This is a genomic window from Streptomyces sp. NPDC048248 (assembly GCF_043201875.1).
Lineage (GTDB): Bacteria > Actinomycetota > Actinomycetes > Streptomycetales > Streptomycetaceae > Streptomyces.
The window spans coordinates 1-55276 of the sequence record NZ_JBICZL010000001.1 but is presented as its reverse complement, the minus strand read 5'-3'; the positions used below and the strand labels follow the sequence as shown (position 1 = coordinate 55276).

The following is a 55276-nucleotide window of genomic DNA, read 5'->3' as shown; positions in this document are numbered from 1 at the left end:
TTCATGGTCTGCTGACCATGGAGGAGCTGCAGGTGGGCGAGGTGTCCGTCGCCGGGTTGCTGGAGAAGGCGCAGGAGGTGCTGGACAGCGTCGACGGGAGTATCGATGCGATCGTCGGCTACTGGGACTTTCCCGTCAGCACGCTCGTACCTTTTGGAGATCAACCCGCGCCACTCCCAGGCGCATGCGGAACTCTTCGAATGCGTCGACGGCGTACCCAACCACCACTGCATGCTCAGTCTCGCCCTTGGTGAAGACCCCACACTGCCCAACGGATCCGGCCCCTACGAGCGCGCCGCCAAGTGGTACTTCCGCTGGTTCGCCGACGGGGTGGTGCACAGCGTGCCGACCCGGAAGGAGATCGACCGCATCGAGGAGGAGATCCCCGGCGTGCAGCTGCACATGGTCCCCGAGGAGGGCCAGCGCCTGTCACGGATGCCGGAGCAGGACAGCTACAGCTTCGAACTGGCCCATATCTTCACCGGAGGGGACGGTGAGGCAGACATGCGGGAAAAGTACGACGGCTGTGTAGCCGCCCTCAGCCACGCCATGTCGGCGACCGCTCCCGGCAGCGAAGGCTGAGCAAAAGACAAGCTGTGGCCCGCTGCCCGGGAGGCGCGGGGGTTGTCTCGCACAGATGGAAGGAGACACTGCAGCGCGCCCATCTGTGCTCCGATGCACATGCGTTCTTACGCGCGACGCTAAGGGGGTACACCTGACTTGGGCGAGACGTTCACGACTAACACCCATGGGCGCACTGTCAGCGAGGGATGAACGCGAGCGTCCAGCCCAAGCCCGGCTCGTGCTCCGCGGGTTACGAAGGACTCACACGCATCAGTTCTGAGCTTGGACTGCCCGGCAGCCCGGGCGAGGAGTGTTCCGGGGGCTGGCCGATGGAGAGCCGGTTGCACGCATTGGTACGCCGGCACCGCGCCTGTAGGTGGTAGGGGTTGGGCGCTGCGTTTCTCCGTCGATGCCAGCGGACGGTCGCGGGGCCGCTGGCATCCCCGGGACGAGTACGCACTCTTGGCGTTGCGCGAGGGCTGCCCGCTTCCGGCGCTGCCTTGCAGTATTGCGGCTGCACAACCGCAGAGATCCCGCGGTCCTGTCCGTTCGCCCCGGGCCCAAGCTGTCATCCGTGACCCGAAACGCTGTGCTGTCACCCCCTCCCTGAGCCCCAACCGAGGTGGGCGGCAACGAAGTACAACGCTTTCCGATACGGGTGCGTCTGCTGTGGTGGGGCACGAGGTGGGCGGGACATTTGGCGCCTGGTCGGGCGCAGAAGCGGAGGGTGCGGATGAATAGGCGCGCGGGCCCGGTGGAGCGGTTGAAGGCAGGCCGACTCGCCCGGATCGGTCCGTGGTGGCGTCGGGCGCTGGGTTCGGACGGCCATGAACGCCATGCGGTGTTGTTGATCGGCAAGAGCACGCTGGCCGCGACCATCGCGTGGCTGATCTCTTATGGCCTTTTGAGTGCGCAGTCGCCGGCGTTCGCACCGTTCTCCGCAGTACTGATCATGCAGGTCACCGTCTACCAGTCGCTGGTGCAGTCCCTGCGTTATGTCGGCGCAGTAACGACCGGAGTGGCAGTGCAGGTCGCTTTGGGCTTCCTGGCCGGGCCCGAGGTGGTGACGTTCGCGCTGGTGGCTCTGGTCGCTCTGGTGATCGGGCGGTGGCCGGCCTTGGGGGCGCAGGGAGGGCAGGTGGCCACGGCGGCGTTCTTCGCCTTCTCCACCTACGCCTCGGCGGCGGGGTATTCGGAAAAGGTCACCCAGCTGGGGCAGATCGTTCTCCTCGTCCTCATCGGGTCTGTTGTGGCCCTCGCGGTGAACCTCGTGATCTTTCCGCCAATGCGTTTTCGAAGCGCCGAATACGGCGTCCGCACCCTCGCGCAGGCCCTGTGCGGTCTGCTCGGAGACATTCATCCGGTGCTGACCGCAGGCGAATTGGAGGGGGAGCAGACCGCGCAGTGGCGCGCGCGGGCGGCTGGGACGGGTGAGCTGATCACCCAGGCCCGGGCCGGCATGCGCACGGCGCGGGAGAGCCTCTACTACAACCCGCGCCGCCTCTTTCGCCGCCATCACGGGCGCACCGGTTTCGAGAACTACGGGGCCATGCTGGAAGCGCTGGAACGGACGCTGTACCAGGCTGCCTCCCTCATACGCAGCCTCGACCAGTGGCGCGAGACCGAGACCAGCTACAACTACCGCGCCTTCCTCGAGCGCTACGGCACATTTTTGGAATCCATCACCGACAGTGCCCGCCTCCTCAGCACCCTGGACGAGGACCACTTGGCCGACCAGACCGACGAACTGTACGAACTGGCGGACCGGGCCCAGCGCTGCCGTCGACAGGTAGCCGAGCAAGCCGAGAGCGACGGTCTGCCACTCGCCGACCCCGCCCGCCCATACGGCGTACTCGTTGTGGAGGCCACCCGGCTGATGGAGGAGGTCCAGCACACCAGCGACGTACTCCAACGCTACGCCGACACTTAGGACAGCAGCGATTCCCGTCGTGCCTCACAGCACGAATGTCTGCGACTGTGTCGAGTAGTTTGGATCGTGGGGGCAAGGCTGCGTCCTGTAGCGCAGCCGCTGGGATCACTGCTGAACGCTGAGGCGGGTGTCCCCCGGTTGTCTCGGGTGAGTCCGTACTCGACTTCGCCGTGCTCGAAAACTTGGTACGCAATTTCGGGCCTCACCGGCATCCGTCGAGCCAGTGGCCGCGAGGCGGCCCTAGCAGGACCACAGGCGTCGAGGCGGCCGCTGACCAGCTCCCCGAGCGAGGAACGGTGATCGGGATGAACTTGGTGCTGTAGTTGCTGCCTCTGGTCCGTCAGACCGGCCTGATGACCCGCACCGCAAACTCGTCGAACGTCTTCGCCGAGATTTAGCAGGCGGGATCCGACTCGGTCACCTCGTTCCCGGCATCGTCGCCGACGACCTGTTGCAGGTGCGGCTCTCCCTCGACACCCGGACCAGCCGACTGAGCGGACCTGATTTCGGACAGTTGTGATCATCAAGCGTACACACGCGCCGTCACGACATGCTGCCGGACGGCAACTTTCGGCGAGATGTTGCGGTCGCCGAAAACCGAGCGGGCGGCAGTATCTGAGCCGAAGCGGCTCATATCGTTCCTCCGGGTTTTCTGCGGCCCGTGGCCCGTGGGCGGATCGAATTGGCCCCGGGCCGCTCTGCGGACTGGTGCCCGCCGACAGGCCCATTGGCACCATCCGCGTGTTCCCGAGTGACGTGGACGGTGCCGACCGGGCCCGGGGCCAGGCCCTACCCGCCCACCTTGCAACGGCGCCTACCGGAGGGCTCACCAGCACCTCAGCATGCGACGGCAGGCACAGGGCAGGAGGCCAGAGAGCGCCGTTCGAGTGGCGGCGGACCGCAGGCACACCGAATCTGAAGAGGTGGGCACGCGTCTGTGGAGACGAACGAAGGACCACCTGTTCGCATGCTCATGGAGACATCAGATGACGACTGCTGCCGCACGGCCCACCGACCTGGGGAGCCTGTGGACCCTTCCCGGGGTCTACGCTCCCCAGGCCGACACCTACCTGCTTGCCAGCGCGCTTCACGGTGAACGGATCACGGGGGACATGGACGTCCTCGACATCTGCACGGGAAGCGGCGCGCTCGCTTTGCTGGCCGCGCGGATGGGGGCCCGGGTATCGGCTACCGACATCTCGCGACGGGCGGTGATCACTGCTCGGATGAACGCCGCCCGCGCCGGGCACCACGTCCGGGTGCTCCGCGGCGACCTCACCGCGCCGGTGGCCGAGCAGCGCTTCGACATGGTGGTGAGCAATCCGCCGTACGTGCCTGCTCCGCAAACACACCGCACCCACAGCCACGGGCCTGCGGTTGCCTGGGACGCCGGTCACGGCGGGCGGCAGGCCCTGGACCGGATCTGCGCCCAAGCTCACGACGTGCTGCGACCGCACGGCGTACTGCTCATGGTGCACTCCGGGCTCTGCGGGGTCGAGGAAACGTTGAGACGGCTGACCGACACCGACCTGCGCTGCTCGGTGACGAACCGCTGTCACGTGCCCTTCGGCCCCGTGATCACCCAACGGCTGTCATGGCTGCGTTCCCGGGGCCTGGTGGGCGCCGACGAAGACACAGAGGAACTGGTGGTCATCCGTGCCGAACGAAGCTGACCATGCCAGGCGGCTGACCGTCGACCGCAACGGCCCGATCTTGATCGAAGGACCGGTGGAGATCGCCCAGGAGGACGGCACTCTCGCCACCTCCGACCGGTTCATCGTCGCCGTCTGCACCTGTCGCCGCAGCCACATCTACCCGTGGTGCGACACCAGCCACCGCCGCCATAGGAGGCCCCCCGGCGCTGGTCCTCGCGATGACCGCGAGCAGCCTCCCGGTACAACCCGAAGGACACCCATGACGGCGACCACCACTGACCACAGCCCCGCCGGCCCCGCCGTGCCCAGGGCCAGGGGGACGCTCTCGGCTGGCCTGTTTGCCGCCCTCGCCTCGCCCCAGCAAGCCCCTCCCGACGTGAGGGAGGCCGCGACCGCTGACCCCTACGGGGAGGACCTGCACCTGGCCCTCTACGTGCTCTACGAGCTGCACTACCGCGGATTTGCCGACGTCGCCGAGGACCGTGAGTGGGACCCCGCGCTCATGCCGCTACGGCGGGCGCTCGAAGAGCGCTTCCTCGGAGCCCTCCGCGCCGACGTGCCCGTCGACCGCTCGACGGATGAGGTGTTCGGTGAGCTGCTGGTGGAGCCCACGGACCACCGCGACAGCGTCGCCCATCATCTTGAGCACAACGGAGAGCTGTGGCAGATCCGGGAATACGCCGCTCTGCGCTCGCTCTATCACCTCAAAGAGGCAGACCCGCACGCATGGGTAATTCCCCGACTCCGCGGCCGAGCCAAGGCGGGCATGGTCGCCATCGAATACGACGAGTTCGGCGCCGGCCGGGCCGAGAACATCCATGCCCAGCTCTTCGCCGAGCTCATGACAGACCTGGGACTGGACACGGAATACGGTCACTATGTGGAGGCGGCGCCCGCCCCCGCCCTCGCTGTAGTGAACGTGATGACGCTGTTCGGGTTGCACCGAGCGTTGCGCGGAGCATTGGTCGGCCACTTCGCTTGCGTCGAGGTCACCTCGTCGCCGGGCTCACGTCGACTCGCCGCGGCTATGCGGCGAACCGGCGCCGGCCCTGCAGCCGAGCGTTTCTACGCGGAACACGTGGAAGCGGACGCCGTACACGAACAGGTCGTACGGCGAGAGGTGATCGGCGGCCTACTCGCCGAGGAGCCGCGCCTGAACTCAGAAGTGGCGTTCGGAGCCGACGCCACAGTGCACTTGGAGAACCAACTGGCCTCCCATCTCCTGCGGGCATGGCGTGCCGGGCAGTCAGCGCTGCTCCAGGACAGCGAGCGGCGCACGCTATCCAAAAGCGATTGTGACCCGACTCTATGAAGCCTTGGGGTGAAGTGGGCAGGCCGGGGATCCTGCGCGGTGGTCGAGCCCACGGGCGTAGTCATGGAAGCGTCGAGGTGGGGGCGTGCACCGCCGGTGCGGGTACACACAGGTGGCGGCTCGCGCATGTACGAGGCGCTACCGGCTTGGCGGCCCGAGCGGCAGCCAGGACGGTGCCGGTCAGGTAGCGACACCTGCAGCTTTCGGTCCGGAGGCCCCGTCTGTCGTGGGGGGCTGAATGGCGCAGCAACGCAGGTCGTTCGACGCGAAGAATGAGGTGATGGTGTCTCGCTCACAGCAACCGAGGAGTGAGGATGCGCGAGAAGCGTCGTGACAAGGATCCGCGTGAAAAAGGCCAGGAGGCGAAGCGTGCGCCCGGGCAGAACGAGAGAGACCGAAGCGCCGAGGAGGTGAACGCCGACCAGCCGTCCGTTCGCGGCCAGAAACCGAAAAGAGCGCCGAAGCCGGAGGACGACCACCCGGGTGCCGAAGAGTGAAGGCTGCTGCTCCGTTGCCCGACAGCCCGTCCGACTCCGTCGTCAGGCTGGTGGCCACGGGGACGTGCATGACTGCGTTGGCAGTCGACGCACAGCTCGGTACGCGGCAAGCCTCGAATCGCTCCCTGTCGATCGAAGCACCGCACCGACCACGTGCCGAAGATCCGTTCTTCAGCCGGCGGAGTGCACCGAGCCGGGCCCACAATCGCGCAGGACGTCGAGGCGGAACGCGTCGCATCCGTGGCGGGCGGAGCCGTCGATTTCCGGGCGGGAGCGTCGGTCAGCGGCAGCGGGAAGTCGATGAGGTCATGGATGGCGCCGCGATCGGCCAGAGCACGGGTTCGGTTTTAAACGGCGTCGAGTGAGAGGGCCAGGTCCGCATTCGGTCTTTCTCGGCGGAGCCCACAGATCTCCCTGAGGATGTCGACTTCGCATGCCTCGCTCTCCGAGTCGGTGGTTACGGCCGACAGCGGGCGATGCTGATCACCGTGACGTGCCGGCCTCGCGCGGAGATGCCGTCGGTGAGGGCCGTGCATGGGTGCGGGCATTCGGTGGCAACGTCGAGGTCCTGGCTGAGGCTGCTGACCACCCGGTGCGCTTGGACGGGGTAGTCGCCAGTGACGACCACGGGTAGGGGCTGCCGATGGCGAGGACGTCGGCCGGGAGCTTTACCCATGCGGTCAAGCACTTCGAATTCACCGCGGCGGAGCGCGGCAGCTCTCCGCCGCGTGCAATGGCGGGCCGCCTGTGGGCATTTTGGGGAGCTGACAGGGAACCCGGGCACGGAGAATGCCGGCTTGCCCTCGAAGGAGGCAGGGAGCGCGATGACAGGTTTTGCAAGGACAAGGACGACAAGCCCCCCAGGACGGCCGCCGAAGAGGTCCTGGACGAGTTTGAGGCCTCACAGGTGCACGGCGAGCGGGCCGGTGATCAGCAGGGCAAGGAAGGGGATGCGCTGACCACCAGCGAGGAGGCGCAGGAGTCTGCCGCGAAGGGAGAGGACGCTGAATGAACGCACCCCCAAGTGCGTCTTTGCGTTCGGCCGCACCTTCTGCGGGTGGGTGCACATGGGTGTGGACTAGAGGGAGGCGCCGCCCCTGCACGGGCACCGCCCGTGCAGCTGTGGGCAGGCCCGAACAAGAGGTCTCCAGTCTGTGAGAGGAGTAGGTCATGCCTGCAGGATCGAACCGTAAGCGGGAGCGGCAGTACGAGCACATCAAGGAAGGCGCCAAGGAACGCGGCACCTCCGAGGGGCGCGCGGAGGAGATCGCCGCGCGGACCGTCAACAAGGAACGCGCGCGCTCCGGTGAGGCGAAGTCGGCAAGTAAGACCTCGACCCGCGATCCGAAGTCAGCCTCGCAGCGGGGCGGTGAGCGCTCGCACAGCGGTCCTCAGGGCCCCACGAAGGACCAGCTGTATGAAGAGGCGAAGAAGAAGAACGTCGAGGGCCGCTCGACGATGAACAAGCAGCAGCTGCGCAAAGCCCTGGGCCGCTGACCCGAAGTCCGCCCGGTCGCGGGCGGACGCTTTTCGGCGTGGAGTGGAAGACAGGAAATGTCGTCTGTCTGGGGAGGCAGTATGACCACGCTCCGTGTTGAACACTCGGTCACGGACTTCGATCTTTGGAAGGGCTGGTTCGACCGGTTTTCCGAGTTCCGCCGGCAATCAGGGGTCCTCCGGTGTCACGTCCAGCGTGCGGTCGGCGATCCGCAGTACGTCGTGTTCGATCTCGATTTCGAGACCCTTGGCGAGGCAGTGAGGTTCCTCGTCCTGTTGGAGACGAAGGTCTGGTCGTCGAGTGAGCATGCCCCGGCTCTGGTCGGGACGCCACAGGCCAAGCTCCTGGACCTCGTGGAAGAACGCCAGGCGGCGTGAGCTGGGCGAACGTTTGCTGGGTCGGCCCCTGGACGCCGGCCCGATGGTCGGGCGTGCAGCGGCGAGCCAGAACCGGTGCGCGGCGCTGGGGGAGAGGAGATCCAGCGTTGAGCGCAATTGCAGATCTTCCACGGTCGATCGGCGGGGCCATGGCCACGGTCGTCACCCCGCCGTTCCGGGCCGTGGCCCGCCTCTTCGGCGGCGCCTCAAGCTCCGCCCAAGGCCATCACTGACGCACGTCCGTGCCTCGACGCGCGGATCCTCCAAAGGTCAAGCCCGGCTGGAATTTCCGTCCAGCCGGGCTTGCCTCTGCCCAGCCTCAGAGAAGGTGTCGGCGCGCTGGGTAGCGCTGCTCCCGGGCCGGCGTAGACAAGGGGTATGAGCGAAGACCCTTCCGGCTCGGTGAGGGGGTGCCCGACAGCGGCATACACGAGTGCGACTGCGAACAGGCGCGCCACTGGAGCACAGATGTGAAGGGGCACCGGTTCCCTCGCTCCCTCAAGGCTGCGGCGGCAACCTGGGTGGTGAAGGGCCCGGCGCACCCCGTCGGGTAACGCACGGCCGCGCTGTCCGCGCCGTTCGGAGGCACCATATGTCGGTGAGAGTGATCGAGGGGACGAGTACGACGGTCTGCCCACGGGACTTCTATGCCGTTTTACCGAGGCGACAACTTCAACGAGACCAGCGGTGCAGACCGCGGATCCTGGTCGCGGACGAGCTGGTGTCAGACCTCGCGTCGTACGGCTTCGACCATGTCGGACGATCGCTCGTGAACCACAGCCTGTACGTGTGGAGCTCTATGAAGAGGCTGGCTGGGAGGCGAGCATCTGGAGGTCGAGCCGACGCGCCGTCCGCGGAGTCTGGCGAGATTCGAAAGCGCGACGGGGAGCTGTTTCGATCGATGCCACGCCGGTCTCCGCCCACGAGAGCCAGCCCGGCGCGGATTCAGCCATCCAGCGTCGGCCCGCGGGGTAAGGGACGGGTCGCGCCGGGGCGACGGCCGAGGGCTCGCGTCGGCGCGCCTACGCCCTGGATGAGACGGCGCCCATTATGCTGCCTTCCGCTGATATGCGCGTAATTATGCCGATGGCAGTCAGTCGCTAGGCGTTGGATAGCCGATTACGCGATGATCTATCCCTCCATGAGGGAGATCGGCGAGCCCCGTTTATCCTCGCGACGCGTTACATGTTTTGGGTGGCGGCGCCGGGTAGGCGGACCCAGACGGGGCGACACGCAATAGCGAGGAGCACGCCATGACGACGACGGCAGTAGCGCACGATCGCATAGCAGCGGGCACGAACGCCGCTCCCAAGCTGTCTGAGGCCTCTCTGCCTCTGGTGGAGGAGGCGCAGCGCGTCGCTCCGCAGGATGCGCGCCGCTTGTCGAAGTTGTTCTTCGAGCGGTTGTCGGTCCTGGAGGAGGGCACGGCGGAGTATCAGTACGCGCGCAACACGCTGATCGAGATGAACCTGTCGCTGGTGCGCTATGTCGCGCGCCGCTTCGGCAGCCGCGGGCAGGAGATGGAAGACGTCGTGCAGGTCGGCACGATCGGTCTGATCAAGGCCATCGACCGCTTCGACGTGTCGCTGGAGAACGAGTTCACCACCTTCTCGATCCCCTACGTCACCGGGGAGATCAAGCGGTTCTTCCGTGACACGACCTGGTCGGTGCACGTTCCGCGTCGTCTGCAGGAGCTGCGTGTGGACCTTGCGCGCGCCCGCGAGGAGTTGGAGGGGCGCGGCATTGCCGAACCGTCCGTCGCCGACCTCGCCGAGCACCTGGAACTGGCGGAGAAGGAGGTCATCGAGGGGCTGGTGGCCTGCAACGGTTACGACAGCGACTCCATCGACCGGCCCGTCGAAGCCGGCGGCGGTGGCAAGCAGCAAACCGGTCTGGTCGCCGACCTGATGGGCAATGAGGATCCCGCGCTCGCCCTGGCCGAGAACTTGCAGGCCCTCAAGCCGCACCTGGCCGGACTCGACGAGCGCGAGCGCACCCTGATTGACCTCCGCTTCGGTGCGGAGATGACACAGACCGAGATGGGCAAGGAGATGGGCCTGTCCCAGATGCACATTTCCCGTCTCCTGACCCGGACCCTGGCCACCCTGCGCGAAGGCCTTCTTGCCGAAGCATGAGCAGATGTACCGGTGTTACGCCACTGCCCCGGAGTCCTTCAAGAAGCTCGCCGCACTGGGCGGCCCCGCCCGACGGGACTCTTCGCGCACCATGGGCGGTCGCCCCGCACAGGGCCCGGACCACGCGCATCGGAGCCGGTCAGGAGCACAGCGGTGACTGAACCGGAAGCCTGTGCATCATCCGCGACCCGGACGGTGCTCTGATCACCGTCACCGAGGTAAAGCTGCCCTGGTGTGGCGGTCAGGGCGCCAGGTGGCCACCAGGGCGACGGCCAGCAGGAGCTCGGCGACGTCTCCGCCGTAGTACATGATCTCGGCGCCCTGCTGCACCTGGCGAATGGCCGCGGCGATGTGCACGAAGAATCCGCCGTACATGGCCTGGGCGATGAGGGCGTGGGCCGTCACGGCGATTCCCAGGTAGATCAGCCGGGTGGGCACACGGGGCCGGGCGGGCGCGGGGTCGGGGCCGGCCATGACGTAGGCGAACAGGCACCCGGACGCCAGGAAATGGGAGTGCATCAGCCAGTGCCCTGATGGGTGCTGCATGGCGGTGTTGAACAGCGGCGTGAAGTAGAGCAGCCCGAGACTGCCGGTGCTCAGTGCGAGCGCGACCGCCGGATGGGCGAGAACCTGTGCGGGCCGGCTGCGCAGCACGGCGGTCACCCGAAGGGCCGATGTCTGCGGCAGGGTGCGTAGCAGGAGCGTGACCGGCGCGGCCAGCACCAGCGCGAGAGGCGCGTACATACCGATGAGCATGTGCTGGACCATGTGGCCCCGGAAATCCCCGTGGGCGGCGGCGGATGCCAGGGGCGGCAGCAGCGCGAGGGCGAGCAACGCCAGCCCGGCCAGAAAGGAAACAGATCGCCACGCATTCCAGCTTCGGGCCGGGTTGCGCCGTCGAGCCCGGCGGGCGAGCAGCAGATATCCCCCGCCGGCACCGAGCAGGACCAGCGCGGTGAGCACCGTCTGCGACGGTTCGACGCCAGTGCCGGCGTGGTCGTGCACGCCGGCCATCACGTACCGCTCGCGGTGCGCGAGGGGCCGCGGCGCACCTCGGGGCCGAAGGGCCGGCCACTGCGCTGCAGTAGGTAGCCGCCGATCAGGAGCAGCGCGCCCAGGATGAGGAAGCCAGTGTCCCACCATGCCTGGTGGGGGCCGCCGTGGACGTGGTGGATGGCCAGGAGCTGGTGGTCCAGGATTCCCTCAATCAGGTTGAACAGGCCCCAACCGGCAAGGATCCAGCCCCACAGCACACGCGAGGCCCACACCGCCCGCCGGTTGTGGGTGACACGGGAGTACAAGATGCCCAGGCCCGCAACGACGGCGACCCAGCAGACGGCGTGGAAGATGCCATCCCAGACGGTGTTCATCTCCAGCCCGGAGACGGTGCGGGGGTTGTAGTACTTCACTCCAATGCGATCGCTATTGGTACTGGTGAGCATGTGGTGCCACTGCAGCAACTGGTGCAGCAGGATGCCATCGACGAATCCGCCGAGCCCCACACCCAGCACGATCCCTGGCAGCTGGATACTCTGGGCCACCGCCGGGGCCACCTCGGCTGCGCCCCTCGTGCTCGCCATCACCGAACTCCGTCCTGTCGACGTGCGCATCGCCCCCGGACACGCCTTCCCGCTCGGCTTCCCTTCCTCACCCACGTGCCCGCCGTTCCGCCGAAACCCGGGCGGCCGGTCCTTGCCCACCTGACCGACGTTGCCAGCAGTTGCACCTCGCCGACAGACCCCACGCTCACCGCTGTGCCACGCCAGAAGCGAGCAGTACATGCGGTCGGTCGCCGCTGGGAGCGCGGACTGCGAGGTGACGCGGTGAATTGAACAACGCCGCGTGACAGGCCGGCACGAGGCAGTTCTCAGCTGCTTTTGCTGGGTGGTGGGCTGAACTGACGAGATGTGTTGTCGCTTTCGTCGGGCTCGTCGGCGGGTTGGGTAAGGGGCGAGGGTTTAGCGTGCATTTCGGCGCGGTCGGGATAGTTCGTCGCGCCCTCCATCACCCAGCCACCATGAGGGCAGCATGAGCGCAACGACCACCGAGCCGCCGACCCTTGTCCCGGTCAAAGGCCGCACGTGGGGCAGCGTCGTCGTCACCTGGATGACCACGACGGATCACAAGAAGATTGGCCATCTCTATTTGGTGGCATCATTCATGTTCTTCGTGTTCGGTGGCCTGCTCGCGCTGGTGATGCGCGCGGAACTGGCGCGGCCGGGCCTGCAGATCGTGTCCGCAGAGCAGTACAACCAGGCTTTTACGCTGCACGGCACGCTGATGCTGCTGTTCTTCGCTACCCCGACTTTCGCCGGTTTCGCCAACGCGATCATGCCTTTGCAGATCGGTTCCCCCGATGTGGCGTTCCCGCGGCTCAACATGCTGTCGTTTTGGCTGTTTCTCTTCGGCGGGCTGATCGTTGTCGGCAGTCTGCTCACCACGCAGGGCACGGCCGATTTCGGCTGGACCGCCTACACGCCGCTCAGCGGTGGCGAGCGCACGCCTTACGTCGGTGGTGACATGTGGATCATGGGACTGGCGCTGTCCGGCTTCGGCACCATCCTGGGCGCGGTCAACTTCGTCACGACGATCATCTGCATGCGAGCGCCGGGGATGACGATGTTCCGGATGCCGATCTTCAGCTGGAACATCCTCTTCACGTCCGTGCTGGTACTCCTCGCCTTCCCGGTGCTGGCCGCCGCCCTCCTCGTCCTGGAGGCAGACCGCCGGTTTGAATCGCATGTCTTCGATCCTGGCAACGGCGGGGCCATTCTGTGGCAGCACCTGTTCTGGTTCTTCGGCCACCCCGAGGTCTACATCATCGCCTTGCCGTTCTTCGGCATCATCACCGAGATCATTCCGGTCTTCGCCCGTAAACCGATCTTCGGCTACGTCGGACTGGTGGGCGCGACCATCGCGATCACAGGTCTGTCGGTCACGGTGTGGGCACACCACATGTTCGCCACCGGGGCGGTCCTGCTGCCGTTCTTCTCCTTCATGTCCTTCCTTATCGCCGTGCCGACCGGCGTCAAATTCTTCAACTGGATCGGCACCATGTGGAACGGCTCCCTGACGTTCGAGACGCCGATGCTCTGGTCCATCGGCTTCCTCGTCACCTTCCTCTTCGGCGGCCTGACCGGCGTCATCCTGGCCTCCCCGCCGATGGACTTCCACGTCACCGACTCGTACTTCGTCGTCGCACACTTCCACTACGTCGTCTTCGGCACCGTCGTCTTCGCGATGTTCGCCGGCTTCCACTTCTGGTGGCCCAAAATGACCGGCACCATGCTCGACGAACGCCTGGGGAAGATCCACTTCTGGACGCTGTTCATCGGCTTCCACATGACCTTCCTCATCCAGCACTGGCTCGGCGCAGAAGGAATGCCACGGCGCTACGCCGACTACCTCGCGGCTGACGGGTTCACCGCCCTCAACACCATCTCCAGCATCGGTGCTTTCCTGCTCGGTGCTTCTACGCTGCCGTTCTTCTACAACATCTGGAAGACCGCCAAGACGGGAAAGAGGATCGAGGTCGATGACCCGTGGGGGTACGGCCGCTCGCTCGAATGGGCCACCTCCTGCCCGCCACCGCGACACAACTTCACCACCCTGCCCAGGATCCGCTCGGAGTCGCCGGCCTTCGACCTCCACCATCCGGAGGTAGCGCAGCTGGACGAGAGGCGGTCCGCCGGACGACGAGACGTCGTCGAGCCAGGGGAAGGCGTGGCTCCGATCACGGGTGAGAAAAAGGACACCGACGAGTCATGACGTCTGCGTCTGCCAGGGAGCCGGCCCCCGACCCGGCAGCAGGCATCGGCAGCCTCGAGGCGTTTCTCGCGGCGGAAATTGAGCGTGACCACGCGCGGAAGAAGGCTGAAGCTTTCGCTGATCAGCTGCCCTCTCTCACCTCCGCCGAGCGCCAGCAGCTGACGCGCCTGTACACCCATGAACGACTAGCCGAATCCAAACGCCTGCGACGTCGACTCGCGCAGCAACAGGCAGCTCACGAGGCACGAGAGCGGCTTCGCCGCCGCTGTATCACCGTCGCTGTGCTTCTTGGCTCCTTCAGTGTCGCACTGACCCTGGGCCTGATCCTATGGACCTTGCGTTGACAGGGGTGGGCAGGCAGCACGGACCCGTCACGACCTCGTGGCGCTGCTTGGAGTGCTGTTAGCCGGCGTGCGGAGGCCGGGTGGGGATGAGCTGTTCAGGTGGCTCGGCGAAAGTCGCCCATCGCACGCAGAGCAGCGACCGGGCCACGGTGCGAGGGTGGCTGACTTCGTTGACTGGTGCCGTCACTTCAGTTCGATCTCGATGAAGGTCAGCGGGGCAGCGCCGGTGTTGACGACTTCGTGTTCGCCGCCGGCCGGGCGCGCGTAGGACTGGCCGGCCCGTAGTTGCGAGGAGGTGACGGTGCCGTCGGGAGTGATCACGTCGGTTTGCCCGTCGGTGACGGGTACGACGACGTAGTCGTGCTCGTGCACGTGACGGCCGGTGCTCTCCTGGGGTTCGAAGTCCCAGCGGGTGACCCGAACCCGCTCGTCTTCGTTCTGCACAGTGGCTCGGGCGGTGGTCGTCATGGTCGATCTCCTCGTCGTCGGTTCCCACACCTGCACGCCGGACCGGTGCGGCTGCCCGGGTGGCAGACTAGCCGCCGGGTGCTGCGACGGCGGGGGCGGTGGTCGAACGGGCAGGTCGGTGCCCCGGGCATCGGCCGACGCTCACCTCTGGGGCCCCGGTTTCGTATGTGCGCGCCAATCCCGCCGCCATTCCTCGTGCCGCGGGACAAGAATGGGTGCCGGTGTGATCCGGATACTGGCAGCGGAGGATCGAGAACCGGGGCCGTGCGCCGGCGCAGTTCGCGCTCGTACTCCGTGCGCCGGGCGACGATCGTGTCGCGCAGGTCGGCGCCGGTCTCGACTACCGTGCGCAGCTCGGGGAGTTCGAGGAACATGGCGTCGTCGGGGCGGGCGACGAGCCCCTTCGCGTGGAGTTCCGCGCCGATCAGGAGGAGGCGGCGGCGCCGGTCGCGCAGGGCGTACAAGCCGGCGAACTTGCCCGCCTCGCGCAGTCCCGTCAACTCCCGGGAGCGGCGCAGGAAGAAGCCGGCGAGGCGACCACGTAGGGCGTGCTCGCGGCGGGCCCGCCGGGCGAGCTCGGTGAGCATCGACTCGGCCCTGTCCGCGGCGCGGTTGAAGCGGCGGTCCGGGGCCTGTTCGGGGTCGGTGACACGCAGGTAATTGGCGAGCATCGTGAACACCAGCGCCGGGTTCTCAGCCCAGCGCGGTACGCCGATGTCGACCTCGGCGGCCGATCGGATGCCGTACCTCTCGAGGAATGCGTCGAGGCCGAAGTCCGGGAGATTGCCCGCCAGGTGGACGGCAGCGAGCTCCGATGGCGGGGTGTTGAGCAGTATCTCGCGGTATGGCTCCGCGCTTCGGGCAACTTCCCACAGCGCGAGGTCCATCTCGATCGTGACGTTGTGCGGCATGCCGCAGCACCCGACGGCTCGAGGGCCACGTCGGGTTCGCGTTCCTTGCCTACGCCGCGGTGAAGCCCGCAATCCACGCAGGGCTGCGCGAGGACTCGGCGGGGATGCGCGGGTTCATCGCGCAGCAGCTGCGTGCAGCCGGAGCGGAACGCGTCGACCCCGAACTTGGGGCGATCGGCCTGATGGCCCTCGTCGATGGCCTCGGCATGCAGTTGCTGTCACGGCAGTACGCAGAGAAGGATGCAATCGCCGCGCTGGACGCCCAACTCGCCCTGATCTTCGGCGAGGCCCGGGCGAGCTGAGAGGCCAACGGGCCCCGGAGCCCAGCGGCAACGCCCCCCAGCGTTCGTCCATGGGCGAGCAGCTCTCCTCCGGCCCCTCCCGATCGTGCACTGGGCCGGCGATGTGCGTCATGCGGCGGATCAACGAGCAGATCCACGGCGATGTCTCGCCGGCAGGACCACTGCGCGGAGCGAAGGTCGCAGTCGGGCCGCTGCGGGAGCGCTACTGGGTCGGTTAATCGGTTGCGGACCTTCGGGACGGGGTGTCTGATCCCGGCTATGACGATTGTGCTGGGAACGCCGGCGGTCGGCGGGGTGCGCGAGGCCATGGCCGCGCTGCGGGACTGGCAGTACGACGGAGCGCCGATGCAGTTGCATTCGGGGGACATTGGCTGGAACTACCGGTTCGGAACGGCCGAGACGGCCGCGGCGGTCCGGACCTGGAGCCGGGACGGACGGATCCTCGCGGTCGGGATGCTGGACTCGCCGATGCTGGTGCGGATGACGGTCGCTCCGGACGCTTTCCACGATGAGGGCTTGGCGCGGCGGCTCGTCGAGGACTTCTCGCTGCCTGAGCGCGGCGTGCTGCCGGAAGGAGCGGTGTCGATCGAGGCGCCGCTGGGCCTGCTGCTTCACGACCTGTTGACCAAGGAGGGCTGGGGTGTCGACGAGCCGTGGACGCCGCTCTTCCGCGGCCTCGCGGAGCCGGTGGAGGACCCCGGCATGCGGATCAGGGCGATCGGCCCGGAGCAGGCGCAGGACTTCGCCGACGTCCTGCGGTCGGCGTTCAACACCTCAAGGCCTACGCGCGATTACTGGCACGCGATGTCGGCGGGACCGTTCTACGCGGACGCCCGCTGCCTGGGCGCCTATGACGACCAGGACAACGTGGCGGCGGTGGTGACGGTGTGGTCGGCCGGTCCGGGGAAGCCGGGGCTGGTCGAGCCGATGGGCGTACACGAGGACCACCGTGGTCGCGGCTACGGCCGGGCGATCACCGTGGCCGGGGCGGCCGCGCTGCGGGAGATGGGCTCGTCGAGCGTGCGTGTTTGCACGCCGAGTTCCAACGTCGGTGGCATCGCCACGTACAAAGCGGCCGGGTTCGAGGCGCGGCCGGAGGTGCGGGACCGGATCCGGACGGCCTGACACCTTGGCTGCTCGGCAAAGCGGGCCCGGGTTCCCGGCGATCGCCGAAATGCGGGACCGTACTCGGGCCGCCTGACGTCGGGCCACGCGCGATGATGTGATTCAACTGCTGGATGCTCGTGCTGGTCGTGGGCGGCAGTCTGGGGTGTAGCTCATTTGTCGGCGGCGGCTACGAGGTTCGCCAGGACGAGCAGGGCCCGCAGCTGGCGGGTGGCGGGTGCGGGGTCGGTGCGGACGCCGGCGTACTGTCCAAGCTCCCCAACCGCCATCGGATGAACGCCCCCAGCTAGGCACCGGCAGGCGCCATTTCGGGAAGCGGCCCGTCAGCGAGCGCCGGGGGCAGGTCCACACCGGCCCGATGGGGCGAGGATGGTCGGCCCCTCGTCAGTGCGTGCTTCTGAGCCTGGGCTGCCCTGGTCATCTGACCGAACGGGGCACCGACGAGGGGAAACACGAGCAGACGACGGGCCGCCCCCGACATGCTGTGCGCTAGGCAGTCGAGCCGCTGGTCTGACGCTTCAGCCGCATTCGGGCAGATGTCGGTCCTGATCAATAGGCTCCAAGCCCATGGCCTATGTCTTTGACGTCTTCACAGAACCGCGGCGCGGCAACGTCCTCACTGGCAGCGTGCGGTACCGGGGCCCTGACAACCCTGACAGCCACGGGTTCTCCCAGGGGCCCCTGTTCGGGCTTCAACTCATCATGTCCGGCTGGGAGGAGCTCTGCGATTTCGGCTTCCCCCGCCCGGGGGCAGTCTCCGCAGCGACGGAGGCCGAGTTCAAGGAGCTGTTCGAGCTGGACAGCGGCCCATGGGTGCGCGTTGACGAGGAGGGCTATTTGTTGAAGGAGGGCTCCACCCAGGTGCGCATACCTCGTGTCAAGGCGGAGGAGCCTTACCAAGGCCAGCTCCACGCCGAGCGCGGGCGACGCTTCTCGAATGGCGCCCACTACATTCAACTGGCCCCACAGCCAGACGAGTTCGCCCGTCGTGCTACGGAGATCATCGTCTCCTGGAATATCCACGAGGACGACTCCACGGCCTTGGAGGACGGCGAGGGAGCGTCCGCTGACTTCGCCCTTGAGGTGAGCGACCCCCGCTATCTGGAGCACTTCGCCCAGGGCGAGTACTTCCAGACGGTTTTCACGGGCCTCGCCCCCTCGTAGGTTCGACCAGTCGCTATTTCACCGTCGCTCGGCGGTCTTCTGGGCTGACCCTTCGCCTTTCGGTGGGGGATGGCCAGCCTGGTGTCCTGGTAGCCGCCGTCGGTGATCGTGGTGGTGTGGCCGATGGCGGTCTTGGCGCCGGACTTCTCTCAGCCGCCTCTCGAGTGAAGAGGGTGGCACCCTTTTTCGTCGGTAAGGCACTCCGCTGCGCGGGGTCCATTTTCCGTCCCGTGAAGACGGCTACCTGCGCGAATGACTCATGGCACTTGCGGTCGTAAGGGACGACGGGACTTGGTGGCCCCGTAGTGACACGCGGCGGACGGAAAGCCCGGATGGATCAGGAAGTGGGCGGACCGAGCCGAAGAGACGGTAGCGCCCTGACGTGCGGTTTTAGGGAGATCGAGAGGAAACGGGGTAGGAGGTCGGAAGAACCGAAAGGACTCGCCGATCTGTTGATGCCCAGTTCGCCTGGTGCGCCCCGCGCGCCGCTCACTCCCAAGGCGGTCCGGCGGGCCAACCCCCTGTCGGCAGGCAACGCGGGTGGGGCCCCGCGGGGTGGCCGTAGCAGCACTCGTTGCTACGAAGTGGTCGACACTGCCTTTTGAGGCGCCGGGCTCCCGGTTCGTCCGTCGGACGCCTGCGCTGTGCCGATGCGGTGGAGGTGGGCCGTGCACACAATGCCGATCGCGGAGATGAGCATCAGGGCGACGGCCGACGGCCAGTAGTGACCGCCCGTCGCAGCCGTGAGCGAGACCGCGGCGAGGGGAGCGAGGCCACCGAAGATCATGTTGCAGATCTGGTAAGAGAGGGAGATGCCGGTGTAACGGACGTGCGGTGCGAAGCCCTCGACGAGGATCGACGCGATCGGCCCGTACAGCGCGGACATCACCAGGCGCATGGCCAGCATCATCAGCCAGATGAGGAAGACGCTGCCGGTGCCCAGCACCATGAACTGTGGCAGGGCCAGGACGATGACGCCCGCGAGCCCGGCGATGACGACCTTGTGCGATCCCACGCGGTCGGCGAGCCACGACAGCCAGGGGGTGACGGCGAGTTCGAGGAATGCCGCCAGGGTGAGGCCGTTCAGCAGCATCGACTCCGACAGATGGAGGTCGCCGGTGCCGTACGAGAGCAGGAAGCTGGTCACGAGGTAGTAGCCGCCGGTCGCGGTGGCCAGGGCGAGGACGCCGATGAGGACCGTGCGCCAGGCTCTCTGGAAGACCTCGACGACGGGCAGTTTGGTCACCCCGCCGTCTGTCGCCTGATGCTCCTTGCGCACCTCTCCCATGACCGGGGACTCCTCCAGCTTGACCCGGACGACCAGGCCCACGATCACGAGCACGGCGGAGGCCAGGAACGGCACGCGCCAGCCCCAGCTCATGAAGGTGTCGTGACCGAAGAGGTTCATCAGGCTGAAGGCGCCGGTCGACAGCAACGCGCCGACCGAGGACCCGAGTTGGGCGAACGAGCCGAAGAATGCGGCCCTGCCCCGCGGGGCGTTCTCGACGGCGATCAGCACCGCGCCGCCCCACTCCCCGCCGATCGCGATGCCCTGGACCAGGCGCAGAACGATCAGCAGGATCGGGGCGAGCGCGCCGACCTGGGCGTAGGTGGGCAGCAGACCGATGGCGAACGAGGCGGCGCCCATCATCACCAAGGTGATGACCAGAGTCTTCTTGCGCCCGACACGGTCACCGATGTGCCCGAAGATGATGCCCCCGAGTGGGCGCAGCAGAAAGCCCACGGCGAAGGTCGCGAAGGCGGAAAAGGTCCTGAGGTACAGCGACATGTCCGGCGGGAAGAACACGTCGTTGAAGACGATCGCAGCGGCAGTGGCGAACGCGTAGAAGTCGTACCACTCGATGGAGGTGCCTGCCAGCGCCGCGACGGCGGCTCTGTACGGGCTTCGCCCGGCGGCGGGCTGCGGGGGAGAGGAGGGGGACACGGGGCCTCCGGGTAAGGAAGGGGAGGGGCGTGGGGCGGTGGTCAGCGGCCGGGTGCTGCCCAGGCGCGGGTGCCGCCGATCCAGGTTTCGCGTACGTCGATGGAGGAGAGCTCGGCCGGGTCGGCGGTGAGCGGGTCCTCGGCCAGGACGACGAAGTCGGCGAGCATGCCGGGGGCCAGGGAGCCGACGGCGTGTTCGCGGTGCAGGGCGCGGGCGGCCGAGGCGGTGTGTGCCTGCAGCCCGTCCGCCACCGGCATCCGCAGGGAGGCGTCGCCGAGGACGGTGCCGAGCACGGTGCGCCGGGTCGCGGCTGCGGAGACGGCCTCCAGCGGGGCGGGCGGGGCGACGGGTGCGTCCGAGCTGAAGACGACGGGGACGCCGGCGGCAAGGCAGCTGCCGGCCGGGTTGTAGCGGTGACCGAGGTCGCCCACGGCGGTGAGGGTGCCGTCGCCGGTGCGCAGGTGGTGCTGGGGCTGCATGACCGGGATGACGCCCAACCGGCCCATGCGGGCGATCTGTTCGTCGGTGGGCAGGCCGGAGTGCTCGATGCGGTGGCGGATCCCGGGGCGTTCCCGATCGGCCTGGGCCTTCTCGACGGCATCGAGGACCATGCCGATGGCGTACGGGGACTGGGCGTGGGTGGCGGTCTGCAGCCCGGCGTGGTGGGCACGGCCGACGAGCTCGGCGTACTCCTCGGCGGAGTGGTAGAGCTGCCCGTGGTGGCAGCAGTCGGCGGCGTACCCGTCGGGGAAGTACGCGGTCCAGCCACCGAGGGTGCCGTCGGCGTAGAACTTGACGCCCTGCACGCGGAACAGGTCGTCGCCGAAGCCGTGCACGACGCCCAGTTCGAGGGCGGTGTCCAGGAGCGCGGAGGTGAGGTAGGCGGAGACGCGCAGGCGCAGTGAACCGTCTGCGCGGGCGCGCAGGTACGTTTCCATCTCGCGGCGGGAGGCCTGGGCGTCGCCGACGGTGGTGACTCCGGCGGCGAGGAAGACCTCCTGGGCGCGCTGGAGATGGTCGGCCATGACGGCGTCGGGCTCGGAGAGATGGAAGTTCGGGCCGTGGTTGCCGATCTTCACGCCGCCGGGCCCCGTGAGCAGGTCGCATGCGGCGTCCCAGAGCCGGCCGTCCGGCTCGCCGGAGGCGGAGCGACCGATGCTGCCGCCCTCGGGGTCGGGGGTGCCCGCGGTGACGCCGCAGGTGCGCAGGGCATGGGAGTTGACGACGCCGCCGTGGCCGGAGGCGTTCATCACGTACACCTCGCGGTCGGTGGCGACGCGGTCGAGGTCGTGGCAGGTGGGGTGACGCTGCTCGGCGAGGCGGCGGTGCTCGTAACCGAAGCCGCGCACCGGAACTCCGGCGGGCAGTTCGCGGGCCGCTTCGGTGAGGACCGCGACGAGCGTCTCGATGTCCGGTACGTGCTCGGGGCGGCAGTCGACCCAGGCGAGTGCTTGCCCGTACATCACGGGGTGGCAGTGGGCGTCGACGAAGCCGGGGTGGACGAGGCCGCCGTCGAGTTCGAGGGTGTCGTCGGCCCGGCCGCCGAGTGCGGCGCGAGCGTCGTCCGTGGTCCCGATATGGACGACCCGGCCGCCGCGGACGGCCAGTGCCTCGGCTCGTTCGGTGGTCCCGGGGGCGGCGACGGCGGCGCCGGTCACCAGGAGCGTGCGGCCGGCGTCGTCGAGGGGTTGGTGCATGAGAGGGGCCTGCTTTCGACCTGGACGTCCATGAGGGAGCCGTGCCTACGGAGAGCCCGCGACGGCTGATTCGTTCGCATGGACGATATGCAGCAGACGATGTCTTGCCTAGACCCCAGGCTTGCGAATGTTTCGGAAAGTTCTCTTGGCTTTGACTTACGTATCGTCTGGCGTGGCGCTCAGGGGGCGGGAGTGGTGAGGTCGTACCGCTCCTTGACCAGCTCCAGGTGGACCCAGCTCTCCACGCTGCGGACGCCCGCGCTTGCCCGCATTTCCTCCAGTGTGTTGCGCACCGCTGCGAGGGACTCCGCGCTGATCGTTCCGACGAGTTCCGCGCGCCCCATGCAGGCGGACAGGAAGGAGACCCGGTCCCACTGGCCGATGCGCCGCGCGACGTTGTCCCGCTCGCCGTCCAGGCGTACGGCGAATCCGCAGAGGAAGCCCAGCCCCAGCAGTTCCGGGCGGACGAGGGCGAGCACCTTGGCGGCGCCGCCGTCGAGGAGGCGCAGGGTGCGTGCGCGGGCGGCGCCGGGTGAGATCCCCACGCGTTCGGCGAGTTCGGCGAAGGGGAGCCGCCCGTCGTGCTCCAGTTCGTTGAGAATCAGCCGGTCCGTCGCGTCCGGTTCCGGCATATCGGGCCGGCCTGCCGGTAGGTACGGATCCTTCAGGTGCTGGAGGGAGATCAGCGGGTCCACCGCGTCAACGCCCTTCAGTGATCTGATCGATTCGATGGCCCGGTCCAGCTCCGGCAGCCCCGGGGTGCGCAGCTCCGCCATGATCGCGTGGCTGCCCGCGGTGAGGGTGACGAAGGGCGCCTGCGGCATGGCGGCGACCGCGCGGGCCACCGGTTCGGCCGGTCCGCTCACGCCGATCGACAGATGGGCCGAGGCGGTCAGGCCCTGTACGGCGGGATGCACGACGGCCACCACGCGGACGCCGCCTCCGGCGAGCAGCCGCTGCACGCGGGCGCGGGTGGCGGGGCGGGAGAGTCCGACGCGTCGGGCCAGCGTCTCGTACGTCAGGCGGCCGTCCGACTGCAGTTCGCGGACGACGGTCAGATCGGTCGGGTCCAGATCCACCTGGCGTTTCCCCTCGGCTCGGTTGTCCGGGTGCGGGCGCGCCCGGGGCAGGGCCCATTCTCGACCACCGGAACGCCGGGGCTCTGAGAGGCGGACGGAGTGACGCGCATCACTGCCGTACGTATCGCTGCCTCTGGACAATTTTACCAGATGAAACGTAAGTTCAGCGCGGCCCGTACGGTCGAATCATCATTTCGCTGCCACTGAAGGTCTTGAGGAGCTCAAGGAGGATGGGATGAGTCGACCCATGGTGGTGTTCACGGACCCCGAGGAACTCGACGTGGGCCCGGGGATTCGGTTGTTGACCGAGGCGGGATTCGCCACCCGGGTCGTGGGCAGCCGCGACCCGGACGCGATCGCTGCCGCCGCACGCGACGCGGTCGCACTGATCGTGGGCTACGCCCCGGTGGATGCCGCGCTGCTCGACCGCCTACCCGGCGTGCGGATGCTGGCCACCATGTCCGCGGGATACGACATGATCGACACCGCGCACGCGCGTCGGCTCGGTGTGTGGGTGAGCAACCTCCCGCAGGCCGCGACCGAGGACGTCGCCGTCCACGCGCTCGCCGCCGCGCTCGGGCTCGTACGCGCCCTTCCCCAGGCCGACGCCACCGTGCGCGGCGGCGGCTGGAACGCGGAGTTCGCAGAACTGCCGCGCAGGGCCGGTGAGCTGACACTCGGTCTCATGGGGTTCGGTCGAATCGCGAGGGCCCTGGCCAGGATCGCGGGCCCCGTCTTCAGCCGCATCGCCGCCTACGACCCGCACGCCGCGGCGGCCGGGTGGCCGTCCGACGTCGAGCGGCTGGGCAGGGACGAGCTGGTCGCCGCCTGTGACGTCCTCTCGCTGCACACCCCGCTGACCGAGCAGACCCGCGGCATGGTCGATACGGAGCTGCTCTCTCGTATGCGGCCGGGGGGCTACCTGGTGAACGTCGCCCGCGGTGAACTCGTCGACGCCGCCGCGCTGTTGGCCGCCCTGGACGGCGGACGGCTCCGGGCCGCGGCCCTGGACGTGTTCCCGGTTGAGCCTCCGGCGCCGGATGACCCCTTGCGCACCCACCCGCGCATTCAGCTCTCCCCGCACAGCGCGTACCTGTCCGATGCCTCCCAGCGCGCCTACGTGTGCGCGCCCGCCGAGAACGTCATCGCCTGGCACCGGACCGGACGCCCGCTGACCCCGGTGGTCCAACCGACAACCGAAGGAGCCGCATCATGACCGAAATGCCGACCGCCCTCGACTCGGACCGGGTGGAAGAGATCCGGCTGCGCCGCGAACTCGCCGCCGTCTACCGGCTCGTGGCGCACTTTCGGATGACGGACCTGATATTCACCCACATCTCGCTGCGACTCCCCGGGCCCGACCACCACTTCCTGATCAACCCCTACGGCCTCCTCTTCGAGGAGATCACCGCTTCGAACCTGGTCAAGATCGACCTGTCCGGCAATCCCGTTGAGCCCACGGCCCACCCAGTCAACCCCGCGGGCTTCGTCATCCACAGTGCGATCCACGCCGCGCGCGCGGACGCCCACTGCGTCCTGCACACCCACACCCGGGCCGGCTGCGCCGTCGCCGCCCAGCGCGACGGGCTGCTGCCGCTGAACCAGATGTCGATGGAGTTCTACGACCGCGTCGGCTACCACGACTACGAGGGCGTGGCCCTCAACCTCGACGAGCAGAAGCGCCTGGTCGACGATATCGGCGACCACCCGGCGCTGATCCTGCGCAACCACGGTCTGCTGACGGTGGGCGAGAGCGCGGCCCAGGCATTCCTGCGCATGTACTACCTGGAGAAGGCCTGCGAGATCCAGGTCACCGCCCAGGCCGGCGGCGGACCACTGACCGTGCCGCCGGCCGAGACGTGCGAGTACACCGCCCGGCAGCTCGCGGGCGACGCGGACGCGGACCTTCAGGACGATGTCGCGTACGACCTGGCGTGGGCGGCCATGCTGCGTCTGCTGAACCGGGTGGCTCCGGACTACCGGGACTGATCTGTCGGGCCATGGGTTCGACAGTCGGGGACGGGGCCGGGCCGACCCTTGAGAACTCTCGATGGTGCCGCACTGCCAAGGACTCCGCGGCTTGCAGAGGCAGATCGGCATCCTGGTCTCGGTGGGATGGCTTGGTGCTCGGCGACCTCCGCGCCGCGGTCCCAGGTGAGTGTCCATCGCAGTTTGCGCGGGATGCCACACGAAAGCTCTGTTCGCGCCTCTAAGTCGGCGGGCCGAACGACAGGTGGCGACGCACTGCGCGGGAGACCGATGCGCGGCTCCGAGTCACACCGGAGCCCTCCTCATCCGGGCAGGGCCCGGGCGAATCCGGCCGGTCGGCCTCCACGGTGGAGGTGGCCTCGATGTCCGGGGCGGCCGTTCATGGCGGCCGTTTCGGCTCGCGGCTGCGGCTCGTTGATCCGCTTTTGCGCAGAGGCCGCCCGGGCTTGCTCCCGCCCTTGGACTCCGAGGCCGGCTTCTTCGCGGTCCGCTCAGTGGCCTCCGAAACGTGGCCCGAGGCTTTGCCCGAGACCTTGCCGGACGCCCTGGCCGTGGACTTCTTCGCCTTACGCGCATCCGACCGCGCGGTGTCGGTTGCGCTGCCGCCCGCTTCGTCGACCGTCTTTCCTGCGGCCACCCCCACCTCCTCGGTGGCCCTTCCTGCGCTCTTGCCCACCGCTCCCGCTGCCCTGTCAGCCCCCTCGCCGATGTTCGCCGCCGCCTTGCCGGCCCCCTTGCCCGCGTCCTGCACCGCTTCTCCGGCGCCCTTCCCCAGTTCGTCGACCGCCTTCTCGGCGCTGCTGCCCAGGCTCTCCGCCGCGGACTCGAGACCGGATGCCACGTGCTCCAGGATCTCGGGGTTGCGGTCGATGGTGGAGAGCACCCTGCCAACGATCGCAGCGACATTGTCGAGCCGGACCTTGAGCAGGGCCTGCGCCTCCACGCCCTTGATGTCGAGCTCCACCCGGCCCAGCGACACGTCGGCGCCAACATTGAGCTTGAGAAGGTCCAGGACCTCCACCTGCAAGGAGACCCTGGCCTGCAGGTTCTCGACCTGCAGGCTTATCTCATCGACCTGGAGCTGCGGTACGTCGAGGAGGACGTCTGGGTCGTCGGGCTTGCCCACGGGCTGAGACTGAGGCGCCTCTTCCAGCTCGCCTTCGAGCAGCTCGTCTTCTTCGTCCTCGTCGTCCCACTGGGCGCCGGCCGACTCGCCATCGGACAGGGATCCGTCATGCTCCTCTTCGTCCGTGTCCTGCTCTTCCGGCTCGGGCTCAGCGTGGGCGTGGTCCCTCATGCTGCCCCTCAAATTGTGCGTGCGAGTATCCGATCATTTTTCACACTAGGGGCGGCATCCTCATCCCGCGCCCGGAGCCGAGTAGCGCTGCCTGAGCGCCGGAACGTGCAGGCAGCAAGGTGCCGACAAGGGACCCTGCGCAGCGCCCCATCGGTTGACGCCGTCGCGCCAAGAAGAACTGGGTTGCATAGCACCCTGGTGGCAAGCACGTCAGCAGGCGGACTGGCCCGGCGCAGCAAACTGCGATCACCGTCTCCGACGCTATCGATGGTCAGGCCCATCACCAACGGTCTTGCCGTCGCTCAGGAGCCGTCCGCCTGAGACTGCGCAGTGGCCAGAAGCGGCGGATCGAGCCGATCACCCCGCATGTCTGCCTCATACGACAAGCGGTAGTAGAGAAGAACTGCGCCTGCTGCCTGGGCGGGCATGGTGCCGGGGCATCGATCACGGGGTACATCAGGTGATGGAGGGTAGGGAGCCTCATCTCACGGCGACCACCGGAACCTCGAGGCTCGTGGCGCCCTCATGGACCGCTTTCAGCGCACCGACCCTGTTTCCGAAACGTCGTGACTGCACCACTCGGTGATCTCGGCTGTCTCGATCAGCAGCTGTCCCTCAACGCCTGCCCGTCCAGTCCAGATGGTGCAGGCCCCTTGTGACGCTCTTCGCTGTATTTCCGGCGTACGCAGATCGCGCGAAACGCGGAACGATCGTCATCTCCCTCGGCTGGCCGGAGCCAGCTGACGGGTGGCTGCCCTCCCACCGGCTGCAATCGGTCACGAGCTCAGCCGTAGAGGTCGGCTGGCAGGTGGCATTCACACGCAGTCACAAAACAATGCTCAACTCAAAGGGTCTGACAGTCTCATTGTTACTCGCGGCGGGAATCTCTACCCGTCTGCCTTCAAGGTCGCGTTAGCGCCCTGCCGCGTTACTTCCTGGGCAAGCAGCCGCGTCGCTGGAGAAATCAAGTATGTGCGCCCAGCATCTCGGGCAGTAAGTGTGGCCGGCTGGTAGGTGCGTGCGCTTCCTCAGCTGCCGGCTCCGACCGCCTCACGTACTTTCTCGCCGGCGGCATGAACTGCTTTCTTCGTCCCGCTCTTGGCGACCTTCTTGGCTGCTTGGCCGGCAAACAGCTCGGGGACAGTGATAGTTCCTGAGTCGCGTTCCAGGTCCAGCCGGTTGCATGCCTCGGCGAACCGCAGGTATGTATCGACACTCGCAACGACGATGCGGGCGTCGATCTTGACGACCTCGATGCCGACCAGCGAAACCCGGACGAACACATCGATGACCATTCCCCGGTCGAGAATGAGTTCGAGCACGTCGTACAACGTGCCTGCACGCGGTGGGCAGGCGATCTCGCCTGGCGAGGTCGTGGAGGTCACTGGTGATGCCCTTCCGGTGGTTGGCCCAGGCCGTCGCCCGTCGCCCGTCGGGCTGAGCTCGGGCCACGGGTCGGTGCGGAGTTCGAGCCTGGTGTCGAGGCGGGCGTCTGTGTGGCTCCACCCGTCACCACCAGTCTGTTCACCCTGCCCGACAACGCACCCCGAGAGGGACCGACAGGGTTCCTGTCACATGAACGCAGGGCTGCCTGATACGAACCCCATGCCTTCGTCATGAAAGGCGGCACTGCTGTCGGCTGAGCGCGCCGAACACGGCCCAGCGATACCCGTCTCTCTCAGGCATCAGGGTGCCCAGAGGCTCAAGGGCAGGCGCACATGCTCTGCGACGGTCTGATTCGCCCACCGCTCCTCGCCTCGAAGATGGCGCTCCCCAGGCCCCACGACTCGGCGAGAGCCCCTGGCCGCCCGGCGCTCCCGCAAAGGCGGGAAGCTGGTGCTTCGAAGCCATTCCGGGAACTCAGCAGGCTGAGTGGCCCTCACTCAGCATAGGGAACCCGGAGTTTGCCCCAGGACGTTGGTCCTGGCCAGCCGTCCGCGTCCGCGCCCTGGTACCCGAGCTTCCTCTGCCACATGGCGTAGGAATCGCGGTGGTGTGTCGTCCACAGATTTCCGCTGAGAGGGTGGGCCGAGGGTGGGCCGGTCGGGCCGAATTCGGAGCATCCTTCTTCGACCAAGCGCGTTGCCATCAGGTTGATGATCGGGCTGCTCGGCTCACTTTTGAACCACTCGGAACCTGGGAAAGGGACATAGCTGGATGTGTTCATCCTTGCATGTTGGTCGTATTCACCATTGCCTGCATGCCCACGCCCTTGCGGCTCGGTGAGTTCATACGACTGGCGGATGCCTGAGGAACGTCGGCCGCCACGCTCGCCGCCCCCCAGAGCTGCCGCGACGGCCTGTGGAAGCAGCTCACCGTCACAGCATCATCGAGGGAGCCTTCACCTGCAGGCCGTCGCGGGCGGTGTCCTGGGTGCACTGTGGGTGGTCCATGCCCGACGGATCAGGCTACGCACGGTGATGACGGTATCCGCCAGGTCGAAGAAGACGTGATGAACGTGGTCGAGGCCGTGCCGAACGGCCGAGGCCCGGGCGTACTGTACTGGGACCCCACCTGGACGGTTGTCACGGGCAACGGCTGGGAGAAGCAGTCTCTGTTCGACTGCGATGACAAGCTGCTGCCTGCGGCGCACTGGTTCAACCACTGCTGACACGCCGTGCATTGCGGCGGGCGGGCTTGGACGCGCCCGCCCTGTCCACGTTCTCCGCTACCGGCTACCACTCGGCCACGGAACCGTCGTCCCTACGGCCGCGTCCTGGCCCAGGCCCCGCGCGACGAGGCAGCCGTCCTGGTCACCGACCTCCATCTGGACGCCCGGCGTGACTGGCTCGAGCTGTTCCGCTTCCTCGGAGGGGACGGGCAGGCACCTGACGTCACTCGACGCGGTTCGGGCTGTGGCGGGCGACGCTCAGGCGGACGCGTGTGGGGAGTTCGTTCCAGCCGGCGGATGCGCGTGCCCGCTCGACGGCCTCGTGCAGGCCCTCCAGTATCTGCTCCGGACTGGTGCCGGGGCTGAGGGTGATGCTGATAGGAGCCTGTGGGTGAGTGCGTGGGCCATAGAGGTGTGTGTGACTGCCCCGGACGCCAGGCAGCGTGTCGATGCCGGCGGTGAGGGCGTCGCTCAGAGCGTGGTTGCTGACCGCGACGGCCTCCTCTGGTGGGGCGCCGACGGACAGCTGGCGGGGGCGACGCCGTCGCTGGGACAGCAGCCACGTCAGGGCGAGCAGCATGAGCAGGGCCAGTACGGCGATGACGGCCGGCCACCACCAGCTCAGCTCTGTCCACCGGGTCTGATCGGCAGATGGGACCAGCACGTGATGCGCGGTGGTGAGCGGCCAGCCGGCCGGCGGTGTGAGGTTCCAGCGCCGGTAGACGTCGGTACCGCCGGCGAGCACCAGGAGGCCGCCGCCCAGCAGCACGAGTCCGAGCAGGGCGAGAAGAACTCGGTTGGTCTTGGTGCGTTCGCTCATCATCAGCTTCTCCAGGAAATCTGCTCACGCGGTCCGGAGATCGTCAGGCTGGGTGCCGGCGTACGCGGAGCACCAGCCGAGGGGGGCGCGCCAACGCGAGCCGGTCGTGTTCTTCGCGGCGGATGGTGTCAGTGAGCTCGTCCTTGACCTCGCCTGTGTCACGAAAGCGCACACCCGCAAGGACTGAGACGCGGCGGCGGCGCACCCGGACTCGCGCCGTGCTGACCCCCGGGACACGCAGAGCGGCATCGCGCAGAAGCAGCGCTGCGCCCTTGCGGTCGAGCACAATGCGCATTCGTCCGTATCCGTCGGAGGGCGCCCGCAGCGGCAGTTGGGACCGCAAGCCCGGGGTGAGGGCCAGGATGATGAGCCACAGTCCCAGGGCCGCGGCGAGGGCGGCCCCGGCGAGAATCCAGAGGTTGTCCAAGGGGCGGGTGGCGAGTTCGTCGGTCAGGGTTGTCCACCAGGCGGTGGCCCCGTGTCCGGTGCGGATCCATATCGCTTCGAAGAGTAGTGCCCCTGCTGCGAGCAGGATCAGCGAGGCGGCCAGGCACGCGGGGACCCGACGCGCTGACCAAGGACGGCGGTGGCGTTCATTCGTCGGCGCGTTCTGCCGCAGGGATTCAACGGGCGGCGCCTGTGTTGTGGCCGGCTGCGATCGTGGGAGATCAGCGTCGGGGTCGGGCCGCGCGTGCCGTGTGCGGGAAGTCATGATCATCCTGTCGTGTGCGCGTGCCATCTGGTCATTCGACCCGTCCTCGTCGCAGCCTTTCCCTGGAGACGAGCCGCTGGACGGACACGGTGATGTCGTCGATACGCATGCCGGTCAGGTGGGAGACCCGGTCGGCGATGTAGCGCCGGATCTCGCCACAGGTGCGGGCAATGTCGACGGGATAGGGCAGGTCCAAGGAGATCTTGAGGCGGGCCGAGCCGTCGTGCACGGTGGCTGTGGACTGAGCAGGGCCCAGGCCGAGACGCGCGGGGGACCGGCCGGCTTGCCGGATGAGAGCTTCGCGCGCAGCCTGGGCCGCGATGCGGGCCACCACGGTGTCGGGGATCAGGATCGCGCCGCGTCGGGCGGACACGGGGAGGGAGGGCGTGCTTGTGCCCTCCCCTCCCGAGCCGCTTCGACCGGGAGACGACGGGAGTTGGGCTGTCACCGGACTCGCCCGGTGTGCCCGGCCCGGGGGCCAGGTCCGTAATTGCTGCGGGGGCGTTCGAAGGTCTGCCGGCGCCCGTAACCCTCGCGGGCCTCCTGGCGCTCGTATCCATCGCGAGTGTGTACGTAGTCGCTGACGCGCACGTCACTGCGCGCCAGGTGGCCGATGATCAGACCGACCAGGCCCATGGCGGCGACCACGATAAAGGCCCCGAAGCCGCCGAAGTAGCCGGCGAAACCCAGCGTCAGGCCGGTCAGGAGCCCCACCACGGTTGCGTTCATCGTTCATTCACCAGTCTTACGTTGCTGTTTCTTCCCTCGCGCCGTGGCGGCTTCGAGGGCGGGGCTGGGGAGGTCACTCCACGCGCTGCTCGTTGTCGTCGTCCTCGTCCCCGGGCAGGTCGATGTCAGCGACGGCGATGTTCACCTCGATGACGTCCAAACCGGTCATGCGTTCCATGGCCGAGACCACAGCGGTGCGAACCTCTGTGGCGACCTCGGTGATGGGGAACCCGTAGTCGACCACCACGTCGAGGTCCACAGCCGCCTGGCGCTCGCCGACCTCGACGCTCACACCGCGGGTGGTGCTGGCCTGCGCGCCGGGCATCCGCTCCCGGACGCCCCCGATGGCCCGCGCCATACCGGAACCGAGGTTGTGGATGCCCGGAACCTCGCGGGCCGCCGTCGCGGCGATCTTCTCCGCGACGGTTTCCGCGATCGTGGTCCGCCCACGGCTCTCCGGCGAAGGGCCGCCACGCTTCGGATCCTGCTGCGTCGTGGTCTCCTCGGCCGGCCTGCGAGCTTTCGTGACTGGGCGGGATGTCGTGTTCGCCATGACGTCCTCCAGGGCGAGTGGAGCGGTCACCGGATCAGCGCCCGTCACAAGATTGGACACATAAGGTGCGAAAACGTCACACATATTTGTGATCCACATCACGTAGGCTGGGTCTGGATGCCTGACCGGACCGCGTCGTCAGGAAGCCCGGGCGGAGGTGGGATGGTCTCGCGGTCTACGGAGCGCCTCAGGTAGGAAGCGAACAGTGGATGTGGAGCACGAGGGACTCTCATCTCCTCGGCGCGCGGAGTTGCCTTCGCACACCGGGGCAGGGCGTTCGGCTGACCGTATCGGCGACACCGAGCACGACCTCGGCGACGGTGAGAATGGCCTCGGGGACGTGGACGACCGGCTTCTGGTCGTCCGTGCCTCCGAAGGCGACGACGACGCGTTTGCTGTGCTCGTTCACCGTCACAGCGGGCGGCTGCTGGCTCTGGCCTATCACATGCTGGGCAACCTCCCGGACGCCGAGGAGGCTGTGCAGGACGCCCTCATCAGCGCATGGCGGCGCCTTCCGGAGTTTCGCAAGGACGCCACGTTCCGCACGTGGATGTATCGCATCGTCACCAACCGATGCCTCAATGTCCGCCGCGCGAGAGCCCCTTCCGTCTCCCTCGATTCCGTCCCCGAGCCCGCGGCTCACGACGCCGGCGGTGAACCGGCCCGTGCCGCCGAAAGCGCGGCGGCCACAGCCGCGTTGGCCCTGGCGCTCGGAAACCTCCGGCCCAGTCAGCGTGCCTGCTGGGTCCTGCGGGAGCTGCACGGGCTGTCGTACGAAGAGATCGCGCAGGTGGTGGGGGAGAGCGAACCGACCGTACGCGGCAGGATCTTCCGGGCACGGCGCACGCTGATGAAGGAGATGGCCTCATGGTCCTAGAAGATCCCCCTGCCACCTCTCCTCCCGACGAGCTCACCGCCGCTCACCAACACACTGACGCGGCACAACTGGTCGGGGACGAAAGGCTGCCCTGCGGACGGATGGTCAGCCACGTCTGGGAGCGGGCCCGCACCACTGACGATCAGACCGATGCTCACACAACCGGCTGCGCGTTCTGCCGGCAGGCGATTGAGGGGTTGACAGCCCTGGACCACACCACCCGCACTCTGCGCGCGGAACGGCCCAGCGCCCGCACGGTCGCGGACCGGGTTGTGCGTGCCGTACGCGCGGAGGCACGGCTCGGCCAGATGCTGCCTCTGGACGACCCCATGCAAGAACTTCGGATCGCGGAAACCACAGTGGCCAAGGTCCTGCGCCGCGCCGCCGACCGGATCCCCGGAGTACGCGCCGCCGGCTGCCGCCTGACCCCAGACGATGCCGGCGCCAAGGTGACCATCACCATGACCCTCGCCGCCACCCTCGACCAACCCCTGCCCATCCGAGCCGCCGAGGTGCGCCGGGCCGTCGCGTACGCCTCTGCCCACGAGATCGGCCTCGCCGTGAACAGCATCGATCTGTGGATCGAGTCCGAACTGGAGCCCATGACGTCCGCAGCCTCCGCCGAACCCAGCTCACTGAACGGGACCAGAACATGACCGCCGTCGACACGACAGGCGTCGAGCAGACAGCAGCCCGGGCCGCGCTGGCGGTCCCCGGCGTGGAGGAACTACAACCCAGCCTGCGCCACTCCCTGGCCGACGCCGCGACCCGCATCCGGCGAACTCTCGGCGCACCCAATCCGTCTCCCGCAGCCGGCATCCGCGCTCACCACGCACCCGGTACCGGCGCATGGCATGTCGAAGTCCGCTGCGTAGTCAACGAACACCGACGCGCCCTCGACACCGCGCGCGACGTCCGCGAGAGCGTCCGGGCGGCCGTCAGATCTCATACGGCCCCTCACGGCCAATCAGGGAGCGTCACTATCGTCGTCACCGTTACGCGCATCACCGGGGATCGAACAGCGCTCCACTTGTGCACCGACCGGTAGTTCGAAGTTTCTGGGGGTGCCTCGCCAGTGCCGCCGCCTTCCCGGTCTTCCCGAGGGCGGCTGCGATGGCGTCCAGCTTTCGCTCGACCGCGCGTTCGCCTGCAGTTCAAAGTCCCTTCGCAGGGACACCACGAGCAAGGCCACCACAGAAGCATGTGGTGGCGCCAGCGCCGCTACATGCACAGAGTATGCCGATCGATTAACCGCATCGGGTGAAAATGCCGCCTGTCCGGGCCTCCTGAGGTGCTTCCGTCCGCCCTGGAGGGTTGTCTGAAAGGGAGCATCGGGAGGCCGTATGTGGCAGAGCTTCGGCAACGCCCGCATGATGGCGCGCGGCGGATTGTGCGCAGTGGTGCTCTGCTCCCTTCTAGCGCTGCTGCACGCGATCTAAATCTGACGGACGCTGTTGACAGTTGGGTCTCTCGTAACTAGGAGACCTGCGTGCCTACCGAACGCGATCTATCAAGGCGTGCGAGGCACCGCCTGGCCGTGCTGCGCCACGTGGAGGAAGTGAGCGGCAGCGTTGCCGCCACCTGCCGCTACTACGGCATCAGCCGCCCCTGCTACTACACCTGGCTGCGCCGCTACGAAGCGGAGGGACTGGACGGGCTCAAGGACCGCTCCAGCGCACCGCACCACACACCGCATGCCAACAAAGCAGACGTTGTGGAGAAGATCCTTTGGCTGCGCCAGCAGTACCACTTCGGGCCGGCCAAGATCGCAATGCAGCAGACTGGGCTGGTGGCCGACCTGATCGGCGACGAGGACCCGGCGCTGGCCCTGGCCGAGGACCTTCAGGCACTCATGCACGTCTCCCGCCTCCTGGCCCGCGCCCTGGCCGCCCTGCGCGAAGGACTCCTCGCCGAGGCATGAACATTCCGGGGCTGCGTCCCAGCGAGGGAGGCGCACTGCAGCGGTCTGAGCGCCGGCCGCGGCACAGGGCCCGCCTTTCTCGTCCGGTGGCGTGTGGACACATTTCGGCGTGGAGTGGAAGGACAGGCAACGTCGTCTGTCTCTGGAGGCAGCATGCCCACGCTCCATGTCGAACACGAGATCACGGACTTCGATGTCTGGAAGGGGGCGTTCGATCGGTTCTCCGAGTTCCGGCAGAAGGCAGGGGTGCGCCGGTATCGCATCCAGCGCCCGGTCGGCGATCCGCAGTACGTCGTGATCGATCTCGAATTCGAGACCGTCGGCGAGGCGGAGAAGTTCCTCGGACTCCTGCAGACGAAGGTCTGGTCGTCGAGCGAGGCGGCACCGGCTCTGGTCGGGACGCCACAGACCAAGATCCTTGAATCCGTGGAGGAACGTGAAGCAGCGTGAGCTGGGCGAACGTTTTCTCGGCCGGCTCCCGGGCACCCGTCCGACGATCGGCCGTGTAGCGGCAAGACAGATCCAGCGCCCTGCGCTGGAGAGAGGGAGGTCCACCGTGCTGACCGCAATCGCAGACGTTCTTCGGTCCATCGGCGGGGCCATCGCCACCGTCGTCACCCTGCCGTTCAGGGCCGTGGCCCGACTTTTCGGCGGCGCCTCGAGCTCCGCTCACGGACACCACTGACAGGCCAGCGCGCACCAACGCGCCGGCGCCCCAAAGCCCAAGCCCGGCTGGAACCCCCGTCCAGCCGGGCTTGCGCATGTCCAGCCCTGCGAAGACGGCGTCGACGGAAGCCGCGAAGCTCCTGGGGAGTTGCAGGTCTCAGCCCGTCTCAGACTCAGACGGCGGCCGTCGGGTTCGCTGATCCGGCGGTGCGGCGGTGTTCGGCGTTGATGCGCTGGGCCTCTTTGAGCTGGTCTTCGAGGATGACGATGCGGCAGGCGGCCTCGACGGGGGTCCCGCGGTCGACGAGTTCCCGGGCGCGTGCGGCGATGCGCAGCTGGTAGCGGCGGTGGCCGCCCTGGGAGCGGAGCGGGGTGATGAGGCGGGCTTCGCCGATGGCGCGCAGGAAGCTTTGGGTGCTGCCGAGCATCTCGGCGGCGCGGCCCATGGTGTAGGCGGGGTAGTTGTCGTCGCGAGACGGCCGTAGGAGTCGTCTGCTGTCATCGCACCTCTCTGCGGAACGCGTGAGGGGCCCTGGTGCCGTATGGCACCAGAGCCCCGAAGGAACTGCTACACCATCTGCCGGCCCTGGTACTGCGCCGGCCTACTTGTTCCGCTAGCCCGCCTGGGAGGCCGGGCAATGCGGGGATCGCGGTTGCTTGACCGGAGACCACCTCACTATCGATGTCCTGCGGTACCCGGGCTCAAGACTTCCGCCCGGGCGATCCTGATGGCGCCTGGCTCCTCCGTTCTTCCCTCGGTGATCGACTACTTCTCAATCAGGTACTGCGTACTGCTGGTGATGCGAACTGCTCAGTGGCCTGTGACAGCGCCACTCTTCGGCAGCCAGCCCCGCCGCCCATCTTGCGAGTGCTCTGGCTTGGAACCCCACTGCCGAACCTCCCGGTGCGCGCGCCCGCAGCCGACGCCTTCACCGAGGTACTGCTCACTGCCTTCACTGCTGGGTACTGCGAACTGCACTTGCCGGTACTGCCACTGCGTTAACTGCGGTACTTCTCATGGCGGCCCCTGATCACTGCGGGCCACCCGGTCCGGTCGTCAGTCCCGTCGCCGCCTGCAACAACCCTGGCTTCGAAACTCCACCACCGCACCGCCCTGCGAACTGCAACTGCGCGTACTGCTGCCCGGCAGTTCGTCTCTGCCGGGCTCTGCGGTCTGTCTGGCTACGAGAGAAACCATAACCACGCCACCATCTAATGTCTACTCCGGCCAACATAGATTTTCGCGCGTTCAGCGAGGAGGTAACCGACCTCGAACAGTGATGGAGTGCGGGAGCGAAGTCATCACCGCCGGGTGAGGGTGGGGCCCGCTATTGCACGCGTCGGCCTTGGAGCGACGGGTGCAAGGCGCCTTGTCGAGCATGTCGGGTGTCAGGTCGCTGTGAATGCGGAGTACCCGGGGGCCGGTGGGGTAGCGGCCGAATTTCGGGGCGGAGTTGGTCGACCTGCAGCTCGACCATCAGCTCGGGCAGCACCGGCAGATAGAGGACCGGCTCGGCACCGGGCAGGCCGTCGACCGTTCCGGGCAGTTCGCGCATCGTGGTGCCGGCCGATGCAGGAGGGGCGCGGCAGCCCGTCGAAGGTCGGCACCCACCGGGAGGCTGACGCCTACGGGGCGCATCCGGCCAGCGCGGGACCGGCCCAGGATGAAAGCCTGCGCCGCGGGGGTTGTGCCGGTCACGCCGATGACGGCTGCGTCGATCCTGTGGCGCTGGCGCCATTTCACCCACCCCGAACCTCGGTTTCGCTGACGGCGAGGATGCCGAAGAGGGCGACGTAAACGTCGAAGTCCGCGCCGGGCCGCGGCCCCGCGTCCGGCTCGGCTCTGGAGGCGCTCGAAGGCGACTTCACCGGTGTCCGTGACGGCGACGAGTTCGCCGTCGAGCACCGCGTCCGGAAGGCTCCGTGCGGCGTGGGCGACGTCAGAGAACGGGTGGGTAAGGTCGGTGCCGTTCCGGTTCCACACCCGGCCTGAGCGGGTGTGGAACCGGCGGCGCCAGCCATCCCATTTCGGCTCCAGCGCCCACCCCGGCCCCTCGGGGATGTCCTTGACCGGGAGGGCCAGGGCTGGGCGGGCAAAGCGAAGGGCGGTGGCAGGAGCAGTCTCAGCTGCTCGGCGCACGGCGTGCGATGGAGGGGACAGCCGTGGCGCGCATCATGCCGCCGTCCTTGCTCGGGAGGTTTCAGCGTATGACGGGCGTAGGTGACCGGCATGCGCAGCCGTGCCTTCGCCGTATGAGTGGTGACTGAGTGTCCTACTTGGCCCCACCGGCCAAGTAGGACACTCAGGTCGGAGCTCTGTTCGTGGCCGGCTGGGTCAGGCGGTCCGGCCGACGTGGGCGGCGAGCTGGTCGAGGGCCGGTGCGTTGCTGGGTGCGTGCTTGGACGGGCCGAACATGCTCGTCTGGGCGCGGATCTTGTCGAATCGCCCAGTCGGCAGACGGCTACCAGGCCACCGGCAGCCGCTCAGGTACCCGTTTCATGAACCGGGTACGCCAGACCAGTTGCTCCATCGGCACCGCCAGCTGCAGGCCGGGCATTTTCTCCAGCAGCACCCGCAGGGCGACCTCGGTGTGCTTCTTGCCCAGGCCCGTGGCCGGACAGTAGTGCCCACCCCCGCCGAACGAGAGGTGCTCGGCCGCATTGGGCCGGTCGAGGTCTACGGTGTGCGGATGGGGAAACTTGTTTGGGTCGGTGTTGGCGGCCTCGACCAGGACGAGGAGCAGTTCACCCTTCTTCACCTGGACTTCGCCCAGAAGGATGTCCTCGGTGGCGATGCGGGGCAGTCCGTCACCGATGGACAGGTTGACGCGCAGGAGCTCATCCACCGCAGCAGGAATCCTGTCGGGCTCGGCGCGCAACTGGCGCCACACGGGCGGGTTTTGAAGGAGGGAGACGATCGCCATCGTCAAGAAGCCCATCGTGCTGATGACGCCGGCGCCGAACATGGTCACGCCGACCGTGGCCAGCATCTCGTCGGTCAGATGTGCGTACTCCTCCTTCCCGCGTAGGGCGGCGAGCTCGCTCATCAGGCCGGTGGTGAGCGGGTCGTCCAGTCGCTCCACCATGTAGGCGATGTCGCGGTCCCAGTTGAGTTTGGCTCCGGTGATCGCGCTGGCCGAGTTCATGAAGGCGATGTCGAGGCTTGCGGCCAGGCGGGGCGCGTCTGCCTGGGGGATGCCCAGGATGCGGCAGTGCAGGTGCTCCGCGTAGGGGCTGGTGAACCGTCCGCGCAGGTCGACCGGCGGGCCGTACGCGAGCAGGCTGTCGAGCATTTCGGCGGCGTGGGTGTGCATCCAGTCTTCGAGGCCGGGTGACTTGGGGTTGATGGCTTTCAGGACAGCTTTGCGCAGTCCGGCGCCGGTGATGTTGCCCATGTTGTTGACCACCTCGGGTGGGATGGTCAAGGCGTACTGCCTGGGTACCCCGGGTGCGGAGGTGTCCTTGAGGCTGAAGCGCGGGTCCTCCAGCACCTGCCTGCACAGACGATACGACGACACCAGCCACGCTGGATCTCCGGCGATAGTGCGGATCCGTTTGACCGGCTCGTCTCGCAGCTGGGCGATCTCGGGTGGGAGACGGTCGCCACGCGGGGAGAACGGGAAGTCGAGCGGCGTGTCAGCGTTCATCGTGTTGTCCTTCGACGGGGGTGATGACGACGTGGCCCTGATTGCGGGAAGCGCGCAGACCAGCGCCGCGCGCGTACAGCAGCTCGGCCATCGGCAGCAGCTGGTGGTAGCAGTTCAGCGATGACGGAACACCGAGGATCGCGGGGGTGTCGAGGAACAACGGAGCTTCGGCGCACACGTACTTGAGGCATACCTCGTGCTGCCGGCGGGTGGCCGTCTGGCCATGCAGCAGCTTGGCAGACAAGAAAGTGCCAACCAGCGCGTCGCACGTCGCACGGAACTCCGGGTCGCCTTCGAGGAGGGCGACCAGGTTGCCATGGATGTCCTGGTAGGCCGGGATGGCGGTGAGCTCCGACAGTGCGCGGGCCCGTACCCGGCTGCCGGTCGGATCGACAGCCTGAGCCGCAGCGGTCGCCTTGGCGCGCACCCCGCGCAGATTTTTGACCGCCTTGCGGCGAGCGTCGTCCGCAGGGTAGCCGAGCGCTTCGAACATCTCGCCCACGAAAAGGTCGGTGTAGATCAGATCGACCTGGGCGAAGTGGGCCGCGCCCCAGCAGGCAAGATCGATGACGCGCTGTGCGGAGAAGTAGCTGTTGCCCGACGAGACGCCGATCACGGCGTGCGCGCCTTCCTTCGCTATCACTTCGCACTGCTGCGTGTACGGCTGGGCCTGGAAGAGTCCAGTCGCTACCTTCAACGTGCTCGTGCCTCTCTTCTGCTCTCGGCCCCGCTTCGACGCCTACGCGCTCTCTCAAGGCAGACGGGACCAGAAGTCTCAGCCCGAGGAGAACGATCGTGGGCGTGCGAATGCCAGAGCTTCTTGATCACCCGATCACTGTCACAACTTCGCGCCGGCGAAATAGTTGCGGCCGCCCGCACCAGACGCTCGCTCGGCGAAGGCTCCGGGCGTCACCTCCCGGCTGCGGTGGGCGGCGGCCTCGCCAGGACAGGCTCAAGAAGACTCGCCTGGGGCGGCTTGTGCGCCAGGGACTGAACGAGGGGTGCGGGCGCTGGAGGCGAGCTTGCGGGTAATAGCGATCAGGTCGTCGGCCCGGTCTTCGGCGCTGCAGGACCCGCATCAGGTGCGATTGTCAACGAGTTGGGCCCGAAGGTCGTAATGACCTCGCTGGAACGGCTGCGGGCGATCCGCGACATCACACCCAGCGGGACGTTGACGCTGCCCCAGCTGTCGAAGACCCCCAGAACCGGGGTTCCTCAGGCCACCAGCTCGTCCGGGACGGCAAGGCTGTCGCGGCCTGCCTCACCACGGCGGACCTCCACCCGTACGGGCAGATCCTTCAGCGGGCCGAAGCATGCTTCGAGCTCGGCGACCAGGTGCGCGTGCCGCACGGTGCTTCTCGATGAAGATCAGGTGCACCCTGAGGGACTGAGGTTCATGAGGTCGACCGCGTGGTGGTTCATTCAAGGGACGGTCGAGGATGAAGACGGGCGAGCCTGGCTCCCTCCCCTCGTACCGGCCAGGGCCGGCGAAGGCATCCACCAGCGTCACCCGCGGCCGCGCATAGCCGGTCCGCTGCGACGTCTGCAGCAGGATCGGCCGCCACGCGTCCAAATACCGGCGCGGCGCCCGCAAGCACCCACCGAAGAGCCACCCTATTGGCCGTCAGGTTAGGCCCGCCGCTGTCGAAACTCGCGAACATTTCGGCACGGCCGCGCCCGTCGAATGGCGCAGCACTTCTACATTGGTCGGACGACACCCGCCATGTCCATCGCATGCCGATGGTGGACAGTTGCTCCACCCACTCGGGGGTCAGGGTTGCGGCTCGGCTGCGTTGCTTGCTGATCCATTCGCCGAGTTTGACCGTGACGTCCTGCCACGGTCGGTCAGGCCGTCGCCCACGCAGGACGCCCGGCTGGGATCCCCAGCCGGGCGTCCTGCGTGGGCTGTTGTACGCCCGCCCCGGGCGCGCCTCGTGTGGAACAGCCGTTGGTCGCCTTCCAGGCGAGGTGGTGCGGGTCAGCTCTGACCTCGCCTTCTCCTGGCGTTGGTCCACGAGATCGGCGAAACGGTCGACCGGGGCGCGCTCTGTGGGCGTGAGCTCGTCCGTGCGCGGAAAGCTCACGAAGCTGGCTGACTGCGGCTGGCTGCGTAAACGGCCTGACGGGAAGTTCACCTCCCACCTGTGACCAGGCCGTACAGCGGCCGGGCGTATTTGAGGTACCTTCGGCGGCTGTCGAAATTGTGTGACGAAAGCCAAAGCGCCTGCCGGGGACACCGCTATCGATGGATGGCGAAGAAGTCCCTAGTCCACGAGCCCCGCATGGTGCGCCAGGATCGCCGCCTGGACGCGGTTGGTGAGAGAGAGCTTCGACAGGATCCGGCTGATGTGGGTCTTTGCGGTCGCCTCGCTCACGTGCAGGGCCGCGGCGATGCCCGTGTTGGAGAGGCCGCCGCTCAGAGCGATCAGGACCTCGCGCTCCTTTTCCGTCAGGGCCTCCAGGCGGCTGCGGGCCTCGGACCGGCGGCGCTGCCGCTCGGCGGAGGGGGCGTCGTCATCCTCCGTGAAGCGGCGGATGAGGCGGCGGGTCACCTTGGGGGAGAGCATCGCGTCGCCGCGGGCCGCGCTGCGCACCGCAGCGATCATGTCAGCTGCGGTGGCGTCCTTCAGCAGGAAACCGACGGCCCCGTGACGTAGCGCTGTCTGGACGTATTCGTCCAGGTCGAAGGTGGTCAGCACGACGACGCGGGGCGGGCGGGGCGAGCGGGTGAGGCGCTCTGTGGCGGTCAGGCCGTCGGAGCGGGGCATCCGGATGTCCATCAGGACGACGTCCGGCTCCAGGGCGGCGGCCATCGACACCGCCGTATTGCCGTCCGATGCCTCGCCCACCACTTCGATGTCGGGGGCGGACGCCATGATGGTGCTGAGCATGGAGCGCACCATCCATTCGTCGTCCACGATCAGGACCCGGGTCGTCGTCTCGCTCATCGCGTGGCCTTCACGGGGGTGGGCGGCTTCTGGGATGGGTCGTCCAGCGGGATCTCGGCGGCGATCTCGAAGCCGCCGTCCGGGGTCGCGCCTGCGGTGAGTTCGCCGCCGACGAGCCGTATCCGTTCGGCGATGCCGAGCAGGCCGTGGCCGCCGCTGGGCAGACCGGAGGGGTTGGCGCCGATACCGTGCTGGTTGATCACTGTGAGGTGCAGCAGTCGGCGGGTGCAGTGGACCCGGACGTGGGTTTCGGCGTCGGCGGCGTGCTTGTGAACGTTGGTCAGGGCTTCCTGCACCACCCGGTAGACGGCGTGCTCGATCAGGGCCGGCAGCTCGGGTGGGCGGGTGGTGCCTTGCTCTCCGGTCAGCTCCAGGGTGGTCGGCGTCCCCAGGCTGCGGGAGTCGGCGATCAGGGTCTCCAGCTCGGCCAGGCCTTGCTGCGGGGCGAGCGGGGCCTCGGGCCGGGTGTGCAGGACCTCCACCAGCGAGCGGAGCTCGGTCAGAGCCTCGCGGCCGATGGCGCCGATCTGCTTGGCCATGTCGACAGCGGACGCGCCCTTGGTCGCCTCGAGGGCGGTCGCGTGCAGCACCATCAGGGACACGCGGTGGGTGACGACGTCGTGCATGTCCCGGGCGATCTGGGCGCGTTCGTCGCTGCGGGCCTGCAGCACCCGCTGCTGCTGCTCGCGTTCGGCCCGCTCGGCGCGCCGGCGCAGCTCGGCCATGAGGCGGCGGCGGGCGCCCATGTAGAGGCCGAGCAGGGCGGGGAAGACGCAGATGCCCACGCTCATGAGGCTTGCGTCAAAGCCGCCGCCCCTCCATATCGGCAGGGCGACCACCGTGACGGCGACCGTGGAGGCGACGGCGACCCGGCGCCAGGAGGCGGCTCGGTCGGCCAGGGCGTACTGCGCGAACACCACGGCGATCCAGGCCGACAGCACCACATAGGCGCCCAGTGCAGCCAGCAGAAGCAGTTCGGGACGGCGCTGACGGAACCATGACGCGAGGCCGACGACCAGTCCGACCGGGATCGCCACGAAGAGCGGCGGGTGCGCGGCAAGGTAGTCGAACCTGGCGGGCATCCCGTCGATGGCGGCCGTGACCGCGGCCGAGGCCAGCGCCACGAGAACGCCCTCCACCGACCGCAGACGTTCCCGGTGGGCCGCGAGGCGGCTGTCCCATGTCATGGCTGCACGCTAGCCGCGGTGCGGGAGGGCACGCGTCGATCGAAAGTTGTACGCAGCGTCGCCCGGCCCGCACCTTTCCGCCGAGGAAGAGAGCGAGGATCGGCGGATGCCCGGCCGGTGCGGTGACGGCCACGCTGATGGCATGCCTGAGATCACCGAATCCACCACAGCAGGGCGCCGCCGCCTCCGGGTCCTCGGCGACCAGAACGCCCGCGACCTCCGCCGGCCACGCAGACGCCCACCACAGCCGCCGTCGAGTCCGGCCCGACGGTCGCAGGGCCGGGGGTGATGGCAATGTACGTAGCCGCAGCCGGATTCGAGCTCGCGCTGGGTATCGTTCTGCTCCCCGCCTGGTTGGTCGCCGCCGTCATGACGGGTCTGCAGCCGGGCCGCCGCACGGTCGGCGGCATGCGGCGGGTGTCCCGTGTAGCGCTGGTGTTGGTGGCCGTCGCCCTGCTGCTCACCGCGGCAAGGCTCGTCGTATACGGGCTGCTTGCCCTCCGTGGGTGGGCGTTCGTCGGCGACCGGCGGCTGTTCACCACCTTCGTCATGCTGCTCCCGGCCGTGATCGCTACCGCCGTTTGGACGGTGCCGTGGCTGGCATCCGCCGCCCGGACGCGGTTGCCCGACCCGGGCGCGCTGGTGACGTTGGATGAGCAGTCGCGCGCCCGGTCCCCGCGCCATGTGGTGCCGCCCCGGCTCGCGGTCTTCGGCGGCTTCGCCTGCTTGGCGCAGCTCTTCCTGCCACCGGACCGGTCGTTCTGGATCAGTCTCGTCGTCTACGGGTTGATCACCGCTGCGGTTGCCGGGCTGCTGGTCTGGCGTGCCAACGCTCGGCTGCGAGGCCTGTTCACCGGCCGTGAGATCCCCCGGGGGCGGGCACTGGCGGTCCGGCTGGGTACGGCCGTAGTGGTGCTCGGCACCGTGGTGGGGCTGGTCAATCACGGGATTGCCGGCAGCCGGCTTCCGCACACCTTCTCGATGATGCAGGGCCACGCCGACTGGGGTGGCGGTGCCGCCGGTGAGCCCCACGGCATGACAGGCGGCCACCACATGGCCTCGGGCGCCGGTGGGGCGGACGAGGTGTCCGTCGACAAACTGCGCGGTCCCAGAAGTGGTACGCCCGAGCGGCGCTTCTCCCTCACCGCGCAGGCCAAGAAGGTAAAGCTGGCCTCCGGCAGGGAGGTCGACGCCTGGACGTACAACGGTCAGGTCCCTGGCCCTCAACTGCGGGTCACCGAGGGCGATCTGGTCGAGATCAAGCTGCGGAACGAGCTGCCCGGCAAGACCCCTGTCACCCTTCACTGGCACGGCGTCGACGTCCCCAACGGCGAGGACGGCGTGGCCGGCGCCACCCAGGACGCGGTGTTGCCCGGCAAGTCCTTCACCTACCGCTTCCGCGTGGAGGAGTCCGGCACCCGCTGGTACCACTCTCACCAGGCCGCCTCCGAGCAGGTCGACCGCGGCCTATTCGGCGCTCTGATCATCGAGCCGAGGAAGCAGACCCGGCCGGTGGACAAGGACGTCAGCGTCCTCGCCCACGACTGGCAGACCGACAAGGGCCTGGTGTCCGCGATCGGCGCCTCCGACGAGCTGGAGCGGCGCCGCGCCGAGCCGGGCGAGAAGGTGCGGGTGCGGCTCACCAACACCAGTGGTACCACTCGCGAGTTCGCCATTGACGGCATCCCGTACAGGGTCACTGCCCTGGACGGCACGGACGTGCACGAGCCGACCGCGCTCAAGGGCAGGAAGCTGGTGCTCGGCGGCGGCAACCGTATGGACGTCGAATTCACCATGCCCGACGGGCCGGTGCGGGTGACCGACGGCAGCGCGCCGGACGCGGGCATCGTGTACTCGCCCAACGGCAAGGGGGAATTGAAGGCGGACCTGAGCGGCCCCGAATTCGACCCGTACAGCTACGGCAGTCCGAAGAGGACGGAGCTCGGCCCGGACAGCGACTTCGACCGGGACTACCGGCTTGTCTTCGACGAGTGGCTGGGCTTCTACGACGGCAGTTTCGGGCTGAAGCAGACCATCAACGGCCGTGTCTTCCCGGACACCCCGATGCTGATGATCAAGGAAGGTGAACTGGCCCGCGCCACCTTCATCAACCGCGGGACCGAGGACCATCCGATGCATCTGCACGGCCACCACATGCTGGTGCTGAGCAAGAACGGCAAGCGCGCCTCCGGCAGCCCGATGTGGCAGGACACCGTGCTCGTCCGGCCGGGCGAGGAGGTCCAGGTCGCCTTCAAGGCCGACAACCCCGGCATCTGGATGGATCACTGCCACAACTTCTGGCACAGCAAGCTCGGCATGGTCATGCACCTCGCGTACGACAACGTCACCCTGCCCTACGAGATCGGCGGACCCGTCGGCAACAAGCCCGAGTGAGGAGTTCTGATGCGCCAGAAACGAGCCGCGGCCACCATGCTGGCCGGGGCGCTGTGTCTCACCACGGCAGCCTGCGGCACCGCCGCGACCCCGAAGGCGGTCACTTGGGGTACGAGCCCTCCGGTCTTGCTAGAGAACTGTGGTGCGCCGTGAAGACGCCGTCGGGAAGCCGGTCCGTCGCACTGCCGGAACGGGTAGGCAGGTCAGCTCCTCTTGCGCTCCCGTGTCGCCGTCCTGATCTCCTCCGTCGCGGCCCGGAACGCCGGAGCGGAGCGGGTGAAGTAGTCGAAGGGCAGGTTCTGTTGCTCCGGGGTGTAGTCGGAGAGCACCTCCCCGACGCGGCGGCGCGCCGGCACCACGGCCGCCTCGACCTCTCCCAGCGCGTCGGGGATCGCCTCCACCAGGACCTTGCGCCGGTCGGCGGGGTCCGTGGTGCGGCGCACGTATCCCGCACGCTCAAGGCGGGCGATCAGGCGGTTCGTCGCGCCCGTTGTGACGCCCGTACCGACCGAGAGTTCGCCCGAAGTGAGCCCGCTCGCCAGGCTGATGCGGCTGAGCGCGTACCACTCGGGCGCCTGGAGGCCCGCAGCCTCCGTGCCCGCCGTGGCGTGCAGCCCTTGCTTGATATCCGTGCACGCGCAGATAACGCATGTGTGCAGTTACTGCACAAGTGCAGTCATTGTGGCCGCTGTCGCCACAGGTCCACCACCACCGAACGGGGAGTCCTCACCATGAACCGAAAGCTCGTCAAGCGCGCCGCCCTCGTCTCCACGCTCGTCCTCGCCCTCGGCGCGACCGGCACCTATCTCTATCTGGACGCCACCTCCGACGTGCAGCGCACCGGCGCCGAAACCTGCGGCGAGGTGATCCCGGCCGACGCCGACCGCCGCGACGGCAAGGCCGTCTGCGCCACCCTCGACGCCCTCGCCGACGCCTGGGAGCGCGGTGACGCGGAGGCGTACGGCCGCCAGTTCACCGAGAACGGCACGTACACCACCTACATAGGCAGCCACTACGAGGGCCGCGCCGACATCACCGCGAGCCACCGCGCGCTCTTCAAGGGCTTCCTCAAGGACAGCAAGCTCGCCGCCAGGTACCTCGATATGCGCTTCCTGACCAAGGACGTCGCCGTCCTCACCAGCCGCGGCGCCGACTACACCGGTGACAAGCCCAGCGCGGACGAACTCTCGAAGGTGACGACCTTCACCCTGGCCCGGGAGACCGACGACACCTGGCGGATCGCAGCCTTTCACAACACTGAGCGCAGCAACGTCATGGAGAGCTTCTCCTTCCTCTGGGCCCCCGACACCGCCCCGAAGGCGGAAAAGCGACCCACGCCCTGATCACCGTCGCTACCGCAGGCATCGGCCACGCCCTCGCACTGGCCCTCGCCGCCGAAGGTCACACCATCACCACCGAACACCGCCTCAAGTCCGGGCGGCGCTGTAGGCGGCGCGGGCCTGCTGCAGGCCGACGATGAGCGCGGCCGGTACCCCCAAGAGGGCCGCGCCCGCGGCGGCAAGGGCTGCAATCGCTTCTGTCTGCACGTACGACATCGTTCCGCAACCGTCATCCGTCTCTGCTTCAGGGCTGGAACGCTGGCGATCTGAGCGTTACATGCCCATGCACTCCATCCGGCCGCTGAGGTACCACGGGCAGTCGGGGGCGGACCTCAAAATACGGCTACCCATTCCTCATTGTCGATCTCGGCGTAGAGCCACCGGTCGGTACCGAGATCGTCGAAGTAAGGGTGGAGCGCTTCCTCGGTCTCCACTTTGGCGAGCGTGTTGCTCTTGCCCTGGTTGCAGGGCCCACAGGCTAAAACCAGGTTCAGAGGAGTGAGAGCCAGAAGCGGAAGGTCAGCCTTCGGGACATGGTGGTCGAGTTGGTGGACTTGCTCCAGACCACACCGAGCGCAGGTTCCGTAACTTGCTCCCGATCACCACGACCACGGGGGCTCTTGGACCTGGGATCCGGGCGTGGGGTTCTTCTGGCGGTTCGGCTGCGCTGCGCGGTGGCTGCTTCGACCGCCTGCGGTCACCGCGCTGGACGCGCGCTGTGAACCCTGCCCCCCGGCAGAGAACGAGAGGTCACCGCCCGGCGCAAGGGCCCACCAACTTCCCGAATCTGCGCCCCTGACCACCTGATAAGCGGACGAGACGCAGCAGCCAACCCCAGCCGGCCTTCCCCAGGAAGCCGTGCGGGCCCCGAGACCGCTGAAGTTGCCGAAGGAGCCGCTGTTACTGCCCCTGATAGGGCGGCTGTTGTGGCGGCGGGGCGCCGTGCGGCCCGGGGTTGTGCGCCGGCTGCCCGGGAGGGGCCACAGGCGGATATGCTTGCGTGCCCGCCTGGTGCGGAGGCGGGACCCCCTGGCCAGGCTGCTGGATGGGCGGATAAGTCGCCTGGGTCGGCATGGCGGGGCTCGCACCCCAGCCCCCGGGTGCGACCTGCTGTTGCGCGCTCCCGCCGCGTTTGCTCATCGCCACGGCGACGACGACCACGACCGCGGCAAGCACTCCCAAGCCAACCAACAGCAGCAACAACAAGAGCATCTGTGTCCCTCCCATGCCTCAAGGCCCGTGCGCCACGACGCACCCGTTGACCCACCACGACCCTACAAGGGTGCCGCGACAGCCCGATCCCCACTCTCGGGAAGCGCCGGCCCCTGAGTCTCGGACGGCGTACGAATCACCCACGAACTCCTCCCGGCCCCCGGGGGGACGACGCTACGAGTGGCGACACCCCCGCCGCCCGATGAACCCATCCACCCTCAGAACGCCGGCGAGGCGAAGCGGCCGCCAGGACGGGATAGGTCGGCGAAACCAGCACTGTCGCGGGCTCGCCCACTCTTCTAAGAGGTCGTTTTCTCCCGTTGTTTCATCCCGGAATCTGCTGTTTGGTCTGCGGTGTTGGGGCGCGCCAGGAGAACTGGCCGATGTCGAACGGGCCGTCGCCTAATGGGGCGGCGCGCCGCAGGCACGCGGCCGGATCGAGGCTCTTCAGCAGTCCTCGGCGAGCATCGCACTGTTCTTGGAGTACATCCCGCAGAACCTGCACCAATGGCTGGGCACCAGGATCGCAGCGGAGGACCACAACGCCAGCCCCGCCTGCGCCATGGTGGAGAAGGAACTAGCGGCTGGCATCTCGTTCATCAACAGCCGCGGGCTCCTGCACTTCGACGCCCACTTCGAAAACATTCTTACCGACGGCCGGCGCCTCTACTTCGCAGACTATGGCCTCGCCACCTCCTCCAGCTTCGAACTGTCGCAGGACGAGGCCGATTTCCTCGCGCGGCACCAGTCCTACGACCGCTGCTACACCGCCACATATCTGGTGAACTGGCTTGTCACCGCACTCTACGGATACCAGAGGGCGGACCAGGAGGGCCGCCACGCGCTGGTGCGCTCCTACGCGGAGGGAAAGCGCCCTACAGGGGTCCCAGAGGAGGCCGCCGCACTCCTCACCCGCCATGCACCGATCGCAACAGTGATGTCCGACTTCAACCGCACGTTCCAGCGCCAGAACAGGCAGACCCCATACCCGCTGGAGGCGATCCGCCAGCTGAGCGGAATGTGACGCACTTCCATACGAACCCCCAAGCATGCCGTCCTTGCTCCAGGCGTTATTCCACCGGCCGCGTCGCGCCTCGAAGCGTGGCTCGCGGACTGCGTGTGCATGTCGGGCTGCTGGGTCGGTTCATCGGGCTGCTGTGTGTCTGGCTCCTAGAGGGCTTTCGTGCGGGAGTGTGCGCAGGCCGGGCCCGCCGTGGTCTCGGGGGCGGTCGTAGGCGACGGTATGGCGGACGGCTGCGGCGGCGCGGGCTTAGCGCTCGGCCCGCTGGCGGACAGCGGCCGCTCGTTTCGCCGCCGCGCGTCCGGTTCGGCGATCACTCGTACGTGTTACGTGATTCACCGTCATGCGATCACCTTACCCGACGGGTAATTCAACCAATTTGCGCGCCTTTCACTTTCGGGCCGCGCGCAAGTGCACGTGAACGTGGAGTCAGCTATTCGCTGACCCACGCCCACGTGTGAAGCATCACCGATCAGAAGGAAATGCCCAATTAGTCTCGGAGTACTGAACCAACGCGGACAAGGTACGACGATCCCGGGCACTTTCGCTTCGAGGTCTTCGCATTGGCGACCCACCTCCCGTAGGCGGTGCTCTCTACGCCTCGACTATCGGTGCACACAACCTTGACCTTGTGTGCGCCAACCGTTCCGAGGTCGGAACAGTAGGCGTATCCGGTGTTCCCTCGGTGCCACGTATTGCAGTCTGCTGACTGAATTCCGACTTCATCCGCAGCAGCCGAAGGCGCAAAGATGGTGCCCGCGCCCATGACTATGCCTGCAATAACGAGGCCAGTCCTTTTCCCGCTCACTCTGAACTCCGTTCAAACTGTAGAATTTTACTGCCAAGTGACGGGCGGACCTTCAGCTGAGTTCGACCTGGTAGCCAGCCTTGTAAAAGTAGCTAGATCCGGGGCAGTGCTTGGTCGACCACTTACCGCTCAGGCCGGGCCTCCAGGGCCCGTAGGTGTTGCTCTGCACGCCTCGGGAGTCAATGCAGGTCAACTTGACTCGGTACCGGTCCATGCGCGCCATGTCGGTGCACTTGGCGGATCCGGAGTTCCCGTGGTGGGCTGAGGTACAGCTGTACTCGGCCTTCGGACTTACGTCCGCGGACGCAACAGGCGCGGCGAAAAGGCTTGCGGTGAAGGCAGAGGCGGCGATAGCGAATATCGCTCGAACTCTGTTCCTCATGTTTCCCCCTTTATTGGGGGTCAGGTAAGGGTTCACGTGAACCCTTAGTTGCCCCCGATTAGTGCGAGTTTCAACGACTCTTGCGGTCGATCTTGACTTTGCCATACACCGAGATCCCTCGCAAGCATTTCTCCAGATTCGCTGCACATCTCAAACCTCAAATGAAACTCAATTAGTGAGCTTGAAATCCGCACCTTTCGGGTTACAGGTCTTGGGTTATTGACAATTCAGCGAAGTTGCTGACTCGCCCTGTATTAACTGACAGATTGTATGTATTGGTGATTCATCCTATTGATGCAGGATGGTGCGTGTTCCGCGTAGTTGACCTGGCCGCAGCGTTCGAAGCGTTCACGGGATGAGGGCAGCACCGGTTGCCGGCGCTCAGTGACGGTAGGCGGTCGTCGCGATCTCGACGAAGGATCGGATCAACGGGCTGGTGTCACCTTCGTTCCACGCCGCCACCACTCGGCTCGGCGCCATGTCCGTCAGCGGTACCACGGCCAACTCCGCGGGCAGGTCGTGTCCGAGCGGGGCCAGGCCGACCGTGCCGTTCCACAGCACGGCGTGCAGGCATTCCGGGACGGCGCGCACCACTGGGCCCTCGCGCGGCGTGCCGCCGTTCCAGTACGACTGCCAGATGGGGTCGATGCCCTGCGGGAACTGGAACCAGCGGCGGTCGCTCAGCTCGGCCAGCCGCAGCCGGTCGCGGCGGGCCAGCGGATCGTCGGCGCGCAAGACCACGCCGACCGGATCGGTTCGCAGCGCACGCACCGTCAGGGCGGTCTCGTCGAACGGCGCCCGGGTGAGGGCGACGTCGACCAGTCCGGCGCGCAGCCCGCACGTCGGGTCGGTCAGGTCGGTGTCGCGGATGCGGATGTCGATGCCGGGGTGGGTTCGGCGGTAGGCGGCGGCCAGCCTGGACACTCCCGGGTCGGTGCCGTCGCCCAGGATGCCGACGGTGACGGTCGCGGCGCCGGCTGCCGCGCTCACGCGTACACGGACGCGGTCGGCATGGTCGAGCAGGGCCCGCGCCTCGTCGAGCAGCACCGCGCCAACCGGAGTAAGCGTGACGCCGGCGGGTGAGCGGGCGAACAGCAGGGCTCCGACATCGGCCTCCAACTGCTTGATCGCCCGGCTCAGCGGCGGCTGACTCATGTGCAGTCGGGTGGCGGCCCGGCCGAAGTGGAGTTCCTCGGCGACCGCCACGAAATAGCGCAAGGTCCGTAGCTCCACGCTGCAACGATACCCACGGGGTATCGGCGCTGCGGGATGGGTCTTGGACACTGGCAGGCCCCCGACGGTGCACTTGTGAGCATGACCGAAGAAGCAGAGGCCAACGCGCCGCAGGTCGACCCCGCCGTATCGGTGGTGCGTCCCGGCGACGGCGAGACGATCGTTCTGGGCACCACGCACATGCGCGTCCTGGAGGACGGTAGGCACACCGGGCACCGCCTCGCCATCGCCGAGTCCGTCCTCGCCCCGCACACCCAGGGACCGCCGCAGCACCGGCACGCCCAACACGACGAGGGCTTCTACATCCTCTCCGGCACCGTGCGGTTCACCGTCGGGGACGAAGACCACGACGCCACCACGGGCACCCTTGTGATGGTTCGGCCAGGCACCCCGCACACCTTCGCCAACCTGACCGACCAACCCGCCGTCATGCTCAGCACATTCACACCCGACCTGTACGTGCAGTACTTCCGAGACCTCCAGGAGGTGCTCGCCGACGGCCGGCCGCTGACGCCACAGGCCAACATCGACGCGATGAGCCGCTACGCGACCGAGCCCGCCACCGACCTCGCCTGAAGCCGACGGGACGGAACGGCCAAGCCACCCTTCTTCCGACCGGCGAGGCCGTGGCGCTGCCGTCCCGCCGGCCCTCGGACGACGGGCCGGGCCTTCTCCAGGGGCTTCCCTGGCAATCGACGCAATCGACGGGGCCCCCGCGAACCGGTGGCCCATGAAGGGGAACGATGAACATCGCCTACTGCGACCGGCCTGGTCCTGCCACCGTTGACCGGCATCGCGCCCTCGCTGGCGCCAGCCGCGGCCATCGGCTTCGTCCTCCTGCAGACCGGTGCGATCGCCATGCACCTGACCGGCGAAGACCGCCGGATCGCGCTCAACGTCGGGCTCACCGCCACCGCGGCCGTGACCATCTGGCTGGCCACCAGGCTGTGATCGAGCACAGTCTTCGACCAGAGGATGCCCAGGGCCAGCCGCCCGCCGGCAGCTGTCATTTCTCGGCGGAGTCGAGCTCGATCAAAGCCCAGCGCCGCCGGCCGCCCGCGTCCTGATCGGTGTCCACCCCACAGGAGGCCACCCCGAGAGCAGCGATGCGCGTCAGCACGTCGTCACCGTCAGGGGCTTGGCCCGTCTGATGCGACAGAACCAGGACCAGGGCTCGTTGGTCCTGGTCGGCAAGGTGGACGCTGATGCGGCTGCCGCCGTCGGCGATGGCCGCCGGTACCAGGAGAGCCAGCAGGCCACCGACCAGGTCAGCGTCCGGACGGTAGTCCCAGGCCTGGAGCTGCTCAATGACCCGGCGCCGGGCCTTGCCCGGTGCGGACGGTGCAGCCCAGGGAGCCGCATCCAAAGTCCAATTCGCACCGCGCCGGTTCGCCATCGTCACCATCATGCGTCCCCGAGTCGCCACCGTGCCGGCGCCCAGCGGCCCGTAGGAGCGCAGCGTATGCCGCTCCGGACGTGGCAACTCAACCGGCTTCTTCGGCGGGGGCGGGGTCTTCGGCGGATAGGAGGGCGGATGCGGCGCGTTGGGCACCGGTGGTGAGGAGTTCACGGCAGCCTCTCGAAGTCCGTTGGGTCAGACGGTGGCTGTCGGTTCGACAGCTGCCGTCTCACCCAGGATGCGGCTTTCAACGGTACGGGGCGCGGTCGCTCCGCGTCGACGGTGCCTGCACTCTGTGCGAAGGAAGCTTGCATCTTTCCGTCCGCGATTGGTCACGTAGGGTCGCGGTTGCTTTGCAGACCGCCCGTCGGGACGAACGGCCGGGGGCCCTCCCTGTCCGGGGAGGCCGGCCGCTGGCAGCGGCCGGCCGCGAGGTGGCTTTGGTCAGGTGAGCGTTGTGGGGTCGGTGTTCGCCCCGCACGTACCTACTGACGTACATACCGGTTGCACGACCCTGCTCCGCTGTCGCCCGGCTCCGTGCCGAGGGCTGCGACAGCATGGACTAGGACGGCCCCGCCTCTTTCCATTCAGGTAGCGGCACATCAACATCCAGGGCTGCTACCTGTTCAACATCACCGCCAGCGGCCCGGGCCGAAGACGGACAGGGCGAGGAAGGCTGAGGGCGCAGAGCACGGCGAGGCCGACGGGCACGTTGAGCGTAGATGTTCTAGGACCGCGGTATTGAACCGTCTGCTCTCCGCTTCCGTCTCTCTGATGGGGCGACATGCGATCGCCCGGTCGGCGTGGAAGCGAGTGGCCCCTTTTGGGCCTGGATGGGTATGCAGAAAAAGACTCTGATCATCAGCGCAGCCTGCGTAGTAGGTCTCTGGGCCGTCGGCTCGGTCGTGACGCCCGTGCTGAAGGAACACAACGACGATTTCCCGGACGTGTTCAACGACCATGTGCTCCACGAACGCGTCAAGACGTTCCCCACCGAGCACGAGGCCCGAAAGTCCGCCGACGGTGAACTCATCTTCCGGCTCCCCAAGTGGGTGCCCAGGGACGCGACGGACATCACGATCAAGGCGCAGACCACCGGCAACGCCAAGCTCATGCGCTTCACGCTCGCCGACACCCCGCTCCAGCTGACGGGTGAGGAGGGCTGCTTGGAAGGCGCCTTCTCCGACGGGCCAACGCTGGTAGCGAGCTGGTGGCCACAAGAGGTGGGGGCCGGTGACGGACGGCCCGACTGTTCCGGGCAGTACCAGCTACGGGTGGTGGTCAAGGGAGACAAGGTCTACGCCTGGAGCAACGGCGACATGGTCGAGAGCTAAGAGCCTGTGTCACCTCTTCTGTCTGCAGGCTGCAGCACTGTGAGGTTGATGCTGCCGCCAGCGGCTCATCCCTACCCTTCAGGGTTTCGGCAGGTCAGCACAAGTTGCTCACGTACGGGCAATAGTTGACGTGGAGTCAGGCTCCAACCCGGGAGTACATACGTCTGTGCGTGCCGACATGCATGCCTACGCACGTACCCGCGTGCATGCTGAGGTACCTACAGCTCCACCTACCAACTGCGTGAAGCAGCTGCCCTGCCGGCCAGGAGTCAGGTCGTGTCGTCAAGCATGTCGGGGGTCAGGTCGCCTCGGATGCGCAGCACTCGGGGTCGGTGGCGGTAGCGGCCGAACTCGGGGCGGAGTTGGTCGACCTGCAGTTCGGCGACGATCTCGGGGCGCACCGGCAGGTAGAGGATCGGGTCGGCGCCAAATAGGCCGCCGACCATTCGTGGCAGTTCGCGCATCGTGTTCCCCGCCGGATGCAATAGGGGAGCCCGCCGAACCGGTGCCTGACAACGTCCACGTCGCTGCTGCCGGAAACTAGCTGGCCAGGACGATCTTGTACTTCGTTCGTATGGAAAGGGCAGAAAGACCCTCGTGCGACCTCTGGCACCGGGCAGTAGACGGCTGTGGGGGTGATCCCTCACCGTGCACTATCCGCGTCTAAGGAAGCGAGGAACCCCATGAGTGAGATGAACGGACTGGAGCAGTCAGTCAACGGCTTGGTCACCGCCGCAGTTGAGGCGCCCCAGTCAGCCATCGACCTTCTGACCGGCAGTGGTGACCCCAAGTCCGCCAATCTCGGCAAGGCTGTGCAAGGTCTGCAGAAAGCTCCCGGCGCCGGAGACGTGACTCGGACGCCGATCCGTGTTCCGATCAACATGTCGGGAAGCAACGCTGGCATCACCGGGGGCGGGCTTCTGAACTCGAACCCGGATCAAGGCAGCATCAACCGGTGAGGAGTTAGCTAGGCCAACCAGACGACTCCGTATACCGGTAGGGGTGCTGGCAGCGCGCGCGTACGCCCCGCTGGCCGATCAAGGCCGTCGCAAGTCAAGCGACGGCCTTGATCGGCCTGACAGCTCCTTGTCGCTCCATAGTCGTGAGGCCGCAGGGAAGGTCACGTCACCCGTCTAGGCGACGGTTTGATCGAGCACGTCCAGGCGCAGCCGCGTGAACCGAATCCGGTGGCGGTTGGCGCCGTGCTTGAGAGTCCTGTCGGCACTGATCTCCGCAGCCGGCCGTGAGGTCTAACTCTCTTTAGAAGCCGTTTCTTATGGCTCGTTGGCTCGTTGAGCGGTGCATGACGGATCTGGTTGAGCGGTTGGTTCCGGATGAGTTGTGGGTGTTGTTTCGTCGGGTGGTTCCGCCGACGGTGGTGATACGTCCGCAGGGTGGTGGCCGGGCTCGGGCGGGTGATCGTGA

At 67.6% G+C, this 55276-nt stretch carries 52 protein-coding genes and 9 pseudogenes (1 of these 61 cut by a window edge); 33 read left to right on the top strand and 28 right to left on the bottom strand.

The window, feature by feature from the left end:
- The 11 genes and pseudogenes from ACGFZW_RS00305 to ACGFZW_RS00255 all read left to right on the top strand — a co-directional run.
- A pseudogene (locus tag ACGFZW_RS00305) lies at positions 1-582 on the top strand (hypothetical protein); it begins 109 nt to the left of the window's first position.
- Between the two features lie 715 nt (positions 583-1297).
- Positions 1298-2494 carry an aromatic acid exporter family protein gene (locus ACGFZW_RS00300; RefSeq protein ID WP_393890728.1) on the top strand — a complete coding sequence of 399 codons (1197 nt, stop codon included), beginning with the start codon at positions 1298-1300 and terminating at the stop codon, positions 2492-2494.
- A gap of 986 nt (positions 2495-3480) precedes the next feature.
- Positions 3481-4167 carry a HemK2/MTQ2 family protein methyltransferase gene (locus tag ACGFZW_RS00295; protein WP_393890727.1) on the top strand — a complete coding sequence of 229 codons (687 nt, stop codon included), beginning with the start codon at positions 3481-3483 and terminating at the stop codon, positions 4165-4167.
- Positions 4151-4321, top strand: a pseudogene (locus ACGFZW_RS00290) (CDGSH iron-sulfur domain-containing protein); the annotation flags it as partial. The gene ACGFZW_RS00295 and the pseudogene ACGFZW_RS00290, both read left to right, overlap by 17 nt.
- A gap of 87 nt (positions 4322-4408) precedes the next feature.
- Entirely contained in the window at positions 4409-5461 is a 1053-nt protein-coding gene (locus ACGFZW_RS00285; RefSeq protein WP_393891261.1) for an iron-containing redox enzyme family protein, read from the top strand.
- Positions 5462-5775: 314 nt separating this feature from the next.
- Complete coding sequence (locus tag ACGFZW_RS00280; protein ID WP_393890726.1) at positions 5776-5958, top strand: hypothetical protein; 183 nt, start codon at positions 5776-5778, stop codon at positions 5956-5958.
- A 643-nt stretch (positions 5959-6601) separates the two neighbouring features.
- Positions 6602-6970, top strand: a complete 369-nt coding sequence (locus ACGFZW_RS00275) for a hypothetical protein (RefSeq protein ID WP_393890725.1) — start codon at positions 6602-6604, stop codon at positions 6968-6970.
- A gap of 158 nt (positions 6971-7128) precedes the next feature.
- Positions 7129-7455 carry a plasmid stabilization protein gene (locus tag ACGFZW_RS00270; protein WP_393890724.1) on the top strand — a complete coding sequence of 109 codons (327 nt, stop codon included), beginning with the start codon at positions 7129-7131 and terminating at the stop codon, positions 7453-7455.
- An 81-nt stretch (positions 7456-7536) separates the two neighbouring features.
- Positions 7537-7833, top strand: coding sequence for a hypothetical protein (locus ACGFZW_RS00265; RefSeq protein ID WP_393890723.1), 297 nt, complete (start codon positions 7537-7539; stop codon positions 7831-7833).
- Between the two features lie 107 nt (positions 7834-7940).
- Positions 7941-8066: an LPFR motif small protein gene (locus ACGFZW_RS00260; protein WP_393890722.1), complete on the top strand. Its 126-nt coding sequence runs from the start codon at positions 7941-7943 to the stop codon at positions 8064-8066.
- 1020 nt (positions 8067-9086) lie between these two features.
- Positions 9087-9968 carry a SigB/SigF/SigG family RNA polymerase sigma factor gene (locus ACGFZW_RS00255; protein ID WP_393890721.1) on the top strand — a complete coding sequence of 294 codons (882 nt, stop codon included), beginning with the start codon at positions 9087-9089 and terminating at the stop codon, positions 9966-9968.
- Between the two features lie 210 nt (positions 9969-10178).
- On the opposite strand, the gene ACGFZW_RS00250 is transcribed toward ACGFZW_RS00255, so the two are convergent.
- Both ACGFZW_RS00250 and ACGFZW_RS00245 read right to left on the bottom strand, forming a co-directional pair.
- Complete coding sequence (locus ACGFZW_RS00250) at positions 10179-10982, bottom strand: cytochrome c oxidase assembly protein (protein WP_393890720.1); 804 nt, start codon at positions 10980-10982, stop codon at positions 10179-10181.
- Positions 10982-11548: a DUF2243 domain-containing protein gene (locus ACGFZW_RS00245; protein WP_393890719.1), complete on the bottom strand. Its 567-nt coding sequence runs from the start codon at positions 11546-11548 to the stop codon at positions 10982-10984. Before ACGFZW_RS00245 ends, ACGFZW_RS00250 begins: the two co-directional genes overlap by 1 nt.
- Before the next feature lie 448 nt (positions 11549-11996).
- Here ACGFZW_RS00245 and ctaD point away from each other — a divergent pair, with 448 nt between their 5' ends.
- Both ctaD and ACGFZW_RS00235 read left to right on the top strand, forming a co-directional pair.
- A complete protein-coding gene (gene ctaD / locus ACGFZW_RS00240; protein ID WP_393890718.1) occupies positions 11997-13736 on the top strand; it encodes a cytochrome c oxidase subunit I in 1740 nt (579 codons plus the stop codon).
- Positions 13733-14080 (top strand): hypothetical protein, encoded by a 348-nt coding sequence (locus ACGFZW_RS00235; RefSeq protein ID WP_393890717.1) that lies wholly within the window; start codon positions 13733-13735, stop codon positions 14078-14080. Before ctaD ends, ACGFZW_RS00235 begins: the two co-directional genes overlap by 4 nt.
- A 183-nt stretch (positions 14081-14263) precedes the next feature.
- On the opposite strand, the gene ACGFZW_RS00230 is transcribed toward ACGFZW_RS00235, so the two are convergent.
- Together ACGFZW_RS00230 and ACGFZW_RS00225 are read right to left on the bottom strand one after the other, a co-directional pair.
- Positions 14264-14548: a cupin domain-containing protein gene (locus ACGFZW_RS00230; protein ID WP_393890716.1), complete on the bottom strand. Its 285-nt coding sequence runs from the start codon at positions 14546-14548 to the stop codon at positions 14264-14266.
- A complete protein-coding gene (locus ACGFZW_RS00225) occupies positions 14545-15459 on the bottom strand; it encodes a hypothetical protein (RefSeq protein ID WP_393890715.1) in 915 nt (304 codons plus the stop codon). The genes ACGFZW_RS00230 and ACGFZW_RS00225 overlap by 4 nt, the downstream gene beginning before the upstream one ends.
- Before the next feature lie 23 nt (positions 15460-15482).
- Here ACGFZW_RS00225 and ACGFZW_RS00220 point away from each other — a divergent pair.
- The 4 genes and pseudogenes from ACGFZW_RS00220 to ACGFZW_RS00205 all read left to right on the top strand — a co-directional run.
- Positions 15483-15761, top strand: a pseudogene (locus ACGFZW_RS00220) (TetR family transcriptional regulator C-terminal domain-containing protein); the annotation flags it as partial.
- A gap of 50 nt (positions 15762-15811) precedes the next feature.
- Entirely contained in the window at positions 15812-15979 is a 168-nt protein-coding gene (locus tag ACGFZW_RS00215) for a hypothetical protein (RefSeq protein WP_393890714.1), read from the top strand.
- Positions 15980-16019: 40 nt separating this feature from the next.
- The gene (locus tag ACGFZW_RS00210) at positions 16020-16886 is read left to right on the top strand and encodes a GNAT family N-acetyltransferase (protein WP_393890713.1); all 867 of its coding nucleotides are present in this window, start codon (positions 16020-16022) and stop codon (positions 16884-16886) included.
- 567 nt (positions 16887-17453) lie between these two features.
- On the top strand, positions 17454-18050 hold the full coding sequence (locus tag ACGFZW_RS00205) for a hypothetical protein (protein ID WP_393890712.1): 597 nt from the start codon (positions 17454-17456) through the stop codon (positions 18048-18050).
- Between the two features lie 577 nt (positions 18051-18627).
- Here ACGFZW_RS00205 and ACGFZW_RS00200 read toward each other — a convergent pair.
- From ACGFZW_RS00200 to ACGFZW_RS00190, 3 genes are all read right to left on the bottom strand, one after another.
- Positions 18628-19995 carry an MFS transporter gene (locus ACGFZW_RS00200; protein WP_393890711.1) on the bottom strand — a complete coding sequence of 456 codons (1368 nt, stop codon included), beginning with the start codon at positions 19993-19995 and terminating at the stop codon, positions 18628-18630.
- A 41-nt stretch (positions 19996-20036) separates the two neighbouring features.
- Positions 20037-21692 carry an amidohydrolase gene (locus ACGFZW_RS00195; RefSeq protein ID WP_393890710.1) on the bottom strand — a complete coding sequence of 552 codons (1656 nt, stop codon included), beginning with the start codon at positions 21690-21692 and terminating at the stop codon, positions 20037-20039.
- Between the two features lie 179 nt (positions 21693-21871).
- Complete coding sequence (locus tag ACGFZW_RS00190; RefSeq protein WP_393890709.1) at positions 21872-22771, bottom strand: Lrp/AsnC family transcriptional regulator; 900 nt, start codon at positions 22769-22771, stop codon at positions 21872-21874.
- A 235-nt stretch (positions 22772-23006) separates the two neighbouring features.
- On the opposite strand from ACGFZW_RS00190, the gene ACGFZW_RS00185 reads away from it, so the two are divergent.
- Both ACGFZW_RS00185 and ACGFZW_RS00180 read left to right on the top strand, forming a co-directional pair.
- The gene (locus ACGFZW_RS00185) at positions 23007-23987 is read left to right on the top strand and encodes an NAD(P)-dependent oxidoreductase (RefSeq protein WP_393890708.1); all 981 of its coding nucleotides are present in this window, start codon (positions 23007-23009) and stop codon (positions 23985-23987) included.
- Positions 23984-24760 carry a class II aldolase/adducin family protein gene (locus tag ACGFZW_RS00180; protein ID WP_393890707.1) on the top strand — a complete coding sequence of 259 codons (777 nt, stop codon included), beginning with the start codon at positions 23984-23986 and terminating at the stop codon, positions 24758-24760. The genes ACGFZW_RS00185 and ACGFZW_RS00180 overlap by 4 nt, the downstream gene beginning before the upstream one ends.
- Before the next feature lie 379 nt (positions 24761-25139).
- Here the strand turns inward: ACGFZW_RS00180 and ACGFZW_RS00175 are convergent, their stop codons facing one another.
- The 3 genes and pseudogenes from ACGFZW_RS00175 to ACGFZW_RS00165 all read right to left on the bottom strand — a co-directional run bounded on the left by ACGFZW_RS00175 (position 25140) and on the right by ACGFZW_RS00165 (position 28224).
- Positions 25140-26057 carry a hypothetical protein gene (locus ACGFZW_RS00175; RefSeq protein WP_393890706.1) on the bottom strand — a complete coding sequence of 306 codons (918 nt, stop codon included), beginning with the start codon at positions 26055-26057 and terminating at the stop codon, positions 25140-25142.
- Positions 26058-27091: 1034 nt separating this feature from the next.
- Positions 27092-27442 (bottom strand): annotated as a pseudogene (gene gvpJ / locus ACGFZW_RS00170) (gas vesicle protein GvpJ); the annotation flags it as partial.
- Between the two features lie 494 nt (positions 27443-27936).
- Entirely contained in the window at positions 27937-28224 is a 288-nt protein-coding gene (locus ACGFZW_RS00165) for a peptidoglycan-binding protein (protein WP_393890705.1), read from the bottom strand.
- A 291-nt stretch (positions 28225-28515) separates the two neighbouring features.
- On the opposite strand from ACGFZW_RS00165, the gene ACGFZW_RS00160 reads away from it, so the two are divergent.
- A complete protein-coding gene (locus tag ACGFZW_RS00160; RefSeq protein WP_393891260.1) occupies positions 28516-28668 on the top strand; it encodes a glycosyl hydrolase 53 family protein in 153 nt (50 codons plus the stop codon).
- A 90-nt stretch (positions 28669-28758) separates the two neighbouring features.
- Positions 28759-28866 (top strand): annotated as a pseudogene (locus ACGFZW_RS00155) (hydrolase); the annotation flags it as partial.
- A 25-nt stretch (positions 28867-28891) separates the two neighbouring features.
- Here the strand turns inward: ACGFZW_RS00155 and ACGFZW_RS00150 are convergent.
- The 5 genes from ACGFZW_RS00150 to ACGFZW_RS00130 form a co-directional block, all read right to left on the bottom strand.
- A complete protein-coding gene (locus ACGFZW_RS00150; RefSeq protein WP_393890704.1) occupies positions 28892-29488 on the bottom strand; it encodes an alkaline shock response membrane anchor protein AmaP in 597 nt (198 codons plus the stop codon).
- 43 nt (positions 29489-29531) lie between these two features.
- Positions 29532-30200 (bottom strand): DUF6286 domain-containing protein, encoded by a 669-nt coding sequence (locus ACGFZW_RS00145; protein ID WP_393890703.1) that lies wholly within the window; start codon positions 30198-30200, stop codon positions 29532-29534.
- Positions 30201-30231: 31 nt separating this feature from the next.
- The gene (locus tag ACGFZW_RS00140; RefSeq protein ID WP_393890702.1) at positions 30232-30573 is read right to left on the bottom strand and encodes a hypothetical protein; all 342 of its coding nucleotides are present in this window, start codon (positions 30571-30573) and stop codon (positions 30232-30234) included.
- 71 nt (positions 30574-30644) lie between these two features.
- Positions 30645-30929, bottom strand: a complete 285-nt coding sequence (locus tag ACGFZW_RS00135) for a hypothetical protein (RefSeq protein ID WP_393890701.1) — start codon at positions 30927-30929, stop codon at positions 30645-30647.
- A gap of 73 nt (positions 30930-31002) precedes the next feature.
- On the bottom strand, positions 31003-31482 hold the full coding sequence (locus tag ACGFZW_RS00130) for an Asp23/Gls24 family envelope stress response protein (protein WP_393890700.1): 480 nt from the start codon (positions 31480-31482) through the stop codon (positions 31003-31005).
- Positions 31483-31822: 340 nt separating this feature from the next.
- Between ACGFZW_RS00130 and ACGFZW_RS00125 the strand changes: the two genes are divergently transcribed.
- The 5 genes from ACGFZW_RS00125 (at position 31823) to ACGFZW_RS00105 (ending at position 34965) form a co-directional block, all read left to right on the top strand.
- The gene (locus tag ACGFZW_RS00125; protein ID WP_393890699.1) at positions 31823-32359 is read left to right on the top strand and encodes an RNA polymerase sigma factor; all 537 of its coding nucleotides are present in this window, start codon (positions 31823-31825) and stop codon (positions 32357-32359) included.
- The gene (locus ACGFZW_RS00120; RefSeq protein ID WP_393890698.1) at positions 32350-33015 is read left to right on the top strand and encodes a hypothetical protein; all 666 of its coding nucleotides are present in this window, start codon (positions 32350-32352) and stop codon (positions 33013-33015) included. The genes ACGFZW_RS00125 and ACGFZW_RS00120 overlap by 10 nt, the downstream gene beginning before the upstream one ends.
- 833 nt (positions 33016-33848) lie before the next feature.
- The gene (locus ACGFZW_RS00115; RefSeq protein WP_393890697.1) at positions 33849-34280 is read left to right on the top strand and encodes a helix-turn-helix domain-containing protein; all 432 of its coding nucleotides are present in this window, start codon (positions 33849-33851) and stop codon (positions 34278-34280) included.
- A gap of 153 nt (positions 34281-34433) precedes the next feature.
- Positions 34434-34730: a hypothetical protein gene (locus ACGFZW_RS00110; RefSeq protein ID WP_393890696.1), complete on the top strand. Its 297-nt coding sequence runs from the start codon at positions 34434-34436 to the stop codon at positions 34728-34730.
- Between the two features lie 106 nt (positions 34731-34836).
- On the top strand, positions 34837-34965 hold the full coding sequence (locus ACGFZW_RS00105) for an LPFR motif small protein (protein WP_393890695.1): 129 nt from the start codon (positions 34837-34839) through the stop codon (positions 34963-34965).
- 154 nt (positions 34966-35119) lie between these two features.
- On the opposite strand, the pseudogene ACGFZW_RS00100 reads toward ACGFZW_RS00105, so the two are convergent.
- From ACGFZW_RS00100 to ACGFZW_RS00065, 8 genes and pseudogenes are all read right to left on the bottom strand, one after another.
- Positions 35120-35448 (bottom strand): annotated as a pseudogene (locus ACGFZW_RS00100) (MerR family transcriptional regulator).
- 975 nt (positions 35449-36423) lie between these two features.
- Positions 36424-37086, bottom strand: coding sequence for a hypothetical protein (locus tag ACGFZW_RS00095; RefSeq protein ID WP_393890694.1), 663 nt, complete (start codon positions 37084-37086; stop codon positions 36424-36426).
- Positions 37087-37408: 322 nt separating this feature from the next.
- Positions 37409-38593, bottom strand: coding sequence for a cytochrome P450 (locus tag ACGFZW_RS00090; RefSeq protein ID WP_393890693.1), 1185 nt, complete (start codon positions 38591-38593; stop codon positions 37409-37411).
- On the bottom strand, positions 38583-39290 hold the full coding sequence (locus ACGFZW_RS00085) for a tRNA-dependent cyclodipeptide synthase (protein WP_393890692.1): 708 nt from the start codon (positions 39288-39290) through the stop codon (positions 38583-38585). The genes ACGFZW_RS00090 and ACGFZW_RS00085 overlap by 11 nt, the downstream gene beginning before the upstream one ends.
- 518 nt (positions 39291-39808) lie before the next feature.
- Positions 39809-39943: a hypothetical protein gene (locus ACGFZW_RS00080; RefSeq protein ID WP_393891298.1), complete on the bottom strand. Its 135-nt coding sequence runs from the start codon at positions 39941-39943 to the stop codon at positions 39809-39811.
- A gap of 55 nt (positions 39944-39998) precedes the next feature.
- Positions 39999-40166: pseudogene (locus ACGFZW_RS00075) on the bottom strand (hypothetical protein); the annotation flags it as partial.
- A 691-nt stretch (positions 40167-40857) separates the two neighbouring features.
- The gene (locus ACGFZW_RS00070) at positions 40858-41541 is read right to left on the bottom strand and encodes a response regulator (RefSeq protein WP_393890691.1); all 684 of its coding nucleotides are present in this window, start codon (positions 41539-41541) and stop codon (positions 40858-40860) included.
- The gene (locus tag ACGFZW_RS00065; protein WP_393890690.1) at positions 41538-42728 is read right to left on the bottom strand and encodes a sensor histidine kinase; all 1191 of its coding nucleotides are present in this window, start codon (positions 42726-42728) and stop codon (positions 41538-41540) included. The genes ACGFZW_RS00070 and ACGFZW_RS00065 overlap by 4 nt, the downstream gene beginning before the upstream one ends.
- Positions 42729-43022: 294 nt before the next feature.
- On the opposite strand from ACGFZW_RS00065, the gene ACGFZW_RS00060 reads away from it, so the two are divergent.
- Positions 43023-45122, top strand: a complete 2100-nt coding sequence (locus ACGFZW_RS00060) for a multicopper oxidase domain-containing protein (RefSeq protein ID WP_393890689.1) — start codon at positions 43023-43025, stop codon at positions 45120-45122.
- Positions 45123-45325: 203 nt separating this feature from the next.
- On the opposite strand, the gene ACGFZW_RS00055 is transcribed toward ACGFZW_RS00060, so the two are convergent.
- Positions 45326-45736 carry a MarR family winged helix-turn-helix transcriptional regulator gene (locus tag ACGFZW_RS00055; RefSeq protein WP_393891259.1) on the bottom strand — a complete coding sequence of 137 codons (411 nt, stop codon included), beginning with the start codon at positions 45734-45736 and terminating at the stop codon, positions 45326-45328.
- A gap of 117 nt (positions 45737-45853) precedes the next feature.
- On the opposite strand from ACGFZW_RS00055, the gene ACGFZW_RS00050 reads away from it, so the two are divergent.
- Positions 45854-46465, top strand: coding sequence for an SgcJ/EcaC family oxidoreductase (locus ACGFZW_RS00050; RefSeq protein WP_393890688.1), 612 nt, complete (start codon positions 45854-45856; stop codon positions 46463-46465).
- A gap of 455 nt (positions 46466-46920) precedes the next feature.
- Here ACGFZW_RS00050 and ACGFZW_RS00045 read toward each other — a convergent pair.
- Positions 46921-47028, bottom strand: a pseudogene (locus tag ACGFZW_RS00045) (HNH endonuclease); the annotation flags it as partial.
- Between the two features lie 1124 nt (positions 47029-48152).
- On the opposite strand from ACGFZW_RS00045, the gene ACGFZW_RS00040 reads away from it, so the two are divergent.
- Positions 48153-48698 (top strand): hypothetical protein, encoded by a 546-nt coding sequence (locus ACGFZW_RS00040; protein ID WP_393890687.1) that lies wholly within the window; start codon positions 48153-48155, stop codon positions 48696-48698.
- Positions 48699-50266: 1568 nt separating this feature from the next.
- Here ACGFZW_RS00040 and ACGFZW_RS00035 read toward each other — a convergent pair.
- Positions 50267-51118: a LysR family transcriptional regulator gene (locus ACGFZW_RS00035; protein ID WP_393890686.1), complete on the bottom strand. Its 852-nt coding sequence runs from the start codon at positions 51116-51118 to the stop codon at positions 50267-50269.
- Positions 51119-51199: 81 nt separating this feature from the next.
- Between ACGFZW_RS00035 and ACGFZW_RS00030 the strand changes: the two genes are divergently transcribed.
- Together ACGFZW_RS00030 and ACGFZW_RS00025 are read left to right on the top strand one after the other, a co-directional pair.
- Complete coding sequence (locus tag ACGFZW_RS00030) at positions 51200-51694, top strand: cupin domain-containing protein (RefSeq protein WP_393890685.1); 495 nt, start codon at positions 51200-51202, stop codon at positions 51692-51694.
- A gap of 183 nt (positions 51695-51877) precedes the next feature.
- A pseudogene (locus ACGFZW_RS00025) lies at positions 51878-52069 on the top strand (DoxX family protein); the annotation flags it as partial.
- 55 nt (positions 52070-52124) lie between these two features.
- On the opposite strand, the gene ACGFZW_RS00020 reads toward ACGFZW_RS00025, so the two are convergent.
- On the bottom strand, positions 52125-52514 hold the full coding sequence (locus ACGFZW_RS00020) for a hypothetical protein (protein ID WP_393890684.1): 390 nt from the start codon (positions 52512-52514) through the stop codon (positions 52125-52127).
- 842 nt (positions 52515-53356) lie between these two features.
- Between ACGFZW_RS00020 and ACGFZW_RS00015 the strand changes: the two genes are divergently transcribed.
- Positions 53357-53851, top strand: coding sequence for a hypothetical protein (locus tag ACGFZW_RS00015; protein ID WP_393890683.1), 495 nt, complete (start codon positions 53357-53359; stop codon positions 53849-53851).
- A 269-nt stretch (positions 53852-54120) separates the two neighbouring features.
- On the opposite strand, the gene ACGFZW_RS00010 is transcribed toward ACGFZW_RS00015, so the two are convergent.
- Positions 54121-54315, bottom strand: coding sequence for a hypothetical protein (locus ACGFZW_RS00010; protein ID WP_393890682.1), 195 nt, complete (start codon positions 54313-54315; stop codon positions 54121-54123).
- Between the two features lie 219 nt (positions 54316-54534).
- On the opposite strand from ACGFZW_RS00010, the gene ACGFZW_RS00005 reads away from it, so the two are divergent.
- A complete protein-coding gene (locus ACGFZW_RS00005; RefSeq protein WP_393890681.1) occupies positions 54535-54810 on the top strand; it encodes a hypothetical protein in 276 nt (91 codons plus the stop codon).
- Positions 54811-55276: the final 466 nt, after the last annotated feature.

Bases quoted from the DNA above. Each gene is read 5' to 3' on its own strand.
- ACGFZW_RS00300 (WP_393890728.1), top strand. From the start codon at position 1,298: ATGAATAGGCGCGCGGGCCCGGTGGAGCGGTTGAAGGCAGGCCGACTC.
- ACGFZW_RS00295 (WP_393890727.1), top strand. From the start codon at position 3,481: ATGACGACTGCTGCCGCACGGCCCACCGACCTGGGGAGCCTGTGGACC.
- ACGFZW_RS00285 (WP_393891261.1), top strand. From the start codon at position 4,409: ATGACGGCGACCACCACTGACCACAGCCCCGCCGGCCCCGCCGTGCCC.
- ACGFZW_RS00280 (WP_393890726.1), top strand. From the start codon at position 5,776: ATGCGCGAGAAGCGTCGTGACAAGGATCCGCGTGAAAAAGGCCAGGAG.
- ACGFZW_RS00275 (WP_393890725.1), top strand. From the start codon at position 6,602: ATGGCGAGGACGTCGGCCGGGAGCTTTACCCATGCGGTCAAGCACTTC.
- ACGFZW_RS00270 (WP_393890724.1), top strand. From the start codon at position 7,129: ATGCCTGCAGGATCGAACCGTAAGCGGGAGCGGCAGTACGAGCACATC.
- ACGFZW_RS00265 (WP_393890723.1), top strand. From the start codon at position 7,537: ATGACCACGCTCCGTGTTGAACACTCGGTCACGGACTTCGATCTTTGG.
- ACGFZW_RS00255 (WP_393890721.1), top strand. From the start codon at position 9,087: ATGACGACGACGGCAGTAGCGCACGATCGCATAGCAGCGGGCACGAAC.
- ACGFZW_RS00250 (WP_393890720.1), bottom strand. From the start codon at position 10,982: ATGGCCGGCGTGCACGACCACGCCGGCACTGGCGTCGAACCGTCGCAG.
- ACGFZW_RS00245 (WP_393890719.1), bottom strand. From the start codon at position 11,548: ATGGCGAGCACGAGGGGCGCAGCCGAGGTGGCCCCGGCGGTGGCCCAG.
- ctaD (WP_393890718.1), top strand. From the start codon at position 11,997: ATGAGCGCAACGACCACCGAGCCGCCGACCCTTGTCCCGGTCAAAGGC.
- ACGFZW_RS00235 (WP_393890717.1), top strand. From the start codon at position 13,733: ATGACGTCTGCGTCTGCCAGGGAGCCGGCCCCCGACCCGGCAGCAGGC.
- ACGFZW_RS00230 (WP_393890716.1), bottom strand. From the start codon at position 14,548: ATGACGACCACCGCCCGAGCCACTGTGCAGAACGAAGACGAGCGGGTT.
- ACGFZW_RS00225 (WP_393890715.1), bottom strand. From the start codon at position 15,459: ATGCCGCACAACGTCACGATCGAGATGGACCTCGCGCTGTGGGAAGTT.
- ACGFZW_RS00215 (WP_393890714.1), top strand. From the start codon at position 15,812: ATGGGCGAGCAGCTCTCCTCCGGCCCCTCCCGATCGTGCACTGGGCCG.
- ACGFZW_RS00210 (WP_393890713.1), top strand. From the start codon at position 16,020: ATGACGATTGTGCTGGGAACGCCGGCGGTCGGCGGGGTGCGCGAGGCC.
- ACGFZW_RS00205 (WP_393890712.1), top strand. From the start codon at position 17,454: ATGGCCTATGTCTTTGACGTCTTCACAGAACCGCGGCGCGGCAACGTC.
- ACGFZW_RS00195 (WP_393890710.1), bottom strand. From the start codon at position 21,692: ATGCACCAACCCCTCGACGACGCCGGCCGCACGCTCCTGGTGACCGGC.
- ACGFZW_RS00185 (WP_393890708.1), top strand. From the start codon at position 23,007: ATGAGTCGACCCATGGTGGTGTTCACGGACCCCGAGGAACTCGACGTG.
- ACGFZW_RS00180 (WP_393890707.1), top strand. From the start codon at position 23,984: ATGACCGAAATGCCGACCGCCCTCGACTCGGACCGGGTGGAAGAGATC.
- ACGFZW_RS00175 (WP_393890706.1), bottom strand. From the start codon at position 26,057: ATGAGGGACCACGCCCACGCTGAGCCCGAGCCGGAAGAGCAGGACACG.
- ACGFZW_RS00165 (WP_393890705.1), bottom strand. From the start codon at position 28,224: ATGAACACATCCAGCTATGTCCCTTTCCCAGGTTCCGAGTGGTTCAAA.
- ACGFZW_RS00150 (WP_393890704.1), bottom strand. From the start codon at position 29,488: ATGAGCGAACGCACCAAGACCAACCGAGTTCTTCTCGCCCTGCTCGGA.
- ACGFZW_RS00145 (WP_393890703.1), bottom strand. From the start codon at position 30,200: ATGACTTCCCGCACACGGCACGCGCGGCCCGACCCCGACGCTGATCTC.
- ACGFZW_RS00135 (WP_393890701.1), bottom strand. From the start codon at position 30,929: ATGAACGCAACCGTGGTGGGGCTCCTGACCGGCCTGACGCTGGGTTTC.
- ACGFZW_RS00130 (WP_393890700.1), bottom strand. From the start codon at position 31,482: ATGGCGAACACGACATCCCGCCCAGTCACGAAAGCTCGCAGGCCGGCC.
- ACGFZW_RS00120 (WP_393890698.1), top strand. From the start codon at position 32,350: ATGGTCCTAGAAGATCCCCCTGCCACCTCTCCTCCCGACGAGCTCACC.
- ACGFZW_RS00110 (WP_393890696.1), top strand. From the start codon at position 34,434: ATGCCCACGCTCCATGTCGAACACGAGATCACGGACTTCGATGTCTGG.
- ACGFZW_RS00090 (WP_393890693.1), bottom strand. From the start codon at position 38,593: ATGAACGCTGACACGCCGCTCGACTTCCCGTTCTCCCCGCGTGGCGAC.
- ACGFZW_RS00070 (WP_393890691.1), bottom strand. From the start codon at position 41,541: ATGAGCGAGACGACGACCCGGGTCCTGATCGTGGACGACGAATGGATG.
- ACGFZW_RS00065 (WP_393890690.1), bottom strand. From the start codon at position 42,728: ATGACATGGGACAGCCGCCTCGCGGCCCACCGGGAACGTCTGCGGTCG.
- ACGFZW_RS00060 (WP_393890689.1), top strand. From the start codon at position 43,023: ATGTACGTAGCCGCAGCCGGATTCGAGCTCGCGCTGGGTATCGTTCTG.
- ACGFZW_RS00050 (WP_393890688.1), top strand. From the start codon at position 45,854: ATGAACCGAAAGCTCGTCAAGCGCGCCGCCCTCGTCTCCACGCTCGTC.
- ACGFZW_RS00030 (WP_393890685.1), top strand. From the start codon at position 51,200: ATGACCGAAGAAGCAGAGGCCAACGCGCCGCAGGTCGACCCCGCCGTA.
- ACGFZW_RS00020 (WP_393890684.1), bottom strand. From the start codon at position 52,514: ATGGCGAACCGGCGCGGTGCGAATTGGACTTTGGATGCGGCTCCCTGG.
- ACGFZW_RS00015 (WP_393890683.1), top strand. From the start codon at position 53,357: ATGCAGAAAAAGACTCTGATCATCAGCGCAGCCTGCGTAGTAGGTCTC.
- ACGFZW_RS00010 (WP_393890682.1), bottom strand. From the start codon at position 54,315: ATGCGCGAACTGCCACGAATGGTCGGCGGCCTATTTGGCGCCGACCCG.
- ACGFZW_RS00005 (WP_393890681.1), top strand. From the start codon at position 54,535: ATGAGTGAGATGAACGGACTGGAGCAGTCAGTCAACGGCTTGGTCACC.